The 45079-nt window shown below is 70.7% G+C and carries 45 protein-coding genes and 1 pseudogene (1 of these 46 only partly in view); 25 read left to right on the forward strand and 21 right to left on the reverse strand.

What is annotated here, in order from left to right:
- Positions 1-684, reverse strand: the 5' portion of a protein-coding gene (locus ACFV2X_RS35780) for a GntR family transcriptional regulator (RefSeq protein ID WP_385624895.1). It extends 204 nt beyond the left edge of the window; the window shows 684 of its 888 coding nt (coding positions 1-684); it begins with the start codon at positions 682-684; its stop codon lies beyond the left edge, outside the window.
- A gap of 240 nt (positions 685-924) precedes the next feature.
- Between ACFV2X_RS35780 and ACFV2X_RS35785 the strand changes: the two genes are divergently transcribed.
- The 6 genes from ACFV2X_RS35785 (at position 925) to ACFV2X_RS35810 (ending at position 8668) form a co-directional block, all read left to right on the forward strand.
- The gene (locus ACFV2X_RS35785) at positions 925-2196 is read left to right on the forward strand and encodes an extracellular solute-binding protein (RefSeq protein ID WP_385624791.1); all 1272 of its coding nucleotides are present in this window, start codon (positions 925-927) and stop codon (positions 2194-2196) included.
- Between the two features lie 5 nt (positions 2197-2201).
- Positions 2202-3233 carry a carbohydrate ABC transporter permease gene (locus ACFV2X_RS35790; RefSeq protein ID WP_385624794.1) on the forward strand — a complete coding sequence of 344 codons (1032 nt, stop codon included), beginning with the start codon at positions 2202-2204 and terminating at the stop codon, positions 3231-3233.
- The gene (locus tag ACFV2X_RS35795) at positions 3230-4060 is read left to right on the forward strand and encodes a carbohydrate ABC transporter permease (protein WP_385624796.1); all 831 of its coding nucleotides are present in this window, start codon (positions 3230-3232) and stop codon (positions 4058-4060) included. Before ACFV2X_RS35790 ends, ACFV2X_RS35795 begins: the two co-directional genes overlap by 4 nt.
- 9 nt (positions 4061-4069) lie before the next feature.
- Positions 4070-5623 (forward strand): glycoside hydrolase family 3 protein, encoded by a 1554-nt coding sequence (locus ACFV2X_RS35800; protein WP_385624799.1) that lies wholly within the window; start codon positions 4070-4072, stop codon positions 5621-5623.
- 65 nt (positions 5624-5688) lie between these two features.
- Complete coding sequence (locus tag ACFV2X_RS35805) at positions 5689-6759, forward strand: SIS domain-containing protein (RefSeq protein WP_385624801.1); 1071 nt, start codon at positions 5689-5691, stop codon at positions 6757-6759.
- Between the two features lie 439 nt (positions 6760-7198).
- Entirely contained in the window at positions 7199-8668 is a 1470-nt protein-coding gene (locus ACFV2X_RS35810; protein WP_385624897.1) for a sensor histidine kinase, read from the forward strand.
- Positions 8669-8874: 206 nt separating this feature from the next.
- Here the strand turns inward: ACFV2X_RS35810 and ACFV2X_RS35815 are convergent, their stop codons facing one another.
- Both ACFV2X_RS35815 and ACFV2X_RS35820 read right to left on the reverse strand, forming a co-directional pair.
- Entirely contained in the window at positions 8875-9132 is a 258-nt protein-coding gene (locus ACFV2X_RS35815; RefSeq protein WP_003953983.1) for a WhiB family transcriptional regulator, read from the reverse strand.
- A 318-nt stretch (positions 9133-9450) separates the two neighbouring features.
- Complete coding sequence (locus tag ACFV2X_RS35820) at positions 9451-10419, reverse strand: diacylglycerol kinase family protein (RefSeq protein ID WP_358627711.1); 969 nt, start codon at positions 10417-10419, stop codon at positions 9451-9453.
- An 84-nt stretch (positions 10420-10503) separates the two neighbouring features.
- Here ACFV2X_RS35820 and ACFV2X_RS35825 point away from each other — a divergent pair, with 84 nt between their 5' ends.
- The gene (locus ACFV2X_RS35825; RefSeq protein WP_385624804.1) at positions 10504-11055 is read left to right on the forward strand and encodes a hypothetical protein; all 552 of its coding nucleotides are present in this window, start codon (positions 10504-10506) and stop codon (positions 11053-11055) included.
- A 23-nt stretch (positions 11056-11078) separates the two neighbouring features.
- Here the strand turns inward: ACFV2X_RS35825 and ACFV2X_RS35830 are convergent, their stop codons facing one another.
- From ACFV2X_RS35830 to ACFV2X_RS35840, 3 genes are all read right to left on the reverse strand, one after another.
- Entirely contained in the window at positions 11079-11987 is a 909-nt protein-coding gene (locus ACFV2X_RS35830) for an RNA polymerase sigma factor SigF (protein ID WP_385624806.1), read from the reverse strand.
- Between the two features lie 35 nt (positions 11988-12022).
- Complete coding sequence (locus tag ACFV2X_RS35835; RefSeq protein ID WP_089511125.1) at positions 12023-12436, reverse strand: anti-sigma regulatory factor; 414 nt, start codon at positions 12434-12436, stop codon at positions 12023-12025.
- Positions 12437-12815: 379 nt separating this feature from the next.
- Positions 12816-13076: a UBP-type zinc finger domain-containing protein gene (locus tag ACFV2X_RS35840; RefSeq protein ID WP_385624808.1), complete on the reverse strand. Its 261-nt coding sequence runs from the start codon at positions 13074-13076 to the stop codon at positions 12816-12818.
- 44 nt (positions 13077-13120) lie between these two features.
- Here ACFV2X_RS35840 and ACFV2X_RS35845 point away from each other — a divergent pair, with 44 nt between their 5' ends.
- The gene (locus ACFV2X_RS35845) at positions 13121-14725 is read left to right on the forward strand and encodes a Na+/H+ antiporter (RefSeq protein WP_385624811.1); all 1605 of its coding nucleotides are present in this window, start codon (positions 13121-13123) and stop codon (positions 14723-14725) included.
- Positions 14726-14744: 19 nt separating this feature from the next.
- Here ACFV2X_RS35845 and ACFV2X_RS35850 read toward each other — a convergent pair whose 3' ends face one another.
- On the reverse strand, positions 14745-15335 hold the full coding sequence (locus tag ACFV2X_RS35850) for an N-acetylmuramoyl-L-alanine amidase (protein WP_385624814.1): 591 nt from the start codon (positions 15333-15335) through the stop codon (positions 14745-14747).
- Positions 15336-15503: 168 nt separating this feature from the next.
- Here ACFV2X_RS35850 and ACFV2X_RS35855 point away from each other — a divergent pair, with 168 nt between their 5' ends.
- The 3 genes from ACFV2X_RS35855 to ACFV2X_RS35865 all read left to right on the forward strand — a co-directional run bounded on the left by ACFV2X_RS35855 (position 15504) and on the right by ACFV2X_RS35865 (position 17485).
- Positions 15504-16415 (forward strand): glutaminase, encoded by a 912-nt coding sequence (locus ACFV2X_RS35855; protein WP_385624900.1) that lies wholly within the window; start codon positions 15504-15506, stop codon positions 16413-16415.
- Positions 16416-16503: 88 nt separating this feature from the next.
- A complete protein-coding gene (locus ACFV2X_RS35860; protein WP_089511128.1) occupies positions 16504-16728 on the forward strand; it encodes a hypothetical protein in 225 nt (74 codons plus the stop codon).
- A 4-nt stretch (positions 16729-16732) separates the two neighbouring features.
- Positions 16733-17485, forward strand: a complete 753-nt coding sequence (locus ACFV2X_RS35865; RefSeq protein WP_385624816.1) for a DUF6597 domain-containing transcriptional factor — start codon at positions 16733-16735, stop codon at positions 17483-17485.
- Positions 17486-17521: 36 nt separating this feature from the next.
- Here the strand turns inward: ACFV2X_RS35865 and ACFV2X_RS35870 are convergent, their stop codons facing one another.
- Positions 17522-17923 carry a VOC family protein gene (locus ACFV2X_RS35870; protein WP_385624819.1) on the reverse strand — a complete coding sequence of 134 codons (402 nt, stop codon included), beginning with the start codon at positions 17921-17923 and terminating at the stop codon, positions 17522-17524.
- Between the two features lie 68 nt (positions 17924-17991).
- Positions 17992-18957, reverse strand: coding sequence for a beta-ketoacyl-ACP synthase III (locus ACFV2X_RS35875; protein WP_385624821.1), 966 nt, complete (start codon positions 18955-18957; stop codon positions 17992-17994).
- Between the two features lie 205 nt (positions 18958-19162).
- Between ACFV2X_RS35875 and ACFV2X_RS35880 the strand changes: the two genes are divergently transcribed.
- From ACFV2X_RS35880 to ACFV2X_RS35890, 3 genes are all read left to right on the forward strand, one after another.
- On the forward strand, positions 19163-20494 hold the full coding sequence (locus tag ACFV2X_RS35880; RefSeq protein ID WP_385624824.1) for a DUF2330 domain-containing protein: 1332 nt from the start codon (positions 19163-19165) through the stop codon (positions 20492-20494).
- A gap of 160 nt (positions 20495-20654) precedes the next feature.
- Positions 20655-21047 (forward strand): STAS domain-containing protein, encoded by a 393-nt coding sequence (locus ACFV2X_RS35885; protein ID WP_385624826.1) that lies wholly within the window; start codon positions 20655-20657, stop codon positions 21045-21047.
- A gap of 237 nt (positions 21048-21284) precedes the next feature.
- Entirely contained in the window at positions 21285-21704 is a 420-nt protein-coding gene (locus ACFV2X_RS35890) for an anti-sigma factor antagonist (protein WP_385624828.1), read from the forward strand.
- A 51-nt stretch (positions 21705-21755) separates the two neighbouring features.
- Here the strand turns inward: ACFV2X_RS35890 and ACFV2X_RS35895 are convergent, their stop codons facing one another.
- Positions 21756-21968 carry a hypothetical protein gene (locus tag ACFV2X_RS35895; protein ID WP_385624830.1) on the reverse strand — a complete coding sequence of 71 codons (213 nt, stop codon included), beginning with the start codon at positions 21966-21968 and terminating at the stop codon, positions 21756-21758.
- 167 nt (positions 21969-22135) lie between these two features.
- Positions 22136-22798 (reverse strand): snapalysin, encoded by a 663-nt coding sequence (gene snpA, locus ACFV2X_RS35900; protein WP_385624833.1) that lies wholly within the window; start codon positions 22796-22798, stop codon positions 22136-22138.
- Positions 22799-23079: 281 nt separating this feature from the next.
- Here snpA and ACFV2X_RS35905 point away from each other — a divergent pair, with 281 nt between their 5' ends.
- The gene (locus ACFV2X_RS35905) at positions 23080-24078 is read left to right on the forward strand and encodes a LysR family transcriptional regulator (protein WP_385624835.1); all 999 of its coding nucleotides are present in this window, start codon (positions 23080-23082) and stop codon (positions 24076-24078) included.
- 30 nt (positions 24079-24108) lie between these two features.
- Here the strand turns inward: ACFV2X_RS35905 and ACFV2X_RS35910 are convergent, their stop codons facing one another.
- Entirely contained in the window at positions 24109-25080 is a 972-nt protein-coding gene (locus ACFV2X_RS35910) for a zinc-binding alcohol dehydrogenase family protein (protein ID WP_385624838.1), read from the reverse strand.
- A 102-nt stretch (positions 25081-25182) separates the two neighbouring features.
- On the opposite strand from ACFV2X_RS35910, the gene ACFV2X_RS35915 reads away from it, so the two are divergent.
- Positions 25183-25623, forward strand: a complete 441-nt coding sequence (locus ACFV2X_RS35915) for a MarR family winged helix-turn-helix transcriptional regulator (RefSeq protein WP_385624840.1) — start codon at positions 25183-25185, stop codon at positions 25621-25623.
- Here ACFV2X_RS35915 and ACFV2X_RS35920 read toward each other — a convergent pair.
- Positions 25618-28284, reverse strand: coding sequence for a SpoIIE family protein phosphatase (locus tag ACFV2X_RS35920; protein WP_385624843.1), 2667 nt, complete (start codon positions 28282-28284; stop codon positions 25618-25620). The genes ACFV2X_RS35915 and ACFV2X_RS35920 overlap by 6 nt on opposite strands.
- A gap of 144 nt (positions 28285-28428) precedes the next feature.
- Positions 28429-29808 carry a PLP-dependent aminotransferase family protein gene (locus ACFV2X_RS35925; protein ID WP_385624846.1) on the reverse strand — a complete coding sequence of 460 codons (1380 nt, stop codon included), beginning with the start codon at positions 29806-29808 and terminating at the stop codon, positions 28429-28431.
- 112 nt (positions 29809-29920) lie between these two features.
- On the opposite strand from ACFV2X_RS35925, the gene ACFV2X_RS35930 reads away from it, so the two are divergent.
- The gene (locus ACFV2X_RS35930; protein ID WP_385624849.1) at positions 29921-31312 is read left to right on the forward strand and encodes a pyridoxal phosphate-dependent decarboxylase family protein; all 1392 of its coding nucleotides are present in this window, start codon (positions 29921-29923) and stop codon (positions 31310-31312) included.
- A 313-nt stretch (positions 31313-31625) separates the two neighbouring features.
- Positions 31626-32696, forward strand: coding sequence for a nitroreductase/quinone reductase family protein (locus tag ACFV2X_RS35935; RefSeq protein WP_385624852.1), 1071 nt, complete (start codon positions 31626-31628; stop codon positions 32694-32696).
- Here ACFV2X_RS35935 and ACFV2X_RS35940 read toward each other — a convergent pair.
- Both ACFV2X_RS35940 and ACFV2X_RS35945 read right to left on the reverse strand, forming a co-directional pair.
- Positions 32648-33145 carry an NUDIX domain-containing protein gene (locus tag ACFV2X_RS35940; protein ID WP_385624855.1) on the reverse strand — a complete coding sequence of 166 codons (498 nt, stop codon included), beginning with the start codon at positions 33143-33145 and terminating at the stop codon, positions 32648-32650. The genes ACFV2X_RS35935 and ACFV2X_RS35940 overlap by 49 nt on opposite strands.
- 35 nt (positions 33146-33180) lie before the next feature.
- Positions 33181-34536, reverse strand: coding sequence for a tetratricopeptide repeat protein (locus ACFV2X_RS35945; protein ID WP_385624858.1), 1356 nt, complete (start codon positions 34534-34536; stop codon positions 33181-33183).
- A gap of 222 nt (positions 34537-34758) precedes the next feature.
- Here ACFV2X_RS35945 and ACFV2X_RS35950 point away from each other — a divergent pair, with 222 nt between their 5' ends.
- From ACFV2X_RS35950 to ACFV2X_RS35965, 4 genes are all read left to right on the forward strand, one after another.
- A complete protein-coding gene (locus tag ACFV2X_RS35950; protein WP_385624861.1) occupies positions 34759-35508 on the forward strand; it encodes a hypothetical protein in 750 nt (249 codons plus the stop codon).
- 75 nt (positions 35509-35583) lie between these two features.
- Entirely contained in the window at positions 35584-36495 is a 912-nt protein-coding gene (locus ACFV2X_RS35955; RefSeq protein WP_385624863.1) for an aminoglycoside phosphotransferase family protein, read from the forward strand.
- A 1-nt stretch (position 36496) separates the two neighbouring features.
- Positions 36497-37189 (forward strand): class I SAM-dependent methyltransferase, encoded by a 693-nt coding sequence (locus tag ACFV2X_RS35960; protein WP_385624866.1) that lies wholly within the window; start codon positions 36497-36499, stop codon positions 37187-37189.
- A 33-nt stretch (positions 37190-37222) separates the two neighbouring features.
- Entirely contained in the window at positions 37223-37801 is a 579-nt protein-coding gene (locus tag ACFV2X_RS35965; RefSeq protein ID WP_385624869.1) for an HAD domain-containing protein, read from the forward strand.
- A 197-nt stretch (positions 37802-37998) separates the two neighbouring features.
- On the opposite strand, the gene sodN is transcribed toward ACFV2X_RS35965, so the two are convergent.
- Positions 37999-38394, reverse strand: a complete 396-nt coding sequence (sodN, locus tag ACFV2X_RS35970; RefSeq protein ID WP_089511141.1) for a superoxide dismutase, Ni — start codon at positions 38392-38394, stop codon at positions 37999-38001.
- Between the two features lie 154 nt (positions 38395-38548).
- Between sodN and sodX the strand changes: the two are divergent.
- Positions 38549-38857, forward strand: a pseudogene (gene sodX, locus ACFV2X_RS35975) (nickel-type superoxide dismutase maturation protease); the annotation flags it as partial.
- 68 nt (positions 38858-38925) lie between these two features.
- On the opposite strand, the gene ACFV2X_RS35980 reads toward sodX, so the two are convergent.
- Positions 38926-39600, reverse strand: coding sequence for a CGNR zinc finger domain-containing protein (locus tag ACFV2X_RS35980; RefSeq protein WP_385624871.1), 675 nt, complete (start codon positions 39598-39600; stop codon positions 38926-38928).
- An 88-nt stretch (positions 39601-39688) separates the two neighbouring features.
- Between ACFV2X_RS35980 and ACFV2X_RS35985 the strand changes: the two genes are divergently transcribed.
- Positions 39689-40477 carry a class I SAM-dependent methyltransferase gene (locus ACFV2X_RS35985; protein WP_385624873.1) on the forward strand — a complete coding sequence of 263 codons (789 nt, stop codon included), beginning with the start codon at positions 39689-39691 and terminating at the stop codon, positions 40475-40477.
- Between the two features lie 77 nt (positions 40478-40554).
- On the opposite strand, the gene ACFV2X_RS35990 is transcribed toward ACFV2X_RS35985, so the two are convergent.
- From ACFV2X_RS35990 to ACFV2X_RS36000, 3 genes are read right to left on the reverse strand one after another with little or no spacing between them, the layout of a single operon-like run.
- On the reverse strand, positions 40555-41307 hold the full coding sequence (locus ACFV2X_RS35990) for an amino acid ABC transporter ATP-binding protein (protein WP_385624902.1): 753 nt from the start codon (positions 41305-41307) through the stop codon (positions 40555-40557).
- Between the two features lie 5 nt (positions 41308-41312).
- Positions 41313-42257: an amino acid ABC transporter permease gene (locus tag ACFV2X_RS35995; protein WP_385624876.1), complete on the reverse strand. Its 945-nt coding sequence runs from the start codon at positions 42255-42257 to the stop codon at positions 41313-41315.
- 36 nt (positions 42258-42293) lie between these two features.
- Positions 42294-43262, reverse strand: a complete 969-nt coding sequence (locus ACFV2X_RS36000) for an ABC transporter substrate-binding protein (RefSeq protein ID WP_385624879.1) — start codon at positions 43260-43262, stop codon at positions 42294-42296.
- A gap of 530 nt (positions 43263-43792) precedes the next feature.
- On the opposite strand from ACFV2X_RS36000, the gene ACFV2X_RS36005 reads away from it, so the two are divergent.
- Positions 43793-45025: an NADP-dependent malic enzyme gene (locus tag ACFV2X_RS36005; protein ID WP_385624881.1), complete on the forward strand. Its 1233-nt coding sequence runs from the start codon at positions 43793-43795 to the stop codon at positions 45023-45025.
- Positions 45026-45079: the final 54 nt, after the last annotated feature.

Genomic DNA, 45079 nt, shown 5'->3' on the forward strand with positions numbered 1-45079 from the left:
GTGGACGTCGTACACCTCGGCCAGGGCCGTGTAGAGAGAGGAGTACTTGACCAGGCTGCGGCGCAGCGCGGGGAAGCGCTTCGCCGAGAGGTGGGTGGTCTCGATGGCCATGGGTTCGCCGCTGGCCAGCCGCAGCCGCTCGATGCGCAGCACCCGGCCGCCGGCCGCTATGTCCAGGAGCCCGGCGAGCCGGTCGTCGGCCGTGACATAGCCGATGTCCAGGAGCTGGGAGGTGGGTTCCAGGCCCTGGGCCTTCATGTCCTCGGTGTACGAGGTCAGCTGGAGCGCCTGGGAGACCTTGGGCTTGGCCACGAAGGTGCCCTTGCCCTGGATCCGCTCGAGCCGCCCCTCGACGACCAGTTCCTGGAGCGCCTGCCGCACGGTGGTGCGGGAGGTGTCGAACTCGGAGGCGAGGGTGCGCTCGGGAGGGACCGGGGTGCCGGGCGGCAGGGTCTCGGTGATCTCCAGCAAGTGCCGCTTGAGGCGGTAGTACTTGGGCACGCGCGCGGTGCGGGTCCCGCCGGCGGTGTTCCCGGTGCTGGTCCCGGTGTTGTTGCCGGCGTTGCTTCCGGCGCTGCTGCCGGAGCCGTGGGCGGAGCGGATGCCGCCCTCGGCTGTGGCTGTCGTGGCTGTGGTGGCTGTCGTCCCCGTCGCGGCCGCCGCCGTTGCCCCCTCGGTCTCCATCGCGCGCCTTTCCGACCCCTGGTCTGCTGCCGTCACCGGCTCCTCCGTTTTCAGCGGCTCACATCGTGGCACGGCCTCGGCCGTGAGCGGCTGCTCAGCCCGTATGTCGTCAGGTGTCGGTCCGGTAACGGAGCCGATGGCGGCTCTTGGACACCCTTGACACCCCCAAAGGTCTAGGCCAAGCTGCGGGCACTGGTCTAAACCATTAAACCTGTCTTCCGGTCCTTTGGGGAGTGTGCTGTGAAGCGTGGGCTGATAGCGGCGACGGGTGTCGCGGCAATGCTGGTGACCGTCGCGGCCTGCGGGTCCGGCGATGACGACGAGAAGACCGGAGCGGACGGCTTCAAGGGCGAGACGCTCACCGTATGGGCGATGGACGGGTCCACCCCCGACGGCTGGACGAAGGACGTCAAGGCGGCGTTCGAGAAGAAGACGGGTGCCAAGCTGAAGCTGGAGGTCCAGCAGTGGAACGGCATTCAGCAGAAGGTGACCACCGCGCTCTCGGAGTCCGATCCGCCGGACGTGATCGAGATCGGCAACACCCAGACCCCGGCGTACGCCCAGACCGGCGGCCTCGCCGAGCTGACCGACCTGAAGGAGTCGGTCGGTGCTGACTGGGCCGACTCCCTCAACAAGTCCGCGGTCTACGACGGCAAGCAGTACGCCGCCCCGTGGTTCGCGGCCAGCCGCGTGGTGCTCTACAACAAGAAGATCTGGGCGGAGGCCGGGATCAAGGACACCCCCAAGACCCGGACCGAGTTCTTCCAGGATCTCAACGCGATCCAGAAGAAGACGGACGCCGAGCCGATCTATCTGCCGGGCCAGAACTGGTACTTCTTCGACGGGCTGACCATCGGCACCGGTGCCGACCTCGTCAAGAAGGAAGGCGAGAAGTGGGTTTCCAACCTCGCCGACCCCAAGGTCGCCAAGGCCATGGACATCTACAAGCAGTACCAGTCCTTCAGCAAGGCCCCCAAGGACAAGGACGAGGCCACGCCGCAGCAGGCCGAGGTCTTCGCCAAGGGCAAGACGGGTGCCTTCATCGGGATGGGCTGGGAGGCGGCGACCGCGATCAAGGCCAACCCGAAGATCGAGAAGGACATCGGCTACTTCACCATCCCGGGGGAGACCGCCGACAAGCCGGAGGGCGTCTTCCTCGGCGGCTCCAACCTCGCGGTCGCGGCGGGCAGCAAGAAGCAGGAGCTGGCCAAGGAGTTCCTGAAGATCGCGCTGTCGGACACCTATGAGGGGCAGCTGGCCAAGGAAGGCGGCGTGATCCCCAACAAGGAGTCGCTGCAGACCCAGCTCAAGGGCAACGCCGCGGCCGAGGCGGCGGCGCCCGCCGTCGCGGGCGGCGGCACCACCCCGCTGATCCCCGAGTGGGCCCCGGTGGAGAACGCCCCGAACCCGGTCAAGGCATATATGACCGCCGTGCTGAACGGTAAGTCCCCGACGGACGCGGCCAAGTCGGTCGAGGACGAGCTGAACAAGCGCCTCAGCCAGAAGCAGTAACGGCGATGGCTGTAGCGACCACACGCACCACTCGCAAGGACCCCGGCCGCCCCGCGGCGCCCGGGGTCCCCGGGCGCGGGGCGCCGCCGGGCCGTACGGGTACGGGTACGGGCCGCGGGGCGCCCCCGGGGCGCGGCCGGCTCGTCGGCACCGCGCCCTATCTGCTGCTTCTGCCCGCGCTGGCCGCCACCGTGGTGCTGCTGGGCTGGCCGCTGGTGAAGAACGGCATGCTGTCGTTCCAGAACCTCAATATGCGGCAGCTGATCCAGCACCTCACCGAGTGGAACGGCGTCGACAACTACCGCGAGGCGCTGACCAGCGAGGACTTCTGGCGGGTCACGGCCAGATCGGTGGTCTTCACCTCCGTCAACGTCGTGCTGATCATGGTGCTCGGCACGCTGGTCGGGCTGCTGCTCGCCCGGCTCGGGACGAAGATGCGGCTGCTGCTGTCGACCGGTCTCGTCCTGGCCTGGGCCATGCCGCCGATCGCGGCGACCACCGTCTACCAGTGGCTGTTCGCCTCCCGCTTCGGGGTGGTCAACTGGGTCCTGGACAAGCTCGGCTGGCACTCGATGGCCGACTACAACTGGACCGGCAGCCAGTTCTCGACCTTCTTCGTCATCACCGTCCTGATCGTCTGGCAGTCGATCCCCTTCGTGGCGATCAACCTCTACGCGGCGACCACGACGATCCCCAAGGAGCTGTACGAGGCGGCCTCACTGGACGGCGCCGGGGCCTGGCGCTCCTTCACCTCGGTGACCCTGCCCTTCCTCAGGCCCTTCCTCCTCGCGACGGTCTTCCTGGAGGTGATCTGGGTCTTCAAGGCGTTCCCGCAGGTCTTCGCGATCAACGAGGGCGGCCCGGACCGGCTCACCGAAACCCTTCCCGTCTACGCGTTCATCGAGGGCGTGGGCAATCAGCACTACGGCATGGGCGCGGCGATCTCGCTGCTGACCATCGTGATCCTGCTGGCCCTGACCTCCTACTACCTTCGGATCGTGCTCAAACAAGAGAAGGATGAGGGGGACGAGCTGTGAAACGCTCGGCGGCCGGGCGGCTGTGGCCCAATGCGACGGCGATCGTCCTCTTCATCGCCTTCGTGTTCCCCGTCTACTGGATGTTCAGCACGGCTCTCAAGCCGACCTCGGAGATCATCTCCGAGGACCCGGTGTGGTTCCCGACCAACGCCACCTTCGAGCACTTCAAGACGGCGACGAACGCGGAGAACTTCTGGACCCTGGTGCGGAACTCCCTGACCGTCACCGTCTCGGCGGTGGCGTTCTCCCTGGTGCTCGCGCTCCTCGCGTCCTTCGCCCTCGCCCGGATGCGCTTCAAGGGCCGCCGCGGCTTCCTGGTGACGTTCATGATCGCCCAGATGGCGCCCTGGGAAGTCATGGTGATCGCGATCTACATGATCATCCGCGATGGCGAGATGCTGAACAGCCTGGTCCCGCTGACCCTCTTCTACATGGTCATGGTGCTGCCCTTCACCATCCTCACCCTGCGCTCCTATGTCGCCGCCGTGCCCAAGGAGCTGGAGGAGTCCGCGATGGTCGACGGCTGCACCCGGCCGCAGGCGTTCATCCGGGTGATCTTCCCGCTGCTGGCGCCCGGACTGATGGCCACCTCGCTGTTCGGCTTCATCACGGCCTGGAACGAGTTCCCGCTCGTACTCATCCTGAACAAGGATCCCGAGGCCCAGACGCTGCCGCTGTGGCTGTCCAAGTTCCAGACGAACTTCGGCGACGACTGGGGCGCCACCATGGCGGCCGCCTCGCTGTTCGCCATCCCCATCCTGCTTCTCTTCCTGTTCCTGCAACGCAAGGCGGTCGGTGGTCTCACTTCCGGCGCTGTGAAGGGATGATCTTTCTCCATGACGACCCTCGCACGCGGCTTGGACACTCTCACCAGGGACGCCCTGGCGGTACTGCAACCCGGCTTCACCGGCACCACCGCGCCCGACTGGGTGCTGCGGCGGCTCGGTGAAGGACTCGGCTCCGTCGGCATCTTCGGCCGCAACATCAACTCGTCCGAGCAACTCGCCGCCCTCACCGCCCAGCTGCGGGCCGAGCGCGAAGACCTGCTCGTCGCCATCGACGAAGAGGGCGGTGACGTCACCCGTCTTGAGGTGCGGACCGGCTCCTCCTTCCCCGGCAACCTGGCGCTGGGCGCCGTCGACGACACCGCCCTGACCCAGGCCGTGGCCCGCGAGATGGGCCGCCGGCTCGCCGCGTGCGGGGTCAACCTCGACTGGGCGCCGTCCGCCGACGTCAACTCCAACCCCGACAACCCGGTCATCGGCGTACGCGCCTTCGGCGCCGACCCGCAGCTCGTGGCCCGCCACACCGCCGCGTACATCCGGGGCCTCCAGGGCGCCGGGGTCGCCGCCTGCACCAAGCACTTCCCCGGGCACGGCGACACCGCCGTCGACTCCCACCACGCCATGCCGCGCATCGACGCCGACCTCGACACCCTCACCGCCCGCGAACTGATCCCCTTCCGGGCCGCCGTGGCCGCCGGCACCAAGGCCGTGATGAGCGCCCACATCCTGGTGCCCGCGCTCGACCCCGGCCTGCCCGCCACCCTCAGCCCGGCCGCGCTGCACGGCCTGCTGCGCGCCCCCGTCAGCGAGGGCGGGCTCGGCTTCGAAGGGCTCATCGTCACCGACGGCATGGAGATGCAGGCCATCTCCGCCGCTTACGGCATCGACCGCGGCAGCGTGCTCGCCATCGCCGCGGGCGCCGACGCGATCTGCGTCGGCGGCGGACTCAGCGACGAGGACACCGTGGTACGGCTGCGCGACGCGCTGGTGGCCGCGGTACGGGCCGGGGAGTTGCCCGAAGCGCGGCTCGCCGACGCCGCGGCCCGGGTACGCGCCCTCGGCGACTGGGCGCGACAGGCCGGAGGGCCGGGCGCGGCGGAGGGCATCGCGCCCGCCCCCGAGGCGGGGCTGCGCGCCGCCCGCCGGGCGCTGCGCGTCACCCCGGGCGACCAGCCGTACGAGCCGCCCACCGGGCCCGCGTTCGTCGCCGCCTTCACCCCCATGGCCAACATCGCCGTCGGCGACGAGACTCCCTGGGGCGTCGCCGCCGAACTGGCCCGGCTGCTGCCCGGCACTGGCACTGCCACCTATGGCCAGCGTGACATCGAGGGTGTGACCGACGGTGTGCCCGCCTTGATCGCAAATGTACTCGGGAAGGCGGCTGACCGTAGGATCGTCGCAGTGGTACGCGATGTCCACCGCCACCCCTGGATGGCCGACGCCCTGGACACCCTGCTCGCCGCCCGGCCGGACACGGTCGTCGTCGAGATGGGCGTGCCCCAGGCGCCGCCGACCGGGGCGCTGCACATCGCGACTCACGGCGCCGCCCGGGTCTGTGGGCTGGCCGCCGCGGAGGTCATCACCGGCGGCGTGGCCGGGGGATGACGCCACCACCCGGCTCGGCCCGCACCGCGGGCACAGCACAGCACAGCCAACTGGAGGCACCCAGCATGTCCGCCACGACTCCGGCCCAGCACAGCGACCAGCCGGGCCGGATCATGTCCGGGGAGATGGCCGAGCAGCCCGCGGTGCTGCGCCGGATCCTCGACGAGGGCGCGCCCCGCATCCGCGAGATCGCCGAACGCATCGCCGCGCGCAACCCGCGCTTCGTACTCCTCACCGCACGGGGCACATCAGACAACGCGGCGCTGTACGCGAAGTATCTGATCGAGGTCCTGCTGGGCAAGCCGTGCGGCCTCACCTCCATGTCCACCACCACCGCGTACGGGGCCGAGCAGGACCTGACCGACGTACTGGTGATCACGGTCAGCCAGTCCGGCGGCTCCCCGGACCTGGTCGCCTCCACCGAGGCCGCCCGCGAGGCCGGCGCGATCACCCTCGCGGTCACCAACAACCCCGACTCCCTGCTGGCCGCCGTCTCCGAGTTCCACATCGACGTCCTGGCCGGCCCGGAGAACGCGCTCCCCGCGACCAAGACCTACACCGCCGAACTGCTCGCCCTCTACCTCTTCGTCGAGGGCCTGCGCGGCGGCGACGGCGCGGCCGCCAAGGTCCTTCCCGAGCTGGCCCAGCAGATCCTGGACCGGGGGGACGAGGTCAAGCAGCTCGCCGGCCGCTACCGCTTCGCCGAGCGCATGGTCATCACCTCCCGCGGCTACGGCTACCCCACGGCCAAGGAGGCCGCGCTGAAGCTGATGGAGACCAGCTACATCCCGGCGCTGTCCTACTCGGGCGCCGATCTGCTGCACGGCCCGCTCGCCATGGTCGACAACATCTCGCCGGTGATCGCCATCGTCACCGACGGCAAGGGCGGCCAGGCGCTCCAGCCGGTCCTGGAGCGGCTGCGCGGCCGCGGCGCGGACCTGGTCGTCATCGGCCCCCAGGCCGAGGTCGACCGGGCCTCGGCGGGCTTCGCACTGCCCACGGAGGGAGTGGCCGAGGAGGTCCAGCCGATCCTGGAGATCCTGCCGCTGCAACTGCTCGCGTACGAGGTGACCATCGCCCGAGGCCAGGACCCGGACGCACCCCGGGCACTGGCGAAGGTGACGGAGACCAGGTGAGGCTCTGAGACCGCCACCCCCCACCGGCTCCCGCGCTTCCCCGCGAAGCGCGGGAGCCTTTTGTGCGGGAGCCATTTGTCGGGGGAGTGAGCGACGGCGCCGGTCGGAGGCCGGCCAGCCGCCCGAAGCCTGGGAGGCCCCCTGGGGCCGAGCAGTGCGAAGCGGCAGAAAAAGAGGGGACCCGCGGGCCGCGGCGCCAGGGCGGGACCCTCAACCCACCCGGCACCGCAGCCCGGAGTTGCATCGGCCGCAGTCGGCCGACTTGAGGCCCCCGGAGCGGTCAGGGCAGAGCACCCCGTGTGCCTCGATCCACCCTCCTGTGCGGGGAGGGCGGAAGATCGCAGTGCGCCCTATTCTGGACTAGACCACTCTCGCCTGTCCACGGCTCTGCGCGGAAAGGCTGAATCGGACGTCCAGGTAGGCTCACAACGTGCCCTCCATGAACGACCTCGTACGCCAGCACACCGCACTCAGCGACTCCGACCTCGAGTGGCTTCACCTGCTGGTATCGGAGTGGCAGCTGCTCTCCGACCTCTCCTTCGCCGATCTCGTCCTCTGGGTCCCCACCCGCGACGGCACCCGCTATGTATCGGTGGCGCAGATGCGCCCCAACACCGGGCCCACCTCCTACCAGGACGACATGGTCGGCCACCTCGCCCCGCGCGGCCGCCGCCCGATGCTCGACGCCGCCCTCGACGAGGGCCGTATCGTCCGGGAGGGCGACCCCGAGTGGCGGGAGGAGGTCCCGGTCCGGGTCGAGTCCATCCCGGTCCGCCGGGAGGGCCGGGTGCTCGGGGTGATCGCCCGTAACACCAATCTGCTGACCGTACGGACGCCCAGCCGGCTCGAGCTCACCTACCTCCAGAGCGCGTCCGACCTCGCCCAGATGATCGCCGCAGGATCGTTTCCCTTCCCCGAGCAGCAGGTCGACATGGACGCCTCGCCCCGCGCGGGCGACGGCCTGATCCGGCTCGACGCGGACGGCGTCGTCCAGTACGCCAGCCCCAATGCGCTGTCCGCCTACCACCGCCTCGGCCTGGCCGCCGACCTGGTCGGCCACCACCTCGGCCAGACCACCGCCGAACTCGCCCCCGTACGGGGGCCGGTGGACGAGGCGCTGGTCAAGCTGGCGAGCGGGTGGGCGCCGCGCGAGTTCGAGGTGGAGGGCGACGAAGGGGTGATCCAGCTGCGGGCCATCCCGCTCAAGCCCAAGGGCACTCATATCGGTTCGCTCGTCCTGCTCCGGGACGTCACCGAGCTGCGGCGCCGCGAGCGCGAGTTGATCACCAAGGACGCCACCATCCGGGAGATCCACCACCGGGTGAAGAACAACCTCCAGACCGTGGCCGCCCTGCTGCGCCTCCAGGCCCGCCGGATGGACTCCGACCAGGGGAGGGACGCGCTCAACGAGGCGGTACGCAGGGTCGGCTCGATCGCGATCGTGCACGAGACGCTGTCCCAGAACCTGGACGAGCAGGTCGAGTTCGACGAGATCGCCGACCGGGTCCTGGCCATGGTGGCCGAGATATCCCCGGGCAAGGTCACCGGCCATCGCACCGGCCGCTTCGGCATCCTCGAGGCCGAGGTGGCCACCCCGCTGTCCATGGTGCTGACCGAGGTGCTGCAGAACGCGCTGGAACACGGCTTCGGGCCGGGGGAGCAGGGCACCGTCGAGGTGACGGCGGTGCGCTCCGCTCCCGGTGGGGAGGGGCGGCTGCTGGTCACCGTCGAGGACGACGGGCGCGGGCTGCCCGAGGGGTTCGACCCGCAGCGGGCGGGCAACCTCGGCCTGCAGATCGTACGCACGCTGGTGGAGGGGGAGCTGGGCGGGACGTTCGACATGGTGCCCGCGCCCGAGCGCGGCACCCGAGTCGTCCTGGACATCCCGGTACGGGTGGAGAAGCACTGATTCGGTGACCGGGGCGATTCTCCGGGCGGGACTGTGTGAGACGGCGTGAGACCTTGAGCACACCCGCTCACATAGTGAGCATGTCGCTCACATGGTGAGCACAGCACTGAGCCCCGGACCGGGAGTGGTCCGGGGCTCAAAGCTCACGTTGCTGTGCGCATCGGGGTTACTGCGCGCTGCGGCTCGGGGGCCACGGGGTGTGGGCGTCAGGCGCTGGCGTTGCGTGCCCGGTTGCGAGCGGCACGGCGCTTCATCGCGCGGCGCTCGTCCTCGCTGAGTCCACCCCAGACGCCGGAGTCCTGGCCGGACTCAAGCGCCCACTGCAGGCACTGCTCCATGACGGGGCAGCGGCGGCAGACGGCCTTGGCTTCCTCGATCTGCAGCAGCGCAGGACCGGTGTTGCCGATGGGGAAGAACAGCTCGGGGTCTTCCTCGCGGCAAACGGCGTTGTGACGCCAGTCCATGGCTGCTCCATCTCCTCGTGTTGCTTGCGGATTGCTTGTGAATGTGAACGCTTTCACGAACCCCTCGACAAGGGTAGGGACGTCAACCAGTTGGGGCTGGTGCGGTCCCGTGGAATGAGGAAGGGGATTCGGGCTCTCAAGGGGGCCTTCTGGAGGCCGTCCCGATCGCCAAGAAGAGATTCGCAAACCTCGGCGGCGGATACAACCCCTTCCGGAAAGTTTTTTTTGATTCCTTGGTGTCGGCTCTGTCACAGCCCTACTTCCGGGGGGTGGAAGCCAGGCTAAACGTTCGACTGGAAGGACTTTTTGCGGTCTCACTCACACAATCACACGCAGTGCACGGCGTACGCCTGTGAACGTCACGCTCGTACGCAGTCCCAGGTGGTCACCGTCCATCTGAAACGGCAGTGGCGCCTGCGATTGCAAGGTGAAGTCCGTCAGGTCGTGCAGGGAGGTCGCGTGCTTGCCGCGGGGCCCTCGATCGGGGCTGGAGGTGAGCAGCTGGGTCGCGTAGCGGGTGGCCGCCGAGGTGGACAGTTTGGAGAGTCCAAGCACGTCGAGGGCGGTGTCGAAGGATGCGCGCGGCGTGGCGTAGATCGGGCGGTTGCCCAGGAAGGTCCAGGGGACGGTGTTGCAGATGATGGCCAGCACCAGTTGTTCGATGGGGTCCTCGTCCGGCCGCTTGAGGGTTATGGTCCCCTCCCGGCGGTGCGGATCGCCGAGGAACTGACGCATCACCTGGCGTATGTAAAGCGCATGGGTCGAGCGCTTGCCGCGTTCGCGCTGTTGTTCGACTCGGCCGATCACGCCCGCGTCGAAGCCGAAGCCCGCGCAGAAGGTGAACCAGCGCGCCGGCACCGACTCGTCCGGGGTGCCAGGGGTGCCCCCCGCGAGCCCGAGGCCCACGGTGCGCTCGGTGCCGTCCCGCAGCGCGTCCAGCAGGGCGCCGGTGGCCTCCACGACGTCATTGGGCAGGCCGAGGGCGCGGGCGAAGACATTGGTGGAGCCGCCGGGCACGACGGCCAGGCGGGGCAGCCCGTCCGGATCGGGGCCGTGGTGCAGCAGCCCGTTGACCACCTCGTTGACCGTGCCGTCACCGCCAAGGGCGACGACCAGCTCGTGTGTGCCCCCCTCCGCGGCCTGCCGGGCCAGGTCGCGGGCGTGCCCCCGGTACTCCGTGGTCGCCACGTCCAGCTTCAGATCGCTGGCGAGCGCGTGGATCAGGACGTCGCGGGTGCGGGCACTGGTGGTGGTTGCTGCCGGATTGACCACGATGAGCGCGCGCATGCTCAGCAGCCTACCCACTAAGGGTGAATCGGCCGTAATCGCGGCCTGGCCCCGGCCCGGGCGGGCGGCGGCTACGCTGCTCGGGTGAGCAGTAAGAAGTCCGCCACCGCCAAGAAGGCCAGGGCCGCGAAGACGGCGAAGCCGACTCCGACGACGGCTCCCAAGGCTGCTGGGGCCACTCAGGCCAAGGGGACCGAGGGGAGCAAGGGCGCCAAGGCCGCCCCCGCCGACGAGGCCCCGTCCGGCCCGCGCCCGACCCGCATCACGGCCGCCGCGATGCTGGCCGCGGCCGAGGCCGTGGTGCTGGTGGGCCTGGGGGTGTACGTACTGGTCATGGGGCTGACCGGGGACCCGGACAGCCCTCAGCAGGCCGAAATGCTCGGCGTGACCGTGCTGGCACTGGCCGCGCTGCCGCTGGCCGCGGCGCGCGGGCTGTGGCAGCGCCGGCGGTGGAGCCGCGGGCCCGCGATGATCACTCAGCTGATGGCGCTGCCCGTGGCCTGGACGCTGGTGCAGAACGGCGGCGGGCTGATCGCCGTCGGGGTGGCCACCGCCGTCGCGGCGTTCGCCGTCCTGGCGCTGCTGATCAACCCGACGGCGACGGAGGCCCTGGGCATCGGCCCGCGCGACGCCTGACCCCTGCTCTCACTCCGCTGCGCTCACTCCTCCACCAGCAACCGCTCCCGCAGTTGGGCGAGGGTGCGGGCCAGCAGCCGTGAGACGTGCATCTGGGAGATGCCGACCTCCTGCGCGATCTGCGACTGGGTCATATTGCCGAAGAAGCGCAGCAGCAGGATCTTCTTCTCGCGCGGCGGCAGATCCTCCAGCAGCGGCTTCAGCGACTCGCGGTACTCGACGCCCTCCAGCGCCTCGTCCTCCGCGCCGAGCGTGTCCGCGACCGCCGGGGACTCGTCGTCCGTGTCCGGCACGTCCAGGGACAGCGTGCTGTACGCGTTGGCCGACTCCAGGCCCTCCAGCACCTCCTCCTCGGAGATGCTCAGATGCTCGGCCAGCTCATGGACCGTGGGGGCGCGGCCGTGCCGCTGGGAGAGCTCTGCGGTGGCCGTGGTCAGCGAGAGCCGCAGCTCCTGCAGCCGACGCGGCACCCGCACCGCCCAGCCCTTGTCGCGGAAGTGCCGCTTGATCTCGCCGACGACCGTGGGGGTCGCATACGTCGAGAACTCCACACCGCGGTCCGGATCGAACCGGTCCACGGACTTGATCAATCCGATGGTGGCGACCTGGGTGAGGTCGTCCAGCGGCTCGCCGCGGTTGCGGAAGCGCCGCGCCAGGTGCTCCACCAGCGGCAGATGCATCCGCACGAGGGTGTTGCGCAGCTCGGCGCGGGCCGTGGAGCCCTCCGGAAGGCTGCGCAGCTCGACGAACATCGCCCGCGCTCCGCTGCGATCATGCGGATCGGGCTGCTCGCGCCGCTCGTGGTGATGCTGATCCATGTGGTCCGCCCGCTCTGGTCGGTCTCCTGCCGCCTCCGGGTCCGCGGGATGCGGCTGGGCCGGCGGGTGCGGGATGGCCGGGGTACGCACTCCCCGCGATGATGCGGTGCTCACGGAGCCCCCCTTTCCTTCACGGCTGTCCGGTTCCTTCACGGCTGTCCGGGGCCGGCGCCGCGCTCCTTGTACAGGCTGATACTGACCGTGCGGTCTTCGGCGACGGTCGAGTCGACCTTGCCGGCGAGCGCGGAGAGCACTGTCCAGGCGAAGGTGTCGCGCTCAGGGGCGCGCCCGTCGGTGGTCGGGGCCGAGACGGTCACCTGAAGTGCGTCGTCGATCAGGCGGAAGACGCAGCTCAGCACACTGCCGGGCACGGCTTGCTGGAGCAGGATCGCGCACGCCTCGTCGACGGCGATGCGCAGATCCTCGATCTCGTCGAGGGTGAAGTCCAAGCGGGCTGCCAGGCCGGCCGTGGCCGTCCGCAGCACCGACAGGTAGGCACCCTCAGCGGGCAGCCGGACTTCTACGAAGTCCTGGGTCCCGGGCTCGCCTGCGATCTGGGACACCCTCACCTCCAAGGTGACACAAGCTGATTGAGCTGAGCTGATTGGAGCGCCGGTCGTGAGCCCTTATGGTGGAGGGGGTACAGACCGACGCGGCACGTGGTTCGGCTGCGACGCTATCGCGATCTGCGGCTCGGTGTCGCCCGGACGAAGCACGGCCCCCGTCATGGGTGAACGCCGACCCGAAGGTTCTCGATATCACTCAGTGTAAGCACATGAGTACACAGCGTGGCTAGAGGTCTGCGGTCTCAATTCGAAAGAGATATCGCCTCGTTGAAGGAACCGCTGGTGACAGGCTCCTTTCCGGCCCTCTCCCTGCTGAAGGCATCGCTGTTCGGATCATGATTAAGGCTAGCGGGCCACACCCGCGATGCGGCAGTCATTAGAGGATCATGTGGTCCACGTAGCACCAGCGCCAGCTCTCGCCGGCCTCGAAGCTGCGCATCACGGGGTGTCCGGTCTCCTTGTAGTGCTCGGTGGCGTGCTGGAACGGCGATGAGTCGCAGCAGCCCACATGCCCGCAGGACAGACACAGCCGCAACTGCACCGGGTGGCTCGCCGCGGCCAGGCACTCCCGGCAGGTGTCGTATCTCGGCTCCGGTTCGGGCACCGGCAGCTCGGGAACATGCGGACACTCGTTCATGATTGCCAGACTAAACCGACAACACCATCGGGACGGGCTGGTTCATGGACGTATTTCCACTGCTGGTGCTGGTCGCGGGCAGCGCGGCCGTCGCGGGCGCGGCCCGCCGCACACCGGTGCCCGCCCCGCTGCTGCTGGTCGCCGTCGGACTCATCGCCTCGTATGTGCCCGGGGTGCCCGAGTACACCCTCGACCCGCATATCGTGCTGCCCCTCGTACTGCCGCCCCTGCTGCACACGGCGGCGCTCGAAAGTTCGTACCTGGACCTGCGCGCCAACATCCGCCCCGTCGCCCTGCTGTCGATCGGATATGTGCTCTTCGCGACCCTCGCGGTCGGCTGGATCGCCTATCTGCTGGTGCCGGACCTGCCGCTGACCGCCGCGCTCGTCCTGGGCGCGGTCATCGCCCCGCCGGACGCGGTGGCGGCGACGGCCATCGCCCGGCGCGTCGGCCTGCCCTCCCGCCTGACCACCGTCCTCCAGGGCGAGTCCCTGGTCAACGACGCCACGGCCATCACCGCCTACAAGGTGGCGCTGGCCGCGGCGGTCGGCGAGGGGGCCACCTGGACAGGGGGCCTGCGGGAATTCGCCCTCGCGGCCGTCGGCGGCGTCGGGGTCGGTCTGATCCTGATGGTGCCGCTGCACTGGCTGCGCACCCATCTGCGCGATCCGCTGCTGCAGAACACCCTCTCGCTGCTCATCCCCTTCGTCGCGTACCTGGCGGCCGAACAGGTCCATGCCTCGGGCGTGCTCGCGGTCGTCGTGGTCGCCCTCTACCTCGGGCACCACTCCTGGCAGGTGGACTTCGCCACCAGGCTCCAGGAGTCGGCGGTGTGGAAGATGATCGCCTTCGTGCTGGAGTCCGCCGTGTTCGCCCTGATCGGGCTGCAGCTGCCGGTGGTGCTGCGGGGCCTGGGCGAGTACGGGGCCGGCGAGGCGGGCTGGTACGCGGCCATGCTCTTCCTCGCGGTCGTGTGCGTACGCTTCCTCTGGGTCTTCCCCGCGACCTTCCTGCCCCGGGCGCTGTCCCGCCGGATCCGCGAGCGGGAGCCGGAGACCGACTGGACCTCGCCGGTCATCGTCGGCTGGGCCGGGATGCGCGGGGTGGTCTCGCTGGCCATCGCCTTCTCGATCCCGCTGACCGGGCACGGCGGACTCCCCTTCCCGGCTCGTAACCTCATCCTCTTTCTGACCTTTACGACCGTCATCGGCACCCTCGTCATCCAAGGGCTCACCCTGCCCGCGCTGATCCGGGCGCTGCCCGTGCCCGGCCGTGACGTGCAGGCCGAGACCCTGGCGGAGGCGCAGGCGCAGAACGAGGCGTCCCGGGCCGCCGAGCGGCGCCTCGACGAACTCCTCGCCGATGAGCGCAACGCCCTGCCCCAGCCGCTCGCCGACCGGCTCCGCGCGGTGCTGGAGCGGCGCCGCAACGCGGTGTGGGAGCGGCTGGGGGCGGTGAACGAGGTGACGGGGGAGTCGGCCGACGACACCTACCGCCGGCTGGCCCGCGAGGTGATCGGCGCCGAGCGCGCGGTGTTCGTGGAACTCCGCGACGCCCGGCGGATCGACGACGAGATGCTGCGGACGCTGCTGCGCAGGCTGGACCTGGAGGAGGCGACGGCCTACCGGGAGGAGAACGCGGACGGCTAGGGCCCGTCGCCTCAGCCGGTCACTTCAGCCGGTCGCGGATGCGTGCCCGCATCGAGGCCATGGTGAAGCCGCGCGGGTCCGTCTTGCCCGGCTGCCATTCGAGATGGCCGATCACCGAGCGCTCGGTCCAGCCGTGATAGCGGCAGATCGCCGCCGCGGCCCGCTCGATCGCCTCCAGTTGGGCTTCCGGCCAGGGGTCCTTTCCATCGCCGAGGTTTTCGCATTCGAAGCCGTAGAAACAGCGATTGCCGTCCGTGTTCGCCTCGTTGTCCGGAGGCAGGGCCTTCTCGGCGATCACCGCCCGCAGCACCTCGTCGTCCCCGAGCCCCGCGTGGTTGGCGCGGCCGTAGCCGACCAGGTGCACCTCGCCGTCCTTGGCGATCACGCCATGGCACAGCGGACCGGGCAGCGCATCGAAGCCGTCCCGGCAGATCCGTACGGTCAGCTCGGTGCCCGAGGTGACCGTGTGGTGGATCATGACGCCGTGCACCTCGCCCCAGGGCCCCTTGTGGTTTCTGTTGTGGTGCCGCCAGTCCCCGACCTGCACCACTTGCAGGCCCTCCCGCTGCAGAACCGCCAAAAAGTCCCCTGCGGACATGGGTGAGGCCATGGCCGCCTCCGTTCGCGTCGTGCGGGGCCGCCCATCGCGGCCCGACTGTCACCCCCTGCATACCCACGAAAACACTCGGTGATGAATCCCTGGTGCCGGCGATGTGGGGCACTCCGGTTATGGTGCGTTCCGATCCGCTCGACGATGCGCAGGAAGAAGCACGCCACCATGGACTACCAGGGACTTCTGGAGGAGGTCGCGACCCACGTCGCACCGCATATCGGCCAGGGCGAGGTGGCCCAGTACATCCCCGCGCTGGCCTCGGTGGACCCGCGCCGGTTCGGCATCGCCGTCGCGGACGTGGACGGCACGGTGACCGGGGTCGGCGACTGGGAGGTCCCCTTCTCCGTACAGAGCATCTCCAAGGCGTTCAGCCTCGCGCTCGTCCTCGAACAGGACGGCGAGCGGATCTGGCGCCGGGTCGGCCGGGAGCCGTCCGGCAACCCCTTCAACTCCCTGGTGCAGCTGGAGTACGAGAACGGCATCCCGCGCAATCCGTTCATCAACGCCGGCGCCCTGGTCGTCACCGACCGGCTGCAGACCCTGACCGGCGACGCCAGCACGACCATGCTGGAGTTCCTGCGCGCCGAGAGCGGCAACCCCGACCTCGCCTTCGACCAGGCCGTCGCGGCCTCCGAGTCCGAGCACGGCGACCGCAACGCCGCCCTCGCGCACTTCATGGCGAGCTACGGCAACCTCGACAATCCCGTCACCACCGTCCTGGAGCACTACTTCTGGCAGTGCTCGATCGAGATGAGCTGCCGCGACCTGGCCGTCGCGGGCGGCTTCCTGGCCCGGCACGGGCTGCGCGCGGACGGCTCCCGGCTGCTGTCGCCGCGCCAGGCGAAGCGGATCAACGCGGTCATGCTCACCTGCGGTACGTACGACGCGGCGGGCGACTTCGCCTACCGCGTCGGCCTGCCCGGCAAGAGCGGCGTCGGCGGCGGCATCGTCGCCGTGATACCCGGCCGGTGCACGCTGTGCGTCTGGAGCCCGGGGCTCGACGCACGGGGCAACTCGGTGGCCGGGACGGCGGCGCTCGACCACTTCACGACGCTGACCGGCTGGTCGGTGTTCTAGGCGGGACGGGCGCGGGCCCGGGCGCGGTGGTGCCCGCTGGCCAACGGTCGCGGCGGGCGGGACCATGGAGAGAGCAGGAGGTGTACGCATGCAGCACGAGATGCGCGCCGAATACGAGGAGGGCAGCTCGGGTCGGGTGGCCGGCGCGCCGGTCAAGATCTGGCACATGGTCCGCGCCAACGGCACGACCGCGATGTGCGGGCGCGAGCTGGCCCCGGACGCCGAGACGCAGTCGGCGGAGGTCTGGGCCACGGACGACTCAGTGCCCTTCTGTCATTCCTGTGGCGCGATGTATCTGCGCGAGGTTCCCTGACGAGGTGCTGTACCAGGAGCTGTACCAGGAGTGGGGATCCAGGCCGCTGGGCGGCCGGGCGGTGGTGTGGTCCCGTACCGCCGGGGCCGGGCCGCAGCGGGTGCTGCCGGACGGCTGCACCGATCTGATCTGGAGCTGCGGCGATCCGGCGGCCTCGGGCGCCTCGGACGGGGAGCTGTTCGTGGCCGGTCCCGACACCCGGGCCCATCTCGCCCAGGGCTCGCCGGGCGCCCGCTGGGTCGGACTGCGGTTCGCCCCCGGCACCGGCCCCGATGTGCTCGGCGTGCCCGCGTACGAACTGCGGGACCAGCGGGTGCCGTTGGCGGCGCTGTGGCCGGACGCCGAGGTGCGGCGGCTCACCGAGCGGCTGGCGGAGGAGGCGGCCCCCGGCGGTACGGGCCCTCGCGGGGTCAGCCGCCTCCTGGAGGTCGTCGCGCTGGACCGGCTGCACCGTGCCGAGCCGCCCGATCCGGCGGTCGGGGCGGTCGTCGCGGGGCTCTCCGGCGGCCGGTCCGTCGCCGAGGTCGCCGCGGCGGTGGGCCTCGGGGAGCGGCAGCTGCACCGGCGGTCGCTCGCGGCGTTCGGCTACGGACCCAAGACGCTGGCCCGGGTCCTGCGGCTGAACCGGGCGCTGGACGCGGCCCGGGTGGGGACGGCCTTCGCCGAGGTCGCGGCCGTCACCGGATACGCCGACCAGGCCCATCTCGCACGCGAGGTCAGGGCGCTGACCGGGGTGCCGCTGGGCCGGCTGCTCTAGCCGCCGGTGCGCACCGCCGGTCCGGCCCGCCTCCGGTCAGTCGGCCAGGGGCGCGAACAGGCTGACGCCATTGCCGTCCGGGTCGAGGACGACGGCGTAGCGCTGGCCCCAGAACGCGTCCCACGGCTCCTTGTGCTCGCGCCCGATTCCCGACTCGACGAGTTCGGCGTACGTCTTGTCCACGTCCGCCGGGCTGCCGCAGAGGAAGGCCAGGCCGATGCGTTCGGATCCGCTCGACGACGGCGTCCAGTCGGGGTCGAAGGAGCGGACCACCGCGACGGTGTCCCACAGCAGGCGCAGCCCGCCCTGCAAGGTGGCCTCGACATGCGGCTCGGTGTCGGCGTCGGCGGGGATGTTTACGCCGAGTCGGCGATAGAAGGCGAGCGAGGCGGCCATGTCGGTCGTGACCAGGCCGATCGCGTCAAATTGTGCTGTCATGCGGGCAGCGTAGGCACGCCGCCGGCCGCCGGTCTTGAACGAATCGGACACGGCCTGGCCGCGTGCCCTTATGGGCAGCGGATGACCTGACCCGCGTACGACAGGTTGCCGCCGAAGCCGAAGAGCAGCACCGGCGCGCCCGGAGCGATCTCCCGCCGCTCGACCAGCTTGGACAGCGCGAGCGGCACGCTGGCCGCCGAGGTGTTGCCGGAGTCGACGACATCGCGCGCGATGACCGCGTTCGTGGCGCCGAGCTTGCGCGCGACCGGCTCGATGATCCGCAGGTTCGCCTGGTGCAGCACCACCCCGGCCAGCTCCTCGGGGGTGATCCCGGCCCGTGCGCACACCTCGCGCGCGATGGGCGGTAGTTGGGTGGTGGCCCAGCGGTAGACCGCCTGGCCCTCCTGCGAGAAGCGGGGCGGAGAGCCCTCGATACGTACGGCGTGGCCCATCTCGGGCACCGAGCCCCAGACCACCGGACCGATCCCCGGGACGCCGTCCCCGTCCGCCTCCTGTGCCCGGTCATCGGCCACCACGACCGCCGCGCCGGCGCCGTCGCCGAGCAGCACGCAGCTGGAGCGGTCGGTCCAGTCGGCCGCCTCGGTGAACTTGTCGGCGCCGATGACCAGGGCGGCGGAGGCCGCCCCGGCCCGGATGGTGTGGTCGGCGGTGGCCAGGGCATGGGTGAAGCCGGCGCAGACCACATTGATGTCCAGGGTGGCGGGGGAGCCGAGGCCGAGCCGGGCGGCGACGCGGGCCGCCATATTGGGGCTGCGGTCGATCGCCGTGGACGTGGCGACGACCACGAAGTCGATGTCGGCGAGTGCGAGCCCGCTCGCGGCGAGGGCCTTGCTGGCCGCCGCGGCGGCCATCTCGTCCACTGTCTCGTCCGCCCTGGCGATGTGCCGGGTGCGGATCCCGACCCGGGTGCGGATCCATTCGTCGCTGGTGTCGACGATGGCGGCCAGATCGTCGTTGGTGAGCACCCTCGCGGGCTGGTAGTGGCCGACGGCGGCTATGCGTGAACCCGTCATCTCTGCCCCTTCGCGCGGGTGTCGTCCATCCGGCCGCCGCCCCGATATGCGGGCTGGGCGGCGCCCGGTCGGGCTGTGCAGGCCAGTCTTGTGGGGCGCACGGCCCCCGCGCGCGCCGTTATGTACCAACATTGCGCCTCGAGATCTGGAGCTTTCCACCTTTCCAGCCGAGGAACCGGATCCCTCGTTGCCACCGTCTGAGGACATGTCCGCCGGTCAGGCGGGTACGGGCACGGTGAATATCACGGTGATGCGCGGTACGGCCGAGCCGGAGCCGCGGGCGGGGGAGTGCGGAGTGCGGTACGTCGGGGGACGGATATCGCGGCCCGGGTGGCAGCGGACCTGGCTGGTGGTGCTGGCCCTGGTGTCGATCCAGCTCGGATCGCTGGTGTGGCCGGCGTACGCCTGCGGCTGCGGCGGGCTGGTGCCCGGCCGGAACACCACCGTGGCGGTGGCGCGGGAGACGTCGGTGGTGCGCTGGGACGGCCGCACCGAGGAGATCGTCATGAGCCTGACGGTGGGCGGCGACGCCCACGAGGCGGCGTGGATCATGCCCGTGCCGCACCGGGCGACGGTCCGGCTCGGGGACCGCGTGCTGTTCGACGAGGTGAGCGAGGTCACCGCGCCGGCGCACCGGACGCGCCACTACTTCTGGCCGAGGAGGGGCGACTGGCCCTTCGACGACCGAAAGATCGAGTACGTCGACGGGGCCGGCGCCGGGGCGGGCGCCCCGTCGAGCGCGCCCCCACGCGTGGGCGTCGTCGGCCGTGAACGGCTCGGCCCGTTCGACGTCGCCCGGCTCACCGCGACCGACCCGGACGCGCTGCGCGACTGGCTGGAGAAGCACGGCTTCCAGCTGCCGGACCGGCTGGCGGACGGGCTCAAGCCGTACGTACGCGCCAAGTGGGAGTACGTGGCGGTGCGCCTGGCGCCCGCGGCGGTCGCCGACCGGGGCGACGGGGCCAAGGACGTGCTGGGCGGGACGCTCGACCCGCTGCGGCTCACCTTCGACTCGAACCGTCTGATCTATCCCATGCGGCTGTCGCGGCTGGCGAAGACGCCGCAGAACCTCGAGCTCTACGTCCTGGCGCCGCACCGCATGGAGCCGCGCGGCGACATCGGGGGCGGGGCGCCGCGGGTGACCTACGCCGGGTGGGTCACCCCGGGGCAGGCGCCGCGGGGGGACCTGGCGGAGCTGGCGGGGAAGCGGATGTTCCTGACGAGCTTCCAGCAGTCGTTTCCGCGGCCGGAACTCATCTACGGGGACCATGAGTTCCGGCGCGCGGAGAAGGACGACACCTTTCAGCGCGTCACGTACGACCACAAGCTGCTGACCATCGGGGGAGTCCCCGCGTGGCTGCTGACCCTGGGCGGCGGCCTGCTGGCCGTGCCGGCCGGCGCGCTGACGCTGCTGATGGCGGCCAGGCGGCGCAGGCGGGCCGAGCGCTTCTGGGGGCCGGGAGGCCCGCCCGGGCCGGGGGACTCGCCGGGGTATCCGCAGCACCTGTCGCCGGGTCAGGACAGCTTGCCGTCGTAGTCCGGGAGCTTGCAGGTCAGCGGGGTGCGGGGGGTTGTTCATGAGCCCACCGCACATACGCCAACGACACTTGCCCGCCCGTTCGTTGACTGGTGGGCGGATAGATGGGTATGTCATGTACTGACGGGGTCGTCGCCTCCATCACCCCAAGGGGGCTTTCATGTTTGACGATCGGCCCGCATTCGGTGTGCGTGTGCGTGTGCTCGGCGGCGTCACGGTGGCTGAGCTCTCCGGTGAGCTGGACATCTTCGCCGCGGCGAGGATGTCCGCCCGGCTCGATTCCCTCGCCCGCGAGGCCCGTCCGAACCTGGTCCTGGACCTGCGGATGGTGACCTTCCTGGACTGTGCCGGGGTGTCCTTGCTGTGCCGCCTGCGCAATCGCGCGCTGGAGCGCGGCGGACGGCTGCGGCTGGTGATCGTCGACCCGCGGTTCACCCGGCTGCTGCGGATGGTCCGGCTCGAGGACGCCTTCGAGGTCGTGGATGACCTGGCCCTGGCGGTCGCGCGGTCGGGGGAGGTGAGCGCCGGAGGGAGCAACGGCGCCATCGCCTGAACCATCGCCAGGCATCGTCCGACCAAGTGTCAATAGTAAGAACAGAAATTCACTCGTACGAGCGCATTTACTCTGGGAAATATGGGGTGCCTGCCTCCGTAACCGGCGGTCACCCCTCTACGCTCGCGGCACGTCACCCAGGACCCGGTGGTATCCGCCCCGATGCAGACTGTGCCCGCTTCCGGGAGCCTATCGATGGTGAAAGGGGGCAGTGTGCCGTTCCGAGGTGATTTCGCGATGACGCAGCAAGGCGCTCCCCGCCAGGAGGCGCATCCGCCTGCCGCGATCACCCCCGAGCGGTTCCGCGCGGACCGGAGCGCGGCGCCCCGCGCCTGCGCGTACGGCGTCGGCGGATACACGGTCGTGGAGCTCCACGGCGAGATCGACATCGTCGGCCGGGAATCCGTCGGCCTGGAGCTGGACCGGGCCACCTCCCCGCCCGCGCCCGCCGTCGTCATCGACCTGACCCCGACGTGCTTCTTCGACTGCTCGGGGGTGGAGCTGCTGTGCCGCGCCTACCGCCGGGTGCGGGACCGCGGCGGTCGGCTGCGGGTGGTCTGCGACAGCCCGCTGATCCTGCGCACGCTCCGGGTGGGCGGGCTGCTGGACGTGGTGTGCCCGGTGCCGACGCTGGCGGACGCGTTACGGGAGGACTGACCGGGGCGGGACAGGGCGGGGCTCGGGCTGAGGCTCCCGGGTCCAGATCGCTCAGGCTCGCCGCTTCCGGCCGGAGCCGGCGCGGTGGCCCTGCCGCCAGCGGCTGAGGACGCGATGGTGCCGCAGGGGGCGTTGTCCGGGCGGGGTGTCGCCGTAGCGGAGAGCGGAGACCCGACTGCCGTGCTGGGCGTTGAGCCGGTGGATCACCACCACGCCCACGGCTATCAGCGCGGCGATCACGGCCACGGTGACGACGGTCTCCATGGTGCTCACTCCCCGCGGCCGGGCCCCAGCCCCAGGGGAATCCGGCCGGTATGTGCGAAATGCTCTCGGTGCCTTTACCGTACTCCCGGCGGACACCGGACCGCACCCGGCGTGAAGCGGGTGCCGGGTGCGGTGCGAGGCGGTGCGAGGTGCTGGTGATGGTGGCCCTATCGGGCGCTCACCTCGAGCGTCTTGGTGAGGCCGGCCAGGCCGTTCGCCCACAGCTGGTTCACCCTGCTGATCTCGGCCGCGTTGGGCTGTGAGTTCTTGCAGGATGTGCCCGGCCCGCCGCCCGACATCAGCTCGCTGCACGGACCGGAGTAGTGGTCCGGCAGCCCGAGCACATGCCCGGTCTCGTGCGCGGTGACGCGGGTGGAGTCGTACTGCTGGTTCTGCGCGTAGTCCAGGAAGATGTAGCCGCTGCCATGGCCGTCCGTGCTCGCGTACGAGCCGGCGGGGTCGTTGCCCTCGCGGTACTCGAAGTCGGCGTTGCTGCCCTCCTGGAGCTTCACATTGCTGACCGAGGAGTTCCAGATCTGGGTGGAGCGCGCTATCACGGACTTGAAGCTCGGGGCCCTGCTCGTGCTGTAGGTGACGGTGACGGCCTGCGTGCCGGGCACCACGCCCCGCTTGGCCAGCACCGACTTGATCACGGCCTTGAGGAAGGCGTCGGTGTCGCCGCGGCTCTCGCCGCTCGCGACGTACGCGGACTTGGCGGTGTGGCTGACGGCGCCGCTGTCGGGTGTGGCGGCGGAGGCGGGTACGGCGGACAGGGTCGAGGCCAGGCCGAGGCCCAGGGTGGCCACGAGCGCAGACGTGGAGAATCTCATGTGGGGGGCTCCTCATCGTCCGTCAGGCCGCGGCCGGCCGCCGTGGTGTGGGAGGCGGGCCGAGGCCGTGGGATGAACGCTTGGTGCCCCGAAGTCTTGGTGAGATCCGGCGCTACGCGGAGATATCAACAGGCGATAGCACCATCACATAACCCCGGCGCGCCGCCATATTTCCGGTCGTCTCCGTGACGCGATCGATCGTCAATTGGCTGCCCGGGATGTGGTGTTCGTGTGGGTTGAGTGTCTGGTGTGACGTCCTGACGCCCCGTTATGCTCGCGCCGTGGAGCTCGAGGTCAGGCACCTTCGCGCACTGTGCGCCATCGCCGACACCGGCAGCTTACGGAAGGCCGCACGGCAGCTGGGCATGAGCCAGCCCTCGTTGACGACTCAGCTCAGGCGCATCGAGAACGCCATCGGCGGTTCGCTGTTCTCGCGTGAACTCACCGGCAGTCGGCCGACCCCGCTCGGACGCTCCGTGCTGTGCCGGGCCCGGCCCATCGTGGCCGAGATGAACGCCCTGGTCGCCGAGGCCAAACAGGAGGCCGGCCGGGCCACCGGCGCCCGGCTGCGCGTCGGCAGCACGGGCAGCCAGGCCGTGGCGGGATGGCTGCGCCGACTCCGCACCCGCTTTCCCGAGGCGGACACCACGATCCATATCGACGTCTGGGCCGACTCTTTGCTGCGGATGGTCGCCGAGAACCAACTGGACGTCGCCTTCGTCCACGAGGCCGAGGACGCCCCGCTGCGGGCCCCCGACGGCGTACGGCGACGCGTCCTCGTCGCCCAGGAGCCGCAGTTCGTCGCCCTCCCCACCACCCACCCGGCCGCCGCCTGCCCCCTCGTCACCCTCACCGACCTCGCCGCCGACCAGTGGATGGTCGACCCCGCCCTGGACGGCCAGGAAGCCACCCTCCGCCGCGCCTTCGCCGCGGCGGGCCGAAGACCCCGCGTCGTCTACGGCGACTACCCCACCGCCGCCGACCTGGTCGCCTCCGGCGAACTCATCACCCCGTGCCGCCCGACCGCCACCCCCCGCCCCGGCCTCACCATCCGCCCCCTCCGCGACGACCCCCTCACCCTCCGCCTGTCCCTCGCCTCCCGCGCCATCGACCCGCCCACCGCGGACGCGCTCTTCCACGGCCTCAGGGACTCCTACCTGGAGGCGGCCTGGGCGAGCGCGGCATACCGGCAGTGGCTGCTGCGCAACGACAATCCCCTGCTGCGTACCCGCGACGGCATACTCCCCGTCCCGCCCTCGGCTCGTGAGGCATCGGCGTGAGGCGCGGAATTCGTTGTCCGTGTCAGGCGCTTACGCTGCGATGCGGAGGACGCTCTTGCCGTGGGTGGCTCCATCGGCCAGGCGCTGTACGGCCTCGGCGAGGTCGGCCATCTCGTACTCGGCGGTGACCTCCGGACGGATTCGCCCGGCGGCCACCAGCTGAAGCGCCTCCCGGGCGCTTTCGGCCAGGCGGTCGGGGTGGGTCTGGCTGAGCAGGTTGCCGTTGTACGTCAGCGCGGACTTGCCGCTCATCAGCAGATCGTTGGCGCTGAGCGCGACGGGCTCGAACGTGGCGAGGTTGCCGTAGATCGCCAGCCGGCCGTGCGGTGCGAGGCGCCGCAGGTTGGTCTCGCGTACCGGCCCGCCGACGGGATCCAGGATCACGTCGAACAGCTCCTGGTCGGGGGCGTCGGTGACGTCGGCGAACTCCTGGGTGAACTCCTCGCGCGTGATCAGTTGGTCGTAGCCGAATCGGGCGGCGTAGGCGGCGCGTTGGGCGTCTTTGACGACGCCGACGATACGGCCGGCGCCGGCGGTTCCGGCGACCTGGGCGGCAAGGCTGCCGACGCCGCCGGCCGCCGCATGGATGAGGACGCTCTCGCCGGGGCGCACCCGGCCAACGGTGTGGATCAGGTCGTAGGCGGTGGGGGCGGCCCAGCCGCACCCGGCGGCGGTCCGCAGGTCCGTGCCGAAGGTGTCGAAGGTGAGCGCGGCGGGCGCCACCACCACCTCGGCGTAGGCCCCGCCGCTGGTCAGCGCCGTCACCTGCTGCCCGAGGCGGTCTTCGTCGACGCCCTCGCCGACGGCGACGATGTGCCCGGCCGCCTCGAAGCCGGGGACGAACGGTCGCGGCACGGGAAAGTGGCCGCCGCGCAGGAGGACATCGCCCCACTGGATTCCCGCGTACTGAACGCGGATCGCGACCTCGCCGGGGCCAGGGGCGGGCTGGTCGATATCGGTGAGGTGGAATCGGTCGTCGGTGTCCAGGACGACAGCCTTCATGGTCACTGCTCCCTGAGGTGAATCAGTATCCTGATACGGAAGACGCTAATGAGTATCAGCTACCTGAGTCAACCAAGGGTTCTGTGAAAGATGGAGGGCGACGTGACCGAGATCCCGGCCGAGGAGTACCTGTGCACGCGCATCCGCCGCACCGAACAGGCCCTGATGGCCCATCACGAGGCGGTCCTGCGCGGCTACGGCCTCACCATGACGCAGTACACGGTCCTGCTCGCGCTGTCGCGCCAGGAGGACATGTCCGGCGCGCAACTCGCCCGCGCCGCCGGGGTCACCCAGCAGACCATGGCCTCCGTCCTGACCGGTCTGCAAAGAAAGCAGCTCATCGCCCGCCGGCCGTCATCCGTGCACGCCAAGGTGCTGCTCGCCTCCTTGACCGATCAGGGCGATGAAGTGCTCGAGCGTGCCTATGGGGAGGTGATCGTGCTCGAACGCGCCCTCACCGACGCCTTCACCCCGGACGAGCACGCCACGCTGTGCGACCTCCTGGAGCGTGCCACGACGGTGCTCGTCCAGCAGACGTCATGACTCGGGCGACGGCAGCGCCTGTTCCGCCCAGATCGTCTTCCCGGTGGCCGAGTGCCGGCTGCCCCAGCGCAGGCTGAGCTGGGCGACCAGCAGCAGTCCGCGCCCGCCCTCGTCGAAGACGCGGGCGCGGCGCAGATGCGGGGCGGTGTTGCTGCCGTCGGAGACCTCGCAGATCAGGGTGTGGTCGTAGATGAGGCGCAGCTGGATGGGCGCGGTGGCGTGCCGCATGGCGTTGGTGACCAGCTCGCTGACGACCAGTTCGGTGGTGAAGACGGCCTCCTCGAGACCCCAGGTCATCAGCTGGTCCGTCACGTCCCGGCGGGCCCGGGCCACGAACGCCGGGTCGTCGGGTACGTCCCAGGTCGCCACGCGCGACGCGTCCAGGCCGCGGGTGCGGGCCAGGAGGAGGGCGACGTCGTCGGGGGCGCCCTGCTCGGGGAGCAGTGTGCGCAGCACGCTGTCGCATCCGGCCTCCAGGGAGGCGGAGAGGCGGGCCAGCGCGCCGGTGAGGGCGGTGAGCCCTTCGTCGAGGTCGCGGCCCCGGCCGCCGATCAGGCCGTCGGTGTAGAGGGCGAGCACCGCGCCCTCGGGCATCTCGAACTCGACCGCCTCGAAGGGCAGCCCGCCGACGCCCAGCGGCGGCCCGGCCGGCACCTGGACGGGGCTCACCGTGCCGTCGGGGGCCACCAGGACCGGCGGCGGATGGCCGGCGCGGGCGAGCGCGCAGCGGCGGGCGACCGGGTCGTACACCGCGTACAGGCAGGTGGCCCCGACATCCCCGGCGGGTGTCATGACCCCGCTGGCCCCGACGTCCTCGGCGGGTGTCATCACCCCGGTGGGCGCGACGTCCTCGGCGGGCGCGACGCCCACGGTGGGCGTGGACACCGCGCCCTCCGCGGCCAGGTGGATCACGAGGTCGTCGAGGTGGGTGAGCAGTTCGTCGGGCGGCAGGTCGACGTCGGCCAGGGTGCGGACCGCCGTACGCAACCGGCCCATCGTGGCCGAGGCCTGGATGCCGTGGCCGACCACATCGCCGACGACCAGCGCGACCCGCGCCCCGGACAGCGGGATCACATCGAACCAGTCGCCGCCCACCCCGGCGTACGGCCCGGCGGGCTGGTAGCGGAAGGCGACGTCCAGCGCCGTGGGCCTGGGCAGCGTCTGGGGCAGCAGGCTGCGCTGCAGCGCCAGGGCGGTGTCGCGCTCCCGGGTGAAGCGGCGCGCGTTGTCGAGGCAGACGGCGGCCCGGGTGGTGATCTCCTCCGCGAGCAGCACATCGTCGTGGGTGAACGGATCGGGCCGGGTGTGCCGGGAGAAGGTGGCCACTCCGAGGGTGATCCCGCGGGCCCGGATGGGCACCGACATCATCGAGTGGAGGCCGTAGGTGCGCAGCATGGCGGCGAGGGCGGGGCTCTCGGCCGCCCAGCGCCTGAAGACGGGGTCGGTCGCGCGATGGATGCTGGGACGGCCCACCGCCAGGGACGTGGCCTGTGGGGAGAACTCCGGATAGGTGCCCACCTGCCCCAGCTTGATCACGGCCTCCGGGGCGTCGAGGATGACGGACTGACGGGCGACCCGGCGCAGCACCACCGGACCGGCGAGCGGGCCGGGCGGCGGCTCGGTGAACGCCTCGATCCCCTCGACCCCCTCGTCCCTGTCCAGCCGCGCCAGCAGATCGACGCTGACGAAGTCGGCCAGGCCCGGGACGCCCACGTCGGCCAGCTCCTGCGCGGTCCGGGTGACGTCGAGCGTGGTGCCGATGCGCACGCTGGACTCGCTGAGCAGCAGCAGCCGCTGCCGGGCGAGGTACTGCTCGGTGATGTCGTGGGCGGCCAGACAGATACCACGCACCTCGCCGTCCGGCGCCTTGACCGGGGCGAGGCGGGCGGACCAGGCGTGCGCGTGGGCCTCGTCGCCGACGCGGCGGAACGTCTCCACATTGCGCCGCTCCCCGGTGCGCAGCACCTCGGCCATGTGCCGTTCGAGCTCTTCGCTCTCCAGCATTCCGCCGATCTCCGAGAGCCGCAGGCCGCGGATCTCGTTCTCGGGCAGGCCGATGACCTCGGCCATCTGATCGTTGATCCTGCGCAGCCGCAGCATCCTGTCGTAGACCGCCACCGGGCAGGGCGCCTGCTGCGACGCCAGCGCCAGCAGGGCCGCGTCCGCCGCCTCCTCCTCGGCGGCCCCGGCCTCTCCGGCCTCTCCGGACTCCGCGGCCTCTCCGGCCTCCCCGGCTTCGGGGTCCGGGAGCGGGGAGACCAGCAGCCAGTCACCCGGCCCGTCGGCGGTCGGCTCGCCGCGGTGGACCAGCAGCCGGACCCGTACGGGGCGGCCGTCGCGGTCGCGCAGGGTCAGCGTTCCGCTCCAGCGGGGGAGTGCCGCGACGGCCCGTACGTCGGCGGGGGAGACCTCCTCGGCGAGCAGCGCGGCGGCCCGCCGCCCCACCACCTCCGAGGGAAGGTGGCCGAGCAGCCGCCGGGCGCCCTCGTTCCAGCTGGTCACGATGGCATCAGCGCTGATCGTGGCCCTGGCCGTGGCCGCCTCGTCGAGCGGGTTGTCCCGCCGGTCGCCGAGCCCGTCGCCGGGTCCGTCGCCGAGCTTGTGGCCGGGTCCGTCGTCGGGTCCGTCGCCAAAGGGAAGGGAGGTCTTGTGGCCCGTCATCGTCGATCTGTCCCACCTTCAGCACGCCTGGCCCCGGCCTCCGGGGTGGGAGGTCACCAGGGCGTGCAGATCCAGCGTCGTGCAGATCCGTCCCCACATCAACCGGGGCGGCCCCCTCGTCGGGACGCGGCGCACGCGCCTCCGTCAGGGCCCGTACGCCGCGTCCAGGACGGCCGCGACGCGGTCGAGGGCGGAGGGCGGCGGGGTGTAGGGCAACCGCAGATAGTGGGTGAGGGTGCGGTCGGCCGCGAAGCCAGGGCCGGGGGACACCTCCACCCCCAGCGCACGGGCCCGCTCCGCCACCGCGTCGGCCCGCGCGCCGGCCAGCCGCAGCCACAGGGCGAGCCCTCCGGGCGGGACGGTGAAGCTCCAGCGGTCGTCCCCGGCCAGCAGCCCGGCCAGATGGTCGCGCTGCCGCCGCAGCTCCGCCCGGCGCCGCAGCAGTACGGGCATCGGGTCGCCCAGCAGCTCTGCGGCCACGAGCTGCTGCATCGGCGGCGCGGCCAGCGGCGGGCACAGCGGGTCGCGGCACAGCTCGCCGATCAGGCCGGCCGGCCCCCGGATCCAGCCGATGCGCAGACCGCCCCATACGGTCTTGGCGGCCGAGCCGATCAGCAGGGCGCGCCGGATGCGGGGCGGCGCCGCCGCGCTCTCGGCGCCCTCGCGCAGGTCGAGGTCGCGCATCGTCTCGTCCGCCACGACCGTGACCCGGTGGCGTGCGGCCGACTCGGCGACGGCCCGCCGGGTACGGGGGGTCATGAGCGCGCCGGTCGGGTTCTGGAAGTCGGGCACCAGGTAGGCCAGTCCGCGGCGCGCCGCGCGGAAGGCGTCGTCGAGCTGGTCGAGGTCCCAGCCGTCGCCGGTGACCCGGCAGCCGGTCAGGCGCGCTCCGGCCCCGCGCAGCAAGGGAAGGGCGCCGAAATAGGTGGGGATCTCGACGGCCGCGACGCGCGGGCGCAGACGCGCGACGAGCAGCGCCAGGGCGGCGCGGGCGCCCGAGGTGACCAGGATCTGCTCGGGACGGGTGGGCAGCCCCTCGTCCGTGTGACGCCGGGCGATCAGCGACCGCAGCTCGGGCAGCCCCGGCCCCGGCTCCCCGTCCTGGGCCAGCACGGGGTCCGCCCGCTCGGCGGCCCGGAGCATGGCCGCCTGATAGGCCGCGCGGGGCGCGGCCGGCACGGCCTGGCGCAGGTCCATGGCGCCGGCCTCCCCGGTCGCGGAGAGGGGCGCGATGCGCGCGGCGGCCGCGGGAGGCAGCCGTACGGTGCTGGCGCTGCCGTGCCGGGTGTGGACCCAGCCGCCGTCCCGCAGCGTCGTCAGCGCCGCGGTCAGGGTGCCGCGGCTGACGCCGAGCCCGGCGGCCAAACGGCGTTCGGCGGGCAGCCTGCCGCCGGTACGCAGCCGGCCGTCCAGCACGGCCTCCCGTACGGCCTCGGCCAGCGCGGCCACCAGCGGGGTGCCGGGCCTGCGCCACTCGCCCACCACGGTGACCAGCTGCTCGGCGCTGATACGGACATCGGTCATACGGACATTGCCCACTGGTCCAGTTTTCCATGATTGGACCAGGCTTCCCGGTCTCCTCCTGCCTAGGGTCGGCCCGAGACCCATCCCTGTCGAGACGGAGAACGGAGCCGAAATGCACCCTCGACTCGCCCATGATCTGGCCGATCTGCCCGACGCCCTGGAGGCCACCCGGCTGCTCGCCACAGGTGTGCTCGACGGGCTGGAGGAGCGGCCGGTCGTCCCCTCCGTACGGCCGCCCGAGCCCGTACCGCTGCCGGCGGAGGGGGCCGGACTGCGGGCCGCGCTGGCGGAGTTCGCCGAACGCTGGGAGCCGGCCTTCGGAGCGAGCGCCGGGCCGCGCTACCTCGGGTTCGTCACCGGCGGCACCACACCGGCCGCACTGGCCGGGGACTGGCTGACCGCGGCCCTGGACCAGAACTCCAACTCGTCGCTGGACGGCACCGGGCAGCACCTGGAGCGTCAGACAGTCGGCTGGCTGCGTGAGTTGTTCGGCCTCGGCGCGGCCCACGAGGGCGCGTTCGTCAGCGGCGCCACGATGTCCAACACGGTCGGCCTGGCGATCGCCCGCGAGTGGCTGGGGGAACGCCGGGGCGTCTCGGTCGCCGAGGCCGGGGCGGCGGCCCTGGGGCCGGTACGCGTGCTGTCCGGCAGCCCGCACTCCAGCGTCGCCAAGGCCCTGTCCATGCTCGGCATGGGCCGTGGCGCGCTGGTCCCGCTGGCGACCCTGCCCGGACGGGAGGCGGTCGACCCGGCCGCGCTGGAGGAGGCGCTGGAGCGGACCGACGGCCCGTGCGTGGTCGTCGCGAACGCGGGCACGGTCAACACCGTCGACTTCGACGACCTGCGCGCCGTCGCCGCCCTGAAGGACCGCCACGACTTCTGGCTCCACGTGGACGCCGCCTTCGGCGCCTTCGCCGCGCTCACCCCACGCCACGCCCACCTCGTCGCCGGCCTGGACGCGGCCGACTCGGTCTGTGTGGACCTGCACAAGTGGCTGAACGTGCCGTACGACAGCGCCGTCCAGTTCACCCGCCGCCGCGATCTGCAGGCCCGGGTCTTCCAGAACGCGGCCGCCTACCTCGGCCCGCTCGGCGCGACCCCCGACCTCGTCCACCTCACCCCCGAGAACTCCCGTCGCCTGCGCGCCCTCGCCGCCTGGTTCACGCTGCGGGCCTACGGCCGGGACGGGCACCGCGACATCGTCGAGCGCTGCACGGACTGCGCCCACGCCCTGGGCGAGGCCGTCGACGCCACCCCGGGGCTACGGCTCCTCGCCCCCGTCCGGCTGAACGTCGTCTGCTTCACCCTGGCCGAGGACCCGACCCCCGAACGGCTCGCCGCCTTCACCGAGTCGCTGGCCGACGAGGTCTTCCTCACCCCGACCGTCTACGCGGGCGTCCCCGCGCTGCGCGCGGCCTTCAGCAACTGGCGCACCACCGGGGCCGATGTGCACCGCATCGCCCGGCGCCTCGCGGAGGCGACCCGAGGCGCGGGCGCATGTTGACAGCGGGTGACCGCCTGGCTGTAATGGGGTGCGGTGCCGCGTGGCGTCGACCAAAGAGCAGTGGGCCGGTCGGCGGCTGGGCGAGCACCATCATGAAGGGGCCACGCCATGAGTTCATACTCCGCGCCTCGCATCTGACCCGAGAGCCATCGCGCGCCGGGCCCCGTCCGTCATTTCTGTTCAGCCCGCACTTCTGTTCCGTCGGCTGAGCACATCCACACCCACGTCCGTCTCCGGGCCTCCGGACGAGGGCTGCGCGCGCCTCCACACCCTTTTCCGGCCTTTTCTGGCCTTTCTGGAGAGTCGACACCGCATGCCCAAGTCCTTCAACCAGCAGATCATCGAGGAGTTCCGAGCAAACGGAGGAAAGGTCGGTGGCCCCTTCGAAGGCGGCGACCTCCTCCTGCTCACCACCACCGGAGCGAAGTCGGGGCAGCCCCACACCGTTCCGCTCGGCTACGTCCGCGACGGCGACCTGCACCTCGTCGTCGCGTCCAACCTCGGCGCGCCCCGCCATCCCGCCTGGTACCACAACCTCCTCGCCCACCCCGTGGTGCGGGTGGAGGTCGGCACCGAGGCGTACGAGGCGATCGCGGTCCCCGCAGAGGGAACGCGGCGCGATGAGCTCTTCGAGCGGGCGGTGCGGGCCGCGCCCGGATACGGCGACTACCAGAGCAGTACCGCCCGCACACTGCCGGTCGTGGCGCTGGAACGCCCCGGCCACGCAGCGGAGGAGGCGCCCCGCGAGGTCAGGACCCTCGCCGACAAGTTCCTGCAGATCCACACCTGGCTGCGCGGCCAGCTGCGCCACATACGCGACGAGGCCGACGCCCACCTCGCCGCCCGCGCCGCCCACCAGGGCCCGGGCGAACCCCCGCCGCCCGGTCTCGGCCTGCAGATCCGCCAGCACTGCCTGGCCTTCTGCGAGGGGCTGACGCACCACCACACCGGCGAGGACGACCACGTCTTCCCCGCCCTCGCGACCCACCACCCCCAGCTGCGCGAACCCCTCGAACACCTCCGCGACCAGCACCGCACGCTCGCCCGCCTCAAGGACCGGCTGCTCGCCCTGCTCGCCGATATCGCCACCGCCGACCCCGTACGCTTCCGGGCCGAGCTGGACCGGATCAGCGAGGAGCTGACCCGGCACCTCGACGACGAGGAGAAGTGGCTGCTCCCCGCCCTGGCACAGATCCCTTCCCGCCGACCCCGCCCGCCCAGCAGGCCGATTGACGGTCGGCGGCTCGCCCCGCGGGACACCGGGGAAGCGGTCCAGGATCGAGTCGTAGGCCAAAAGACGGGCCACCAACCGGTCGAGTCGCATCAACGTCTCCTTCACCAGCCGTTGAGGGAGACCCCCGGGTCGCCGACGAGGTACCGGTGAAGGGCGCTGGCGGTGGTCTCCACGAATTCCTGGGGGACCGCGTCGGCGTCGACCCAGCAGACCTGGGCATGCTTGCGTGGCTCGCGGTTCTCGGGCTCGCCGGTCCATTCGTGGGCGGCGAAGACGACGGTGAGGAAACCGTTGGGGGCCTCTACGCCCCAGGCGCCGTGGATGATGTGGGCGACCTTCAGGGCCTCCGGTTTCACGGTCAGGCCCGTCTCCTCAAACAGCTCACGGACGGCTGTCTCGGTGATGGGTTCGCCTGGCTCGCTCTTGCCCACGGGAAGGTCCCACATGCCCTGGGCGAACTTGGCGTTCTGGCTGCGCTGGAGGAGGACGACGCGGTTGGTGGCCTTGTCGTGGACGATGACGGCGGCGACCAGCAGGGTCATGGATCCGAGGGCGGGCGGCAGGGCTTTGGGCTGGTCGTCGGTTGTCCGCTGAGCCACGGCAGGTGTCCCTTCGTCGGCCGGATGGTGGCAGCTTAGGCCAGCGCTTCGCGTGCACGACGGGCGAGTTCGGCGGCTCCGGGCACTTTGCGGCGCTGGTAGATCGCGAGGGTGGAGCGCAGCGATGTGATGGCCTTGCGGGTGCGGTCGGAAGTCATCCCCTCCATCAGCGTCAGGGCCTGGGACCAGGCGGCGACGGCCTCATCGGCTCGGGCCTGGGCGGCGAGGCTGTCGCCAAGGTCGGCGTAGGTGAGGGCGTGGACGCGTTTGTACTTCTCGGGGTCCCAGCGCACCAGGGCATCGCGGTGTTGCTGCTCGGTGCCGATGTGGTCGGCGAGGTCGGTCAAGGTGCGAGCGGTGTGGCTGGCAACGGTGCCGGCGGCGGGGCCGCTTACGCGTGAGTAGCTGGGCTGAGGGCCGTCGTCCCGTAACAGGGCGTCTTCGGCGGCGAGGAGGGCGCGGGCGGCCAGGGGATTCTCTCCGATGGCCGCGTAGGCCCGAGCGTGGGTGATGTGGAGGAGGGCTTCGGTCTGGCCGTCGATGTGGCCGGTGCCTTGGGCGAGGGCGGCTTCGGCGAGGTCGACGCAGTGGTGGGGCTGTTTGAGGCTGAGGGCCTGGTGGGCGAGGGCGCGCATCATCCAGGCGGCGTGGCCGTGCGGGTCCGCTTCGCAGGCGAGTTGGAAGCCGACCTGGTAGTAGCGCTGGGCTGCGCCTTCGTGGCCGAGGTCGTGGTGTTTCCAACCGGCCAGGTAGGCGAGTTCGGCGACGGCGCCGAAGGCAGCCCGGCGTAAGGCTTCGTCGGGGAAGCGTCCACGCAGCATGGGGGCGGCGGTGTCAGCGAGGTAGGCGGTTACCGTGGTCAGACCGTGGCCACCCCCGAGGCGTTCGTCAGCCGCGCTGAAGGCTGCGGTGATCTGCCGTACGACGTCCAGGTCCTCCACCCCGACCACGGACATGCCGGTGCGGGCGCGGAGCATGCGGGCGGTGGCCTCGTGGTCGTAGCCGAGCGGCATGGCGACGCCGGCGGTGGTGAAGGCCGCGATGGCGAGGAAGCGGCGGCGCTCGACGTCGGCGCGGCCCAGGTCGGTGACGGCGAGGACGGGGTCGGATTCCGCCGGCTCTTCGGCGTCACCGGCATGGAGGCCGATCTCGGTCTGGGTGATCGTGCGTCCCGCTCGGCGGGACAGCACCTCGGCCAGGTACTGGCCTACCCGCCCCGAAGGGGTGCGGGTGCCGTTCACCCAATGCGAGATGGCCGACTTGTTGGTCTGGAGAATCTCGCCGTTCTCGGCGGCGGTACGCCGCACGTCTCTGGCGAGGGCCTCGTAGGTGCAGTCGACCGCGTCGATGACGTCACGCAGACGGGAGTTGGGGTCTTTCGGCGCCGCCACGATCGCCTCCACTCCGGAGCTGTAAACCGCGTATACCGCTTCAACTGCCTTCCACGGTACCCACTGAGCGTGACCATCGGTTCACTTGTCAGTAGTCGCCCGGAACGGCGCGACCGTGACCCAGGCTCCCCTTGGTCCGGGCGGCTCCCCGAAGTTCCGTACGCCCACACCGGGTTCGGGCATTCCTGTGCCCGGCCCCGGCCGATCAGAGACGGAGACACGGTGACCACCATCGACACTACGGCCATCACGGTCGAGCTGCCCGAGGCATTCGACCCGCGCTGGAGCCGCCTGCCCGGCATCCAGGCCGACGGCCGGCGCATCACGATCGACCCGGCCAAGTACTTCTTCCGCTTCGAGTCCAACACCTGGCTCGTCGCCGACTGGGAGCTGGTCAAGTCCCAGCTCCTCGGTGTGGACGAGACGACCGAGAGCGCGGTCGAGCAACTCGCGCTCGACTTCATCAAGAACCACGGCGAGTCCACCTCGGACGCCGCCCGCGTGCTGACCACCGCCTACGAGATGTACGCGTACCTGTTCCGCGACGAGCACCTCGCTGGCCTCGGACTCCCGCAGATTACCGCCGACCACCTGCGGATGCTCCGCGAGGCGGCCACGCTCATGGCGCTCAACAAGGTCGAGCTGGACGGGCACATCTCCAACGTCGGCCCGTGCTGGTTCTTCCCCGCCGCCACCTCGGTCGTCTTCGACCTGGACGACGAGATGGGCGGGATGCTCGACGAGGTTTACCACGGCGGCTGGTTCAACGAGCACCGCCGGATCGAGTCCATCAAGGCTCACGCCGCACTCGGTGGCCGGCTCGTGCACGGTTGCCAGTCCGTGCCGGACCAGTCCGGCGGCGTGGTCGCACCCTACGGTGCCTCGATGGCCAACTTTCGTGACGATCTCGCCGCCTTCAAGGCGAGCTGGATCGAGCAGGTCTACGCCCACCGCGTGAACCCCGCCGCGTAACCCACCACCCGATCGGGCTCCGGGGCGGGCCGACATCTCTCGCTCGCCCCGGACTCCACTCCCTGGAGCCCTCACGTGTCCACGAACCCCAGCGCCGAACTCCTCGACAACCTGCTCACCGTGGCCGGCCAGGCCACCGCCCTACGGGAGGGGGTGCGCGTGTGGTCCATGTCCGGAGTCGAGCGCGTGACTTTCCCCGACGGCTCCACCGCCATCTTCAAGTACGCCAAGAAGCCGTTCGACAGCGAGGACCAGATCCTCCGGCTGGCCCACACCCGCGGCGTTCCTGTCCCCCAAGTCCACGCTTCCGCCGTTCTGGACGGCTGGCTCGGCATGCTCATGGAGGACCTCGGGCCGTCTGCCCGCGAGGCCGATGACCTGGACGGCGTTGCCGCGTCTGTGGTCCTGCACGGCACCCGTACGGCTCCCCCCTTGCCCGTCCTCGACCAGGAGCGGCTGCGCATGCTGCCGGTCCGGGCGCTGGAGCATCTCGAACGGCTGCGCAAGGCCGACCGGTGGCAGGACGCCGACGACGTTGAGGACGCGCTCGACAGGACCGCCCAGGCCGCCGAGGCCCGCACGGTCGGAGCGACGATGGCGCCCTTCGGCTGGGTGCACTCCGAGTTCCACCCCACCAGCCTCCACATCGGGGAGCGCGGCTGGCGGCTGCTCGACTTCGCCCGCGCCTTCGCCGGTCCCGGCCTGCTCGACCTCGCCAGCTGGCACGGAACCATCGAGCCCCCGCACCCCGTGCGCCTGCGCGTCTTCCTGGAGCAGTACGTCACCGCTGGCGGCACCCCCGACGCCCTCGCCCCGCGCGGCGGGCTGACCGCCGAGAGCTGGGCCCTGGGCTGGCATCGGATGTGGGCCGTCGAGTGGTTCATGGAGCAGTCCATCCGCTGGATCGACGATCCGGCCACCGATCCCGCCTACCTCAAGGCCGTCCGCCGCCATCTCGCCGACGTCCTCCACCTCCTGGAGATCTGACGTGCTCGCCCAGGCTTCCCCGTGGCATGCTCACGCATTCCAGCGCACCGCCGCCGGACTCGCCGAACCCCTGTCCGTACCCGCGCGGATGGAGTGGACCACAAGGCCCGGCCAAGGGCTCGGCGCCGACGTCCTCGGGCCCGACCTGCGCGGCAAGCGGCTCCTGGAGCTCGGCTGCGGCCCCGGTCACAACGCCGCCCACCTCGCCACCCGCCACGGGGCTCACGTCACCGGCGTCGACCTGGTTGGCCTGCAGGTCCACCGCGCTCGCTCCCACTACGGACGGCTGAACAACCTCACCTTTGTCGCCGGCCACGCCCTGCACTACCTGCAAGCCTCCGACGAGCAGTTCGACGCGATCTACTCCGTCTTCGGCGCCGTAGGGCTTGTCGCCCCTGAGCTCCTGCTGCCGACCATCGCCCAGCGCCTCAAGCCCGGACGGGTGCTCGCCTTCTCCGTCCCCCACCCGCAGCGCGGCGGCCGCAGACCCTCGGGCGACGACCGTCCGCGCCGCGACCACGTCACTCTTCCCGACCGAACCTCGCTCCCCATCGCACGCTGGGAGTTCTCCACCGACCGGTGGGAGAAGCACCTCAGCCAGGCAGGTTTCCGGCTTACCTCGGCCCAGGAGTTCCACGACGTTCGCATAGGCCACTGGCCCACCACGCTGCTGATCCGAGCTCGCAAGCTCTGACAGCCATTCGCCCGGCTTCCCCTGGAGGAACCGATGCGTCCGCCCTACCTGCTCCTCGACATCGACGGCGTCCTCATACCCTTCCCCGACGCGGATGGCTCGACCCCTGCCACCCACGCCCACCACGACGTCGTCCCCACCGGCCGGAGCGTTGACAACCCGGTCACCATCTGGCTCAACCCCGCCCACGGCCCCATGCTCATAGACGTGATCAGTGCGGGCCTGGTCACCCCTGTCTGGTGCACCAGTTGGCGGCAGGACGCCACCACCCTGATCGGGCCCCTCCTCGACCTCCCGCCCCTCCTGCACGTCGACCTGCCGCGCCCTCAGATCACCACCAGCCACCCCAACGGCTACCTGTGGAAGCGCGACCATGTCGACGCCTGGCTGGGTGACGCCCCCGCTGTGTGGATCGACGACGACTTCACCAGCCTCGACCATGAATGGGCAGCAGAGCGCACCACCCGTGGCGCGGCGACCCTCCTGATCCAGCCTGGTCCCCGTGCCGGACTCCAGGCTGAACACCTGTCCGAGATCCGGGTGTGGGCCATGCGGTTGCTCGCTGTGCAGACTGCTGCCGCCGCTGCTCCGAGCGAAACCGATGCGGCCTGACGCGAACCGGGCCCAGAAATGCCGATGCCCTCACCACGTGGCATGGCAAGGGCATCGACCGGGATCAGCGGTGCCGAGCAGGACACCGACGCGCACCCGGACCGTCATGGACGCCGTGTTCGGCGGCCTGCGGACCGGGTGCGGACAGGTAGACCAGGCGACCAAAGGAATCGCAGGTCAAGCGGCATGATCGAAGATCAGGCCTTCTTGGTCTCCCAGAAGATCTTGTCGATCTGGGCGATGTAGTCCAGAGCCTTCTGGCCCGTCGCCGGGTCCGTGGAGGCCTTGGCGGCGCTGAGGGCCTTGAGGGCGTCGTTGACCAGCTGGTGCAGCTCCGGGTACTTCTCGAAGTGCGGCGGCTTGAAGTAGTCGCTCCACAGCACCGAGACGTGGTGCTTGGCGAGCTCCGCGCGCTGCTCCTTGATGACAGTGGCGCGAGCCCGGAAGTGCGGGTCCTCGTTGGCCTGGTACTTCTCCTGGACGGCCTTGACGGACTCGGCCTCGATACGGGCCTGGGCCGGGTCGTACACGCCGCAGGGCAGGTCGCAGTGGGCGCTGACCTTGACCTTCGGGGCGAACAGGCGGGAGAGCATACTGCTGTCCTTCCTAAGTGATCGTCTTCTCAGGTGCGAGATTACTCCGTGGGGGAAGGCTTTTCTCGGGTGCCCCGGGGGGCTTAGGTCAAAAGTCCAGTGGCAGCCTGAGATGCCTGGGATGCTGAATGTGTACGTGACCGGAGGTGCCGTGATGCGGGAGCAGCTGCACGATCGCGGGCAGGAGCAGGACCGCGAGCGCGGTGGGCTGCTGCGGATCGGGCTCGCCGAGGTGTACAACCCGTCGATGGTGCCGACGCTGAACCCCGGTGACCGGCTGGTCGTCCGGTACGGCGCGGCCGTCCGCGCGGGCGATGTGGTGGTGCTGCGGCATCCGTTCCGCCAGGACCTGCTGATCGTCAAGCGCGCGGTGGAGCGGCGCGACGGCGGCTGGTGGGTCATGGGGGACAACCCGTACGTGGAGAACGACAGCCGGGAGTTCGGCGTGGTGCCGGACGATCTGGTGGTGGCCCGGGCCTGGCTGCGGTTGCGGCCGCGGCCGGCCGCGGGGTCGGGTCCCGCGGGGTCGGGTCAGCGGTCGCTGACCGGGATGCTGTCGTGGGCGCTGTCCGCGGTGCGGCCGGTGCGGGCGCTGCGTTCCGGGCGGTCGTTGCCGGGCTGGCGTGGGGCGCTGTCGGAGCGCTCGGCGTCGAGGCGCTTGCGGGCGCGGTAGGCGGCGACGTTGGCGCGGGTGGCGCAGCGGTCCGAGCAGTAGCGCCGGGATCGATTTGTCGATGTGTCGAGATAGGCGTTGCGACAGGGCGTGGCCTCGCAGATGCCGAGGCGGTCGACGCCCAGCTCGGTGAGGTGGAAGGCGAGCCCCATGGAGGCGGTCGCGGCATAGCCGGCGCCCGCGTTGGCCGCGTAGTCGGCGATGTGCATATGCCAGTCGGGGCGGCCGTCCTCGTCCCGGTGCTCATGCCCGGAGATCTGCGGGCTGACCGGGAACTCGATCAGCAGCGCGTTCAGCAGGTCCACGGCCAGCACCTCGTCCCCGCCCGCCGCCGCCTCGAATACCGCGCGCAGCCGGGCGCGTACTGATCTCAGCCGGGTGACATCGGCGTCGGTGGCGCGCCGCGCCGCCTGCTGGCTCGCCCCGAAGAGCTCGCGTACGGCCTCGACCGAGGTGAGGGTGTCGGTGCCGCGGGCGGGCTCCTCGCTGTTGACCAGGCGCACGGCGAGATCCGAGTAATAAGCCAGTTCCACTTGTGGTCCTTACGAGGGCGGGGCTAGGGTCGGTAATGGCTGATCTAGGTACGAGGGTATTACGACCGAGGGACGGGGAGAGCGTTCGATGGTGGACACCGTCGCCGCGCCGAACTGGCGGGCATGGCAGCAGAGCTGGGATCGACAGCAGGAGTGGTACCTCCCCGACCGCGAGGAGCGGTTCCGGGTGATGCTGGACGCGGTGGAGGCGCTGGTCGGCCCGGAGCCCAGAATCCTGGACCTGGCCTGCGGCACGGGCAGCATCACCGACCGGGCGGTGCGCAGATTCCCCCGCGCGACCAGCACGGGCGTGGATCTGGACCCGGCGCTGCTGACCATCGCGCGCGGCCACTTCGCGGCGGACCACCGGGTCCGGTTCATCACGGCGGATCTGCGCGACCCGAAGTGGACGGACGAGCTGCCGCACCGCTCGTATGACGCCGTACTCACCGCCACCGCGCTGCACTGGCTGGACAGCGATGCGCTGCGGGTGCTGTACGGGCAGCTGGCCGGGGTGGTGCGGGACGGCGGGGTGTTCCTGAACGCCGACCATATGCCGGGGGAGGGCACGCCGCGGATCGACGCCGGGGTGCGCGCGTTCGAGGACGCCCGGCGGGAGCGGGCCAGGGCCGAGGGCGTGCAGGACTGGGCGGCGTGGTGGCAGGCGGCGGCGGGGGATCCGGTGCTCGGCGCGTCCGTCGCCGAGCGGTTCAAGATCTTCGGTAACCCGGCCGACGGGCCCGACCACGCGAGCGGTGTGGCCGAGGCGTTCCAGCCCGTCGGCTGGCATGCGGACACGCTGCGCGAGGTGGGGTTCGGCGAGGCGCGGGCCGTGTGGTGCTCCCCGTCGGACGCGATGGTGCTCGCGCTGAAGTAGTTCAAGGAGCTCAAGCGGGTACGGGCGGTACGGGCCGGATTCGGCCCGTACCGCCCGTTGCGTACCGGCGAACAGCGCTACAGGACCTTCGACAGGAACGACTTCGTCCGCTCGTGCCGCGGATTGGTCAGCACTTCGCGCGGATGCCCGGACTCCACGACCACCCCGTCGTCCATGAACACGACGGAGTCCCCGACCTCGCGGGCGAAGCCCATCTCGTGCGTCACCACGATCATGGTCATCCCGTCCTCCGCCAGCCCGCGCATCACATCCAGCACATCGCCGACCAGCTCGGGGTCGAGCGCCGATGTGGGCTCGTCGAAGAGCATCAGCTTGGGCTCCATGGCCAGCGCCCGCGCGATGGCCACGCGCTGCTGCTGGCCGCCGGAGAGCTGCGAGGGGTAGCTGCCCGCCTTGTCGGAGAGCCCCACCCGGTCCAGCAGCTTCAGCGCGCGCTCCCGCGCGACCGCCTTCGTCTCGCCCTTGACCTGGACCGGCGCCTCTATGACGTTCTCCACCGCGGTCATATGCGGGAAGAGGTTGAAGCGCTGGAAGACCATGCCGATGTCCCGGCGCTTCTCGGCGACCTCGCGGTCCCTGAGCTCGTAGAGCTTGTCGCCCTTCTGCCGGTAGCCGACCAGCTCGCCGTCCACGTACAGCCGCCCGGAGTTGATCTTCTCCAGGTGATTGATACAGCGCAGGAAGGTGGACTTCCCGGAGCCGGACGGGCCGATCAGACAGAACACCTCGCGGGGCGCGACCTCCAGGTCGATGCCCTTGAGGACCTGTACGGCGCCGAAGGACTTGTGCACGCCCTCGGCCTTCACCATGGCGGTCATGACGTGCCCACACCTCCTGCGGAGCGGTTGGAGAAGGAGAACAGATTCGCCCGGATCCGCTGCAGCGGGGTCGGGGGCAGGCTCCGGCTCGAGCCGCGGGCGTAGTACCGCTCCAGGTAGTACTGGCCCACGCTCAGGACGGAGGTGAGGATGAGATACCAGGCGGCGGCGAGGAAGAGCATCTCCGTGACGGCGCCGGAGCTGTTGGAGATGTCCTGCGCGGCTCTCAGCAGCTCTCCGTACTGCACCACGACGAGGAGCGAGGTCGTCTTGAGCATGTTGATGAGCTCGTTGCCGGTCGGCGGCACGATCACCCGCATCGCCTGCGGCAGCACGATCCGCCGCAGCGTCTTGGCGTGGCTCATGCCCAGCGCGTGGGCCGCCTCGGTCTGGCCCTCGTCGACCGCGAGGAGGCCCGCGCGGGAGATCTCCGCCATGTACGCGGCCTCGTTCAGGCCGAGCCCGAGCAGGGCGGCCAGGAACGGGGTCATGAAGTCGGACCACTCGTCCTGGTAGATCGGACCGAGATTGATGTAGTGGAAGATCAGCCCGAGGTTGAACCAGACCAGCAGCTGCACATAGACCGGGGTGCCGCGGAAGAACCAGATGTAGGCCCAGGCGATGGCGGCGTTCACCGGGTTCTTGGACAGCCGCATCACCGCCAGGAGGATGCCGAGGACCACGCCGAGCACCATGGAGGCGATCGTGATCCAGAGAGTCAGGCCGACGCCCTTGAGGATCCGGTCGTCGAAGAAGTAATCCGGGATGGCCCCCCAGTTCACGTCCCCTTGGGAAAACGCGTACACGATCGACACCAGGAAAGCGATGACGACGACCGCGGTGACCCAGCGGCCGTAATGCCGCACCGGGATGGCCTTGATGTTCTCCGGTGCGGGTGGCGGGGCGTCCTTCGGGCCCGCCTTGTCGATCTCAACAGTCACGGAGAGAGCCTTTCAATGGGGGAGAGGGGAGGACGGTCACTTGCCACCGTTGACGACGGCCTTGTCGACCGCTCCGGCCTCGACGCCCCACTTGGCGATGATCTTGTCGTATTCGCCGTTCGCGATGATCAGGGCGAGCGCCTGCTTGAGGGCGTCGCGCAGCTGGTCGTTCCCCTTGGGCACGGCGATGCCGTACGGGGCCGCCTCCACCTGCTCGCCGACGAGCTGGAAAGCGTTGCCGCCACCCGTGGTCTTCACGGCGTAGGCGGCGACCGGGAAGTCACTGGAGCCGGCGTCGGCGCCGCCGGCGCGCAGCCGGGTCTGGGCCTCGATGTCGTCGTCGTAGGCCTCGGTCGAGATCTTCCCCTTGCCCTTCTTCTCGCAGCTCTTGGACTGGGCCTTGGCCAGGTCCTCCGAGACGGTGGCGCGCTGGACGACGATCTTCTTGCCGCACAGGTCGTCCCAGGTCTTGATCCCCTGGTCGTTGCCCTTCTTGGTGTAGATGGACACACCGGCGGTGAAGTAGTCGACGAAGTCCACGCCCTTGCCGACCGGCTTGCCGGTGTCGGGGTCCACGCCGTCCTGGCGGCTCTTGTTGTCGGTCATCGCCGACATGATGATGTCGTACCGCTTGGAGCGCAGACCGAGCAGCAGGCCGTCGAACTTGTTGTTGTTGAACTCGAACTTCACGCCGAGGACCTTGCCCAGCGCGGCGGCGAGGTCCGGGTCCAGGCCGACGACCTGGCCGTCCTTCTTGAACTCCACCGGCGGATAGGCGATGTCCGAGCCGACCTTGATCACACCCCTGTTCTGGATCTCCGCAGGAAGCGTGTTGAAGAGAGGGGCCTTGTTGGTGTCGCCGGCGGAGGTGGTGGTCGCCTTGTCCCTCTGGTCGCCGCAGCCCGTCAGGAGCAGGGCGCCGGTGACCGCGATCGCGCCGGCGACGGCCGCCTTGGACTTCATGCCGGTCCGTCGGCTGCGTCGGCGCGTGATGCTGGCGGTCATGCTCGTTCCTCCTGCGGGGTGAGAGGGTCTCCGAATGAGCCGGAACACGTTTGTGGGTGTCGCGACCCTGTGTGATTGGGGCATCTTGCCACCGGACTGGCTCGATCAGACGTCCAGCCATGTCAAAATCGGATAACGGGAGACCCCCGTGGTGCACAGACGCGGAAACGTCGGGCCGCAGGATCGCGGCCAATGAACGGAACGAGACGTTCATCACGTTTCATCACTTAGGGAAACGTCTCGAGTGTTGGACGTTCGAGAGTGATTCAATCGCTTTTGCGGGTAACGCGAGGTAATCGAACGCCACACACCGGCCGCGGCGGGAAATCGCTCGTCCCCGGAAGAGCCTTCCGGTAGAACGGGCGGTTACACCCCTCACCCGGGGCTCAGGGCGCGTGTGCGGCGCGCCCGGCGTTCGTATCTGGCCCCAGGCGGCGGATATCTGCCCAGTGGGACCCGGACGCGGTGCCCGCCCGCTCCCCAACCAGGGGCGGCTACCCTCACTAGAAATACGACAAAGGGGTCAAATAGTGGCAGCGGAGATCGCGAATCCTCGCAGCGACAGCACGAACGGCAGTGCCGGAGACGCGGAGGGTGTCGCGGACGGCGAGCCCTTCGATCCGGCTTTCGCGCTCCACCGGGGCGGCAAGATGGCCATCGAGGCGACGGTGCCGGTGCGGAACAAGGACGATCTGTCCCTCGCCTACACGCCGGGCGTCGCGAAGGTCTGCAGCGCCATCGCCGAAAATCCCGAGCTGGTGCATGAGTACACCTGGAAGTCCCAGGTCGTCGCCGTCGTCACGGACGGCAGCGCGGTGCTCGGGCTCGGCGACATCGGCCCGGAGGCCTCCCTGCCGGTGATGGAGGGCAAGGCCATCCTCTTCAAGCAGTTCGGCGGCGTCGACGCGGTGCCGATCGCCCTCGACTGCCGGGAGGTGGACGAGATCGTGGAGACCGTCGCCCGGTTCGCCCCCTCCTTCGGCGGCGTGAACCTGGAGGACATCTCCGCCCCGCGCTGCTTCGAGATCGAGCGCAAGCTCCAGGAGCGCGTCGACATCCCGATCTTCCACGACGACCAGCACGGCACCGCCGTCGTCACCCTCGCCGCGCTGCGCAACGCGGCCAAGCTGACCGACCGCTCCCTCGGCCAGCTGCGCGCCGTGATCTCCGGCGCCGGCGCCGCCGGGGTCGCCATCGCCAGGATCCTGGTCGAGGCGGGGATCGGCGATGTCGCGGTCTGCGACCGCAAGGGCATCGTGTCCGCCGACCGCGAGGACCTGACCGACGTCAAGCGGGAGCTGGCCGGCTTCACCAACAAGGCCGGGCTGACCGGCCCCATGGAGGCCGCGCTGGACGGCGCCGACGTCTTCATCGGGGTCAGCGGCGGTACGGTCCCCGAGCAGTCGGTCGCGAAGATGGCACCCGGCTGCTTCATCTTCGCGATGGCCAACCCCACTCCGGAGATCCACCCGGACATCGCCCACAAGTACGCCGCCGTGGTCGCCACCGGCCGCAGCGACTACCCGAACCAGATCAACAACGTGCTGGCCTTCCCGGGCATCTTCGCCGGCGCGCTCCAGGTCCGGGCCTCCCGGATCACCGAGGGCATGAAGCTCGCCGCCGCCGAGGCGCTGGCCGCCGTGGTGGCCGACGAACTGAGCGCCGAAAAGGTCATCCCCTCGCCGTTCGACGACCGGGTCGCCCCGGCCGTCACCGCGGCCGTCGCGGCGGCGGCCCGCGCGGAGGGCGTGGCGCGCCGCTGACGCGCTGCGCTGTTGGCCTGTATACGGCCGGGCCGCCGCCTCCGCGTGAGGCGG

The sequence above is a fragment of the Streptomyces sp. NPDC059679 genome, from assembly GCF_042734105.1.
Taxonomy (GTDB): domain Bacteria; phylum Actinomycetota; class Actinomycetes; order Streptomycetales; family Streptomycetaceae; genus Streptomyces.

What these genes read in the sequence shown, in the direction of transcription:
- ACFV2X_RS35790 (WP_385624794.1), top strand. Translation starts at nt 2,202, where the DNA reads ATGGCTGTAGCGACCACACGCACCACTCGCAAGGACCCCGGCCGCCCC.
- ACFV2X_RS35800 (WP_385624799.1), top strand. Translation starts at nt 4,070, where the DNA reads ATGACGACCCTCGCACGCGGCTTGGACACTCTCACCAGGGACGCCCTG.
- ACFV2X_RS35805 (WP_385624801.1), top strand. Translation starts at nt 5,689, where the DNA reads ATGTCCGCCACGACTCCGGCCCAGCACAGCGACCAGCCGGGCCGGATC.
- ACFV2X_RS35810 (WP_385624897.1), top strand. Translation starts at nt 7,199, where the DNA reads ATGAACGACCTCGTACGCCAGCACACCGCACTCAGCGACTCCGACCTC.
- ACFV2X_RS35815 (WP_003953983.1), bottom strand. Translation starts at nt 9,132, where the DNA reads ATGGACTGGCGTCACAACGCCGTTTGCCGCGAGGAAGACCCCGAGCTG.
- ACFV2X_RS35820 (WP_358627711.1), bottom strand. Translation starts at nt 10,419, where the DNA reads ATGCGCGCGCTCATCGTGGTCAATCCGGCAGCAACCACCACCAGTGCC.
- ACFV2X_RS35840 (WP_385624808.1), bottom strand. Translation starts at nt 13,076, where the DNA reads ATGAACGAGTGTCCGCATGTTCCCGAGCTGCCGGTGCCCGAACCGGAG.
- ACFV2X_RS35845 (WP_385624811.1), top strand. Translation starts at nt 13,121, where the DNA reads ATGGACGTATTTCCACTGCTGGTGCTGGTCGCGGGCAGCGCGGCCGTC.
- ACFV2X_RS35850 (WP_385624814.1), bottom strand. Translation starts at nt 15,335, where the DNA reads ATGGCCTCACCCATGTCCGCAGGGGACTTTTTGGCGGTTCTGCAGCGG.
- ACFV2X_RS35855 (WP_385624900.1), top strand. Translation starts at nt 15,504, where the DNA reads ATGGACTACCAGGGACTTCTGGAGGAGGTCGCGACCCACGTCGCACCG.
- ACFV2X_RS35860 (WP_089511128.1), top strand. Translation starts at nt 16,504, where the DNA reads ATGCAGCACGAGATGCGCGCCGAATACGAGGAGGGCAGCTCGGGTCGG.
- ACFV2X_RS35870 (WP_385624819.1), bottom strand. Translation starts at nt 17,923, where the DNA reads ATGACAGCACAATTTGACGCGATCGGCCTGGTCACGACCGACATGGCC.
- ACFV2X_RS35875 (WP_385624821.1), bottom strand. Translation starts at nt 18,957, where the DNA reads ATGACGGGTTCACGCATAGCCGCCGTCGGCCACTACCAGCCCGCGAGG.
- ACFV2X_RS35880 (WP_385624824.1), top strand. Translation starts at nt 19,163, where the DNA reads ATGTCCGCCGGTCAGGCGGGTACGGGCACGGTGAATATCACGGTGATG.
- ACFV2X_RS35885 (WP_385624826.1), top strand. Translation starts at nt 20,655, where the DNA reads ATGTTTGACGATCGGCCCGCATTCGGTGTGCGTGTGCGTGTGCTCGGC.
- ACFV2X_RS35890 (WP_385624828.1), top strand. Translation starts at nt 21,285, where the DNA reads ATGACGCAGCAAGGCGCTCCCCGCCAGGAGGCGCATCCGCCTGCCGCG.
- ACFV2X_RS35895 (WP_385624830.1), bottom strand. Translation starts at nt 21,968, where the DNA reads ATGGAGACCGTCGTCACCGTGGCCGTGATCGCCGCGCTGATAGCCGTG.
- snpA (WP_385624833.1), bottom strand. Translation starts at nt 22,798, where the DNA reads ATGAGATTCTCCACGTCTGCGCTCGTGGCCACCCTGGGCCTCGGCCTG.
- ACFV2X_RS35910 (WP_385624838.1), bottom strand. Translation starts at nt 25,080, where the DNA reads ATGAAGGCTGTCGTCCTGGACACCGACGACCGATTCCACCTCACCGAT.
- ACFV2X_RS35920 (WP_385624843.1), bottom strand. Translation starts at nt 28,284, where the DNA reads ATGACGGGCCACAAGACCTCCCTTCCCTTTGGCGACGGACCCGACGAC.
- ACFV2X_RS35925 (WP_385624846.1), bottom strand. Translation starts at nt 29,808, where the DNA reads ATGACCGATGTCCGTATCAGCGCCGAGCAGCTGGTCACCGTGGTGGGC.
- ACFV2X_RS35930 (WP_385624849.1), top strand. Translation starts at nt 29,921, where the DNA reads ATGCACCCTCGACTCGCCCATGATCTGGCCGATCTGCCCGACGCCCTG.
- ACFV2X_RS35935 (WP_385624852.1), top strand. Translation starts at nt 31,626, where the DNA reads ATGCCCAAGTCCTTCAACCAGCAGATCATCGAGGAGTTCCGAGCAAAC.
- ACFV2X_RS35965 (WP_385624869.1), top strand. Translation starts at nt 37,223, where the DNA reads ATGCGTCCGCCCTACCTGCTCCTCGACATCGACGGCGTCCTCATACCC.
- sodN (WP_089511141.1), bottom strand. Translation starts at nt 38,394, where the DNA reads ATGCTCTCCCGCCTGTTCGCCCCGAAGGTCAAGGTCAGCGCCCACTGC.
- ACFV2X_RS35985 (WP_385624873.1), top strand. Translation starts at nt 39,689, where the DNA reads ATGGTGGACACCGTCGCCGCGCCGAACTGGCGGGCATGGCAGCAGAGC.
- ACFV2X_RS35990 (WP_385624902.1), bottom strand. Translation starts at nt 41,307, where the DNA reads ATGGTGAAGGCCGAGGGCGTGCACAAGTCCTTCGGCGCCGTACAGGTC.
- ACFV2X_RS36000 (WP_385624879.1), bottom strand. Translation starts at nt 43,262, where the DNA reads ATGACCGCCAGCATCACGCGCCGACGCAGCCGACGGACCGGCATGAAG.